Source organism: Burkholderia sp. MSh2, from assembly GCF_000731655.1.
Taxonomy (GTDB): Bacteria; Pseudomonadota; Gammaproteobacteria; order Burkholderiales; family Burkholderiaceae; genus Burkholderia; species Burkholderia paludis.
Window position 1 is genome coordinate 1 of the sequence record NZ_JPGM01000035.1, and the last position, 57249, is coordinate 57249.

A 57249-nucleotide genomic window follows, 5' to 3' on the forward strand; every position below is an offset into this window, starting at 1 on the left:
CCGCCCGACAGCTCGCGCGGGTACGCATTCTCGAAGCCGTCGAGACCGATCAGGTCGATCGCGGCGAGCGCGCGCTCGCGCCGCTCGCGCGCGCCGACGCCCAGCGCCTCGAGGCCGGCTTCCACGTTCTGCAGCACGGTGAGCCACGGGAACAGCGCGAAGGTCTGGAACACCATCGCGACGCCTTCGGCCGGGCCGTTCAGCGGCTTGCCGAGATAGGACACCTCGCCGCCGGTCGGCTCGATCAGGCCGGCGATGATCCGCAGCAGCGTCGACTTGCCGGAGCCCGAGCGGCCGAGCAGGCCGACGATCTCGCCTTCGCGCAGCGACAGGTTCGCGTCGTCGAGCACCAGCAACTCGCCCTGCGTCTTGTTGAAGCCGCGGCAGACGTGATCGACGCGCAGGATCTCCTCACCGAGACGCGGCGGCTGGTTCGTCTGGACGGGGGCGTTTACAGCATTCGGATTTTGCATCGCGTTTCGCTCTCAATCGGTCTCAGTCGAGCCGCAGCTTCGCTTCGGCGAAGGCATACAGCGGGCGCCACAGCAGGCGGTTGAACAGGGTGACGAACAGGGACATCACGGCGATGCCCAGGATGATCTTCGGGAAATCGCCGGCGGCGGTGGTTTGCGCGATATACGCACCGAGGCCGTGCGCCTCGATCTTGGTATCGCCCCACTGTACGAACTCGGACACGATGCTTGCGTTCCACGCGCCGCCCGAAGCGGTAATGGCGCCCGTCACGTAGTACGGGAAGATGCCGGGCAGGATCGCCTGCCGCCACCACTGCCAGCCGCGGATGCGGAAATTCGTCGCCGCTTCGCGATAGTCGTTCGGGTAGGACGTTGCGCCAGCGATCACGTTGAACAGGATATACCACTGCGTGCCGAGCACGATCAGCGGCGACAGCCAGATGTCCGGGTTCAGGTGGAATCGTGCGATCACGATCACGAACACCGGGAACAGCAGGTTGGCCGGGAACGCGGCGAGGAACTGCGCGAGCGGCTGCAGCTTCTCGGCCAGCCTGGGGCGCAGCCCGACCCACACGCCGATCGGCACCCAGATCACCGACGCGATCGCGATCAGCACGACCACGCGCAGCAGCGTGATGAGCCCGAGCACGAACACGTGGCCGACCTCGGCCATCGTCACGCCGGTCGCCACGAAGCTGATGACCCGCCACACCACATAGGCCGTGCCGATCAGCACGAGGACCGCCCACGCGATGTCGACGGTGCGCGACGCCTTCTTCTCGACGCGCGGCAGCGTGAAGCGCATCGCGCCCGACAGCGGCATGCGCAGCGGAATCCGCGCCGCCTTCGCGAAGAACCAGCCGGCCGGCACGAGCAGTTGATGGATCAGGCGCGTGCGGCGCACGAGATCGAGCAGCCACGACTCCGGCGCATTGCCCGAGCTCGTGTTTTCCATGCGGAACTTGTCGGCCCATGCGACGAGCGGACGGAACAGGAACTGGTCGTACGCGAGGATCACGAGCGTCATCGTGAGGATCACCCAGCCGATCGCACCGAGGTTCTTGTCCGAGATGGCCTGCGCGAGATACGCGCCGATCCCCGGCAGCGTGATGGTCTGGTTGCCGACCGTGATGGCCTCCGACGCGACGACGAAGAACCAGCCGCCCGACATCGACATCATCATGTTCCAGATCAGCCCCGGCATCGAGAACGGCACCTCGAGCTTCCAGAAGCGCTGCCACGCGGTCAGGTGAAAGCCGCGCGACACTTCGTCGAGATCGCGCGGCACCGTGCGCAGCGACTGGTAGAAGCTGAACGTCATGTTCCACGCCTGGCTCGTGAAGATCGCGAAGATCGCCGCGAGCTCCGCGCCGAGCACGCGGCTCGGGAACAGCGCGAGAAAGAACGTGACCGTAAACGAGATGAAGCCGAGCACCGGCACCGACTGGAGGATGTCGAGGATCGGGATCAGCACCATGCCCGCGCGGCGGCTCTTGGCCGCGAGCGTGCCGTAGATCAGCGTGAACACGAGCGACGCGACCATCGCCGCGAGCATCCGCAACGTGGTGCGCAGCGCATATTCGGGCAGGTTCGACGGATCGAGCGAGATCTTCTGCGTCTGCAGGGTCCCGATCGGCGCCATCGTTTCGTGGAAGCCGACGACCGCCATCGCGATCAGGCAGATGATCAGCGGAAACGCGATGAAATCCCACCGGTTCGGCAGAACGCGCCACGCGGACGCGTTGGCGGTCCGGTTCGGATTGAAGAATCCGACGTCCATCAGGCGCCCTCCCCGGTAAGGCCGGACCCAGCCGGCAGTCGATGTTGATTCATGGCAAAGCGCACGGGCGCGGTAATTCGATTGACTGACGATCTCGCGCACGCGCGCCGGCCGAGCCGGCCCGCGACGGCACGACACTACACCAACCTGTATTTCAGCTACAACCGTCCGGGGACGGAGCGGGCGGCGCACGATCGTGCCCGGCAAGCGGGCGAACGGCGGGTGCGCGGTACGGGCACAACCCGGCCGCCGCCTTTCGGCCGGCATGCAGGCCCGAATTATGCCGCGATCCGGCCCGGCCGTGAACCCGCCAGCCGCACGCCGACGCAAACCATGTCGGGCATCAGCAGCCGGATACGACTAAGCGGGTATGATCAGGGTTAGCCCCCGGGGCCCGGTGCGGCCGTTCTCGCGGCAACGCAGGCGCGTTCCCCGAGTCATCAGGCCCCGGGGATCGACCGACGAGCGGGAGGAAAGGGAATGGCAGGAAACTTGGTGATCGTCTGCCGCGATCAGGATGCCGACGCGTTCTATGAGCTGATGCAGGAGTACGGGACGTTCCAGACACGGCTGTCGTCGACGGCGTGGTACCTCAACATGAACGTCGTGCCGGAATCGCTGCAGGAGGAAATCCTGGAGCGCCTCGGCCGGTATACGACCGTCTACATCTTCGAGGCCACCACCGTGACCTACAACACCATCGACAGCAACGCGGCCGAGACCCTCGGCTCGCTGTTCGGCGAATGATGCCATGCGGCGCCGGCCCGGCCGGGCTGGCGCCGCAGCCGTTTATGCGGCCTGGGCGTGCGGTTCGTCCTTCGGCACGGCCTCGAACGGGAACGTCATCGAGACGCGCAGGCCGCCTTCGGGGCGGTTGCCGATGTCGCACGCCCCGCCCAGCCTGAGGACGAGCCGCTCGACGATCGCGAGCCCGAGCCCGCTGTGGCCGTTGCCGCCGCGTGCGGGATCGAGTCGCACGAACGGCCGCGTGGCCGCCGCGAGATCGCGCGGCGCGATCCCGCCGCCGCTGTCGCTGACCGACAGCACGTAGCCGGCCGACGTGCGCGCCGTCTCGACCAGCACCGGCGGCGCGCCATAGGCATGCGCGTTGTCCAGCAGGTTCGACAGGATCCGGTCGAGCGTCGCCGTCGGCAGGCGGAAACCCGGATCGGCGTCGAGCCGCGTCTGCACCGTCGGCGCGTTCGGCGCGACCGCGCGGTAGCTGCGCGCGATCCGCTCGCACGTCTGATCGACCGGCACCGGCTCGCTGCGATCGGAGCCGCCGTGCGCAAACACCAGGAACTGGTCGACGATGTGCGACATCGAGTCGACATCGCGCACGACGCCGTCGCGCAACCGGACGTCGTCCATCATTTCCGCGCGCAGCCGCATCCGCGCAAGCGGCGTGCGCAGATCGTGCGCAACGCCCGCCAGCATCACCGCCCGATCGCTCTCGGCCTGCGACACCTGCTCCACCATCTGGTTGAAGCCATGCGTGAGCTGGCGCAGCTCGCGCGGGCCGCGCTCGCGCAGCGGCGGCACCGGCTGCCCGCGGCCGAAACGCGCGACCGCGCGCGCGAGCGAACGCAGCGGCTGCTGCAGTTGCCATGCCGCGAACAGCGCGGCGATCACGCCGGCCGAGAAGATCGTGCCGAGCCACAGCAGCATCCGGTCGAGCGAGCGCGGCGGCCGCAGCGGCTGCACGGGTACCACGATCCAGTTGCGGTCGGTCGGCTCCTTCACCCACAGCACGGGCGGATGCCCGGGCGCGCCGATCTCGACGCGCGTGCCGGGCGGCATCCGCTCGCTCACGTCGTCGCGGAACCGCTTGAGCGACGCCGGGAGATTCGCCGGGTCGCCGTTCGGCACGTCGGCGCTGCCCGGCGTCACCAGCCGCACACGCGACGGCAGCGGCTGGTCGGGCGTGCGCTCGACGTGCTGGCGCACCGCGTCGACCAGGAATGCGGCCTCTTCGACCGCGTAACGCGTCTGCATCTGGTTGCGCTCGAGCCGCATCGCGAAAAACCACGCGAAATGCGATAGGAGCAGAACCCCGACGACGAGCAGCGCCAGCCGCCCGAACAATGAATCAATGGGTTTGCGCATGGGCCTCGCCGTCAGGCACGAACACATAGCCGCGCCCGCGTACCGTCTGGATGAAGCGCGGCGTCGACGGATCCGTTTCGAGGATGCGGCGCAGGCGCCACACCTGGACGTCGATCCCGCGATCGGTGCCGTCGTACTCGGGCCCGTGCAGCAGCTCGAGCAGCCGCTCGCGCGTGAGCGTGCGCAGCGCGTGGTTCACGAAAATCTTCAGCAGCGCGAATTCGCTGCTCGACAGCGTGGCCGGCTTGCCGTCGACCGACAGCGTGCGTGCCTGGAAGTCGAGCAGGAAGCGGCCGAACGCGAACGGCTCACGCTGCTCGGGCGCGGCCGCGGACGGCGTCGCGCGGCGCCGGCGCAGCACGGCCTGCACGCGCGCGAGCAGCTCGCGCGGGTTGAAGGGCTTGCCGAGGTAATCGTCCGCGCCGAGCTCGAGCCCGACGATGCGGTCGACGTCGTCCGCCCGCGCGGTCAGCATGATCACGGGGATGTCGTCGCCCGCCGCGCGCAACTGGCGCAGCGCGGTCAGGCCGTCGACGCCCGGCATCATCAGGTCCAGCACGATCAGGTCGGGGCGCTCGCGCTCGAGGCGCTTCTCGAGCGTCGCCGCGTCGTGCAGCACGGACACCTCCATCCCCTGGCGCACCAGATAGTCGCGCAGCAGGTCACGGAGTTCTTGGTCGTCGTCGACGATGAGGATCTGGGTAGTCATGGCTCGAAGTTTACCGCGCGAGGGCGGAGTCAAAGAACGAAAGAAAGGGACGAAAGGGTTACTGCGGGTTACGGCGCAAGGGAAGTGTAATGCACGGTAACCGGGCCGATGCCCCACGTAACACCGGCCCGTGCCTACATCGCTAACCTGCGTCTTACCGGATGCATGACGCGAGTTTCCCGCGCCGCATCGCCGGACCCTTTGGATACAAGGAGTTTCTGAAATGTATAAGAAGACTTCCCGCGTGGCCATCGCAGCCGCCACTCTGCTCGCTCTCGCATTCGGCTCGGCGCACGCCGCACAACCCGGCGACATGCCGCCGCCGGGCGGCCCCGGCATGCACCGGATGCACGGCGGGCACGAAGGCGGCCCGTTCGGCGTGATCATGAAACTGCACGACCAGCTGAAGCTCGACGCGGCGCAGGAGCAGCAATGGCAGACGGCCATCAACACGATGAAGCAGAATCGTGACGCGATGCGCAAGAGCCACGAGCAGATGCGCGAGCAGTTCAAGGCGCAGCAGAGCCAGCCGATCCTCGACCTGAGCGCGATGCACGCCGCGCGCCAGCAGGCCGAGCAGCAGAACGCGCAACTGCGTGAACAGACGTCGGCCGCATGGCTCGCGTTCTACAACGGCCTGAACGACCAGCAGAAGACCACGGTCAGCACGGCGCTCAAGCAGCAGTTCGCGAAGATGGAACAGCGCCACGAAAAGATGAAGGAACGCTGGCAGCAGCATCGCGCGGCCAAGGCCGCGTCGGCGCCGGCGCAGTAAGCCGGCCGGCCGCTCCACGGGGCGGCCCCGAAGGGGGGCGCGGGCACGAGCCCGCGTCCCCCTTTGTCTTTCACGCGACGTCGAACAGCAGCACCTCGGCCGCCCGACCGCGCGCGAACGCCACCGCGTCCACGCCGCCGATCCGCGCGCCGTCGCCCGCGGCCAGCGCGCGGCCGTTGACCTCGACGTCGCCGCGCACCACGTGCACGTAGGTGCTGCGCCCGGCCGGCACATCGAACGCCGCCGCCTCGTCGCCGTCGAGCAACCCCGCAAATATGCGGGCGTCGGCTCGCATCGGCAGCGCACCGCCGCCACCGTCCGGCGCCGCGACGAGCCGCAGCCGGCCGCGCTTGTCGTCGTCCGCGAAGTGCGTCTGCTCGTAGCCGGGCCGCCCGCCCGGCCCGGCCGGCGCGAGCCGGATCCGCAGCAGGCGCAGCGGCCGGTCGCACGACGCATTGGTTTCGCTCAGCATGATGCCGGTGCCGGCGCTCATGCACTGCACGCCGCCCGCGCGAACGATCGCCCCGTTGCCGAGGCTGTCGCGATGCGCGAGCGCGCCGTCGAGCACGTAGGTGACGATCTCCGCGTCGCGAAAAGGCCGCATCCCGTAGCCGCGGGTCGGCGCGATGCACTCCTCGTTCAGCTCGCGCAACGCGCCGAGGCCCGGTGGCGCGCCCCTCCCGGCGGAACAAGGAAAGCTGTGCAGGAATTCGTGCCAGCCATGGCTGCGCTGGTCGCGATCGGCCGCGCGGCGGATCTGGAACATGGGGCGGACACTCCGTGAGACGCGTTGTTCTGGCATGTCCGACACTGTATGGGTGTGCCAATCGCGCCACAATCCGCCGCTCGTGCACTGCATCGTTGCATCTGCGATAGCAATCAAAGCAATGTCCCTTGCGAATACGACGATTGCCGCAACAGCCGGTTCGACGCACCGAAGAATCGGCCGGTCGGCCCGGATTGCCGGTTTCCGGGTATCGCGTTCGGGTAAAATACCGCCCTTTTGGCGATCGCCCTTCCGGCGGCCGCCATCGCCAGAGCGCCGTCCGGCGAATTTTGGCCGTCTAGAATACGCCGCGGCGCCCGGTCCAGCCGGCCGCGAGCGCCCCCGGAAAGTCAGCAACAGAAGGATGCAAATGAAGAAGGCCGCCCTGTGCGCCGCCCTCGCCCTCGTGGCGGGCAGCGCCTTCGCGAAGGAGTGGAAGACCGTGCGGATCGGCGTCGACGCCAGCTACCCGCCGTTCGAGTCGACCGCGCCGAGCGGCGAGATCGTCGGCTTCGACGTCGATCTCACCAAGGAAATCTGCAAGCGGATCAACGTGAAATGCGTGTGGGTGGCGCAGGATCTCGACGGCATCATCCCGGCGCTGAAGGCGAAGAAGTACGACGTCATCGTGTCGTCGCTGACCGTCACGGACAAGCGCCGCGAGCAGATCGACTTCTCCGACAAGGTGTACGACGCGCCGGCGCGCATGATCGCGAAAACCGGCTCGCCGCTGCTGCCGACGGTCGCGTCGCTGAAGGGCAAGCGCGTCGGCGTCGAGCAGGGCTCGACGCAGGAAACCTACGCAAAGGCTTACTGGGAGCCGCAGGGCGTGACGATCATTCCTTACCAGAATCAGGACCAGGTCTATGCGGATCTCGGCTCCGGCCGTCTGGACGCGACGCTGCAGGACGAACTGCAGGCCGACTACGGCTTCCTGCGCACGCCGCGCGGCAAGGGCTTCGCGTTCGCCGGGCCGGAAGTGAAGGATTCGAAGACGATCGGCGACGGCACCGCGATCGGCCTGCGCAAGGAAGATACGGACCTGAAGCTCAGGATCAACCGGGCGCTGGCCGACATGCACAAGGACGGCACGTACGACCGGCTGTCGCACAAGTACTTCTCGTTCAGCGTGTATTCGGCTCCGGCCCGCTGAGCGTCGAAGCGCAGCAGCAACGGATGCGGGGGCGGCCCCGCGTCCGGGCAGTACAGGCAGTCAACCACGCGCCGCCCGCCCCCATGCCCGCCGCCCGCGCGACGGGCTGGCCCGGCACCGTTGCCGGGGCGGACGGTCATGATACGCACGGGGCGTTCCGCGCAGCTTGGCGGGCGCGTCTTTCGCGGCGCACCGCGTGCGCCCTCAGGGACCACACCAGGGACCACATATGTTTCTACAAGGTTACGGCCCGCTGATCCTCGCAGGCACCTGGCAAACCGTCAAACTGGCGGTGCTTTCGCTTGTGCTGTCGTTCCTGCTGGGCCTGCTCGGCGCCGGCGCCAAGCTCTCGCGCAACCGCGTGACGAACGGCATCGGCACCGTCTACACGACACTGATCCGCGGCGTGCCCGACCTCGTGCTGATGCTGCTGCTGTTCTACAGCCTGCAGATCTGGCTGAACATGGCCACCGACGCGCTCGGCTGGGACCAGATCGACATCGACCCGTTCCTCGCCGGCGTGCTCGTGCTCGGCTTCATCTACGGCGCGTACTTCACCGAGACGTTCCGCGGCGCGTTCCTGTCGGTGCCGCGCGGCCAGCTCGAGGCCGGCAGCGCATACGGCATGACGAACTGGCAGGTGTTCACGCGGATCATGTTCCCGCAGATGATGCGCTTCGCGCTGCCGGGCATCGGCAACAACTGGCAGGTGCTCGTGAAGTCGACCGCGCTCGTGTCGATCATCGGCCTGGCCGACGTCGTGAAGGCGTCGCAGGACGCCGGCAAGGGCACGCTGCGGTTCTTCTTCTTCACGCTGATCGCGGGTGCGGTCTACCTCGCCATCACGACGATCTCGAACTTCGTGCTGATGTGGCTCGAAAAGCGCTACTCGACCGGTGTCCGCAAGGCTGACCTATGATCGAACTCATCCAAGAATACTGGCGCAACTATCTCTACACCGACGGCTATCGCACCACCGGCGTCGCGATCACGCTGTGGCTGCTGGTCGTGTCGATCGGCCTCGGCTTCTGCCTGTCGGTGCCGCTCGCGGTCGCGCGCGTATCGAAGAAGAAGTGGCTGTCCAGCGCCGTGTGGCTGTACACGTACGTGTTCCGCGGCACGCCGCTCTACGTGCAGCTGCTGCTCTGCTACACGGGCCTCTACAGCCTGCAGGCCGTGCGCGGCACGCCGATGCTCGACGCGTTCTTCCGCGACGGGATGCACTGCACGCTGCTCGCGTTCACGCTGAACACCTGCGCGTACACCACCGAGATCTTCGCGGGCGCGATCAAGGCCACGTCGTACGGCGAGATCGAGGCTGCGCGCGCGTACGGGATGTCCACGTTCACGATGTACCGCCGCGTGATCCTGCCGTCGGCGCTGCGCCGCGCGCTGCCGCTGTACAGCAACGAAGTGATCCTGATGCTGCATGCGACGACGGTGGCCTTCACCGCGACCGTGCCGGACATCCTGAAGATCGCGCGCGACGTGAACTCGGCGACCTACATGTCGTTCCACGCATTCGGCATCGCCGCCCTGCTCTACCTCGCGATCTCGTTCACGCTCGTGTGGCTGTTCCGCCAGGCGGAGCGTCGCTGGCTCGCTTATCTGCGCCCGCAAGGCAAGTAAGTTTTCGCAGGACTATTGATGAATTCCCAGACTCAAAAGCTTTTCGTCGACGATCTGCACAAGCGCTACGGCGACAACGAGGTGCTCAAGGGCGTGTCGCTGAAGGCGAACTCGGGCGACGTGATCAGCGTGATCGGCTCGTCCGGCTCCGGCAAGAGCACCATGCTGCGCTGCATCAACTTCCTCGAGCAGCCGAACTCGGGCCGCATCTTCGTGGACGGCGAGGAAGTGCGCACCGCGCTCGACAAGACGGGCGCGCTGCGCGCGGCCGACACGAAGCAGCTTCAGCGCGTACGCACCAAGCTCTCGATGGTGTTCCAGCACTTCAACCTCTGGTCGCACATGAACGTGCTAGAGAACGTGATGGAAGCACCCGTGAACGTGCTCGGCATTTCGAAGAAGGAAGCCGAGGCGCGTGCGCGCGAATATCTCGAGAAGGTCGGCCTCGCGCCGCGCGTCGAAAAGCAGTATCCGTCGCACCTGTCGGGCGGCCAGCAGCAGCGCGTGGCCATTGCGCGCGCGCTGGCGATGCATCCGGACGTGATGCTGTTCGACGAGCCGACGTCGGCGCTCGACCCTGAACTGGTGGGCGAAGTGCTGAAGGTGATGCAGAAGCTGGCCGAGGAAGGCCGCACGATGATCGTCGTCACGCACGAGATGGGTTTCGCGCGCAACGTGTCGAACCACGTGATGTTCCTGCATCAGGGCCGCGTCGAGGAAGAAGGCGTGCCGTCCGAGGTGTTTGCCAACCCGAAGAGCGAACGCCTGCGCGGCTTCCTGTCGGGCAGCCTCAAGTAACGCACGTCGCGCATGACGCTCGAACGGGCGCCCGCGGTTCGCCGCGCGGCGCCCGTGTCGCGTTTACGCGGCGCTCACCGGCGCGTTGTCGGCGAACGCGCGCAGGGCGTCGCCGGCGAGCCGGTAACGCACCCACTCGCTCTGCGGCGCCGCGCCGACGCTCTCGTAAAAGCGGATCGCCGGCTCGTTCCAGTCGAGCACGCTCCATTCGAAGCGCCCGCAGCCCGATTCGACCGCGATCCGCGCGAGCGCCTTCAGCAGCCGCAGCCCGGCACCCGCGCCGCGAAAGCGCGGCGACACGTACAGATCCTCGAGATACAGCCCCTGACGGGCCAGCCACGTCGAATACGAGAAGAAATACACGGCGAAACCGGCCGGTTCGCCGTCGACCTCGCATATCAGCGCGCGCGCCGGCGATCCCTCGCCGAACAGGCTGCGCTCGAGCGACGCGGGCGTCGCGACCACTTCGTGCTCCGCCTTCTCGTAGACGGCCAGCTCGGTAATGAAACGCAGGATCAGCGGCACGTCGGCGACGGTGGCGCAACGGATGTCGATTTGCACGGGATGAGCCCTCCTCCGGCCCGGACTTGAAACGGAAAGCGGCGCCGCACAGCCGCGCTGGCGCCGATCGAACCGTCATGCTACGGTCATGACGCTACTGCAGGAAGTGCAGTTTCTTCATTCCGACCTGAACATGATGCATCCTGATCTGCGCCGCCTCGACCTGAACCTGCTGCTCGTGTTCGACGCGCTGTATCGCCACCGATCGGTCGCCGCGGCCGCGCACGAGCTCGCGCTGAGCCCGTCCGCATTGAGCCACGCGCTCGCGCGGCTGCGCGACGCGATCGGCGACGCACTGTTCGTACGCCTCGGCAACGAGATGCAACCGACCGTGCGCGCCGACGACATCGCCGCCTGGGCCGGCGACGCGCTCGACACGATGTCGAAGGGGCTCGCCCGCGCACGCCGCTTCGATCCCGCGCAGAGCGACCGCACGTTCGTGTTCGCGGCGAGCGACTACACCGCATTCGCCGTGCTGCCGGCGTTCCTGGCACGCATCCAGCACGTCGCGCCGCGCTTGCGGATCCGCGTCGTGCATTCCGACCGGAAGATCTCCGTCGACGAACTCGCGGCCGGCCGCATCGATTTTGCGCTCGGCTACCACGAGGAATCGGCGGCCGATGCGCCGGGCATCGAGGACTTCGACTGGTTCTCCGACGACTACGTCGTGATCGCGAGCGCCGCGCATCCGGACATTCGCCGGCGGCTGACGCTCGACCAGTACCTGGCCGCGCGCCACGTGGTCGTCACGCCGTGGAACGAGTCGCGCGGCGTCGTCGACTACGTGCTCGACCGGCTCGGCCTCGCTCGGCAGGTCGCCGTGCAGTTGCCGAGCGTACTGGCCGCGCCGTTCGTGATCGCGGAATCGGCGCTGCTGATGACCGTGCCGAACCGCGCCGCGCAGGCGCTGCGGCACGCGGCGCCGATCCGCATCTTCCCCGCGCCGTTCGAGATCCCGCGCTACACGGTGAAGGTCTACTCGCACGCGAAGCATGCGCGCACCGATGCGCACCGCTGGATTCGCGCGCAGTTGCTCGATGCGCGGCCGGCGCCCGGCTGACCCCGGCGCGGCGCGCGCCTTGCCTTGCCTTGCGTGGCGCCCCGAGACAGGCGCCGGCAGGCGACGTCCTGCGGCCGCCATTCATTACGAGTTCCTTTCCAATTACTCACTTTCGGCGCTTACGCCCGCGCCCCGGCAACGTCAATAGTGGCAATCCTTGACCCATGTTCCCGGAATTCGTGTCTCCCTTGCGCGACAAGGGTTTTCCGTTAATTGCAAACCCTTGACGCCCCCGTTGCGCACCGTGTTGCATGGCAATTTGGCGACATGTGTTAGTCAAACAACGATTTCCATCGCCACAAAATTGTATTTTTGCTAAATTAGTAACCAAAGTAGCAAAACGAAGTTCGTGAAATGTAGTTTAGCTTCACGACACTACAAGGAGACCCCGCAGGCCGACCCGGCTGCGCGGGACCGCTCAACGGTTTTCCGTCCGCTTGCCCGCGTGCCGCGCTTACCGGCCCTGCACGAGGTCTCCCTGGTTATCCCGCTTTTGCCCGGGCGCGCATGCTCCGGGCATCTCGTGCAGTCTGGGTTGACTTTTTGACAGGGTATGGAGGAGATGATGAAGAAAGCTTTGGTCGCGGCCGCGCTGATGGCTGCTGGGGTGGTGACGGCGCACGCGCAGAGCAGCGTCACGCTGTATGGCCGCCTGGATGCGGGCATCGAGTACCTGAACGGCCTGCAAAACGGCCACCAAGTGCGCGCGGAAAGCGGCGACTGGGGCACGAGCCTGTGGGGCTTGAAGGGCACCGAGGACATCGGCGGCGGCAACAAGGTCCTGTTCCACCTCGAAGGCGCATTCAACACGATGACGGGCGGCTTCAGCGGCTCGATCTGGGATCGTTATGCGACGGTCGGCATCTCCAACGACCGCTACGGTACGCTGCTGCTGGGTCGCGAACTCGCGATCGCCAACGGCGTGTGGGACTTCGACCCGTTCGGCCAGTCGGCCTGGTCGACCGCCTCGCTGGTGCGCGGCCGTAACTGGAACAAGACGAGCAACAACGTTTCGTACCAGTCGCCGTCGCTCTACGGCCTCGACTTCTACGGCCAGTTCTCGTTCTCGAACTCGACCAGCTTCAACGGCAACACGACGGCCGGCCAGCCGGGCCGCGCAGCCGGCGCACAGGTCACCTATACGAACTCGCTGTTCCAGTTGCGCGGCATCTACGACGAAACGCGCGACAGCAACGGCCACTTCTCGGACGTGTTCAACTACTCGCGCGAATACTTCGCGGGCGTGAACGTGTTCCTCGGCCAGTTCAAGCTGCAGGCGGCCTACCAGGCATCGCGCGCGGACGGCAGCGGCGGCCCGGCGGTCAACGCCGGCATCACCGGCACCCAGCAGGTCTGGGGCGGCGTGACGTGGCAGGCAACGCCGGCGGCGGCGCTGATCGCGGCCGCGTATCACGTGAACGCGAACAACGGCGGCGGCAACGCGAACATCTACACGGTCGGCGGTTCGTACAACATCTCGAAGCGCACGCTGTTCGACCTGCAGGTCGCGACGGTGCGCAACAGCAAGAATGCGAACTTCGGCCTGAACGCGAACGGCGCCGGCACGGCCGTTTCGACCGGCAACCCGAATCCGGGCGGCAGCCAGACCGGCGTCTACGCCGGCATCCAGCACCTGTTCTGATCGGGCGCCGTCAAAGAACGATTCGGCAACACTTTCCACGCTGCTGCGAGAGGCGCGTATCGGTGCGGTACCCAACCGGGTATCGCACCGTTTTTTATTGGCGGGGCCCGAAACGGCCCGCGGACGAATGCGGCGCTCAGACGGCCGCTTCGTTCTCTTCGCCGGTGCGGATGCGGATCACGCGCTCGACATCCGACACGAAGATCTTGCCGTCGCCGATCTTGCCGGTGCGCGCCGCGCCGATCACCGCGTCGATCACCTGGTCGACCTGCGCTTCCGCGACGACCACCTCGATCTTCATCTTCGGCAGGAAGTCGACGACATACTCGGCGCCGCGATACAGCTCGGTGTGCCCCTTCTGGCGGCCGAAGCCCTTCACTTCCGTCACGGTCAGGCCCGTGAGACCCACTTCGGCGAGCGCTTCGCGGACTTCGTCCAGCTTGAACGGCTTGATGATGGCAGTGATGCGTTTCATGGTGGTTGTCCCCCAATGCTCGTTTGGATGAAAAATCGCGATCCCGATTGTAAGCCTGCGAGCCGCATGCGGCCCAGCGCGGCTCAATCGAGACGTTCGGTAAAACGTGACGTGACCGGGTAGCGCCAGTCGCGCCCGAATGCGCGATGCGTGACGCGAATGCCGATCGGCGCCTGGCGGCGCTTGTATTCGTTGATCTTGATGAGCCGCGTCACGCGTTCGACGTCGGCCTGCGCATAACCGGCCGCGACGATCTCGGCGAGCGGCCGGTCCTCTTCCATGTACATCCGCATGATCGTGTCGAGCACGTCGTACGGCGGCAGGCTGTCCTGGTCGGTCTGGTTCTCGCGCAGCTCGGCCGACGGGGCGCGCGTCAGGATCCGCTCCGGGATCACGTCGCGCAGCACGTAGTCGGTGGTCGCGTTGCGGTAGCGGCACAGCCGGTACACGAGCGTCTTCGCGATGTCCTTGATCACCGCGAAGCCGCCCGCCATGTCGCCGTACAGCGTGCAGTAGCCGACCGCCATCTCGCTCTTGTTGCCGGTGGTCAGCACGATCGAGCCGAACTTGTTCGACAGCGCCATCAGCAGCGTGCCGCGAATGCGCGCCTGGATGTTCTCCTCCGTCGCGTCTTCCGCACGGCCCGCGAACTCGTCCGCGAGCGCCGCGCGGAAGGCGTCGAACATCGGCGCGATCGCGATCTCGTCGTAACGCACGCCGACGCGCCGCGCCATCTCCGCCGCGTCGGTGGTCGAAATGTCGGCCGTGAAGCGCGACGGCATCATCACCGCGCGCACGTGCTCCGGCCCGAGCGCATCGCACGCGACGGCCAGCACCAGCGCCGAATCGACCCCGCCCGACAGCCCGATGAGCGCACCGGGGAACCCGTTCTTGCCGATGTAGTCGCGCACGCCCAGCACGAGCGCGCGATACACCTGCGCGTCGACCGGCAACTCGGGCGCGATCGTGCCGGGCAACGGCCGCGCGCCGTCGAATTCGACGATCGCGTGCCCCTCGTCGAACTGCGGCATCTTCGCGACCAGCGCGCCCTGTGCGTCGAGCACGAACGAGCCGCCGTCGAACACGAGCTCGTCCTGCCCGCCGACGAGGTTCACGTACACCATCGGCAATCCGGTCTCGCGAATCCGCGCGCGCAGGATGTCGATGCGCACCGCTTCCTTGTTCATGTGGTACGGCGAGCCGTTCGGGATCAGCAGCACCTGCGCGCCGGCCGCCTTCGCGATCTGCGCGGCCGATGCGTGCCACGCGTCCTCGCAGATGATCACGCCGTATTTCACGCCGTTCAGCTCGAATACGAGCGGCTCGGTGTCCGTCGCGAAGTAGCGCTTCTCGTCGAACACCTCGGTATTGGGCAAGTCCTGCTTGCGGTAGGTCCCGACGATCGCGCCGCCGACGATCAGCGACACCGCGTTGTAGGTGTCGGTGGGCGGCACGCCGCGCTCGATCGGCCGGTTTGCATTACCATCGACGGCTGGCGCATGCGGATCGCCGCCCGGCGCGCCGTCGCCCGCGCCGCGCAGCGGATGGCCGACCAGCACCGCGAGCCCGTCGAACGCCTTCAGGGCGTCGGCGAGCGCGTCGAGCGCCGCGGCGGCGGCGGCGTAGAACGCCGGCCGCAGCAGCAGGTCTTCCGGCGGATAGCCGGACAACGCGAGTTCGGGCGCGACCATCAACTGCGCACCATCGTTGTGCGCGGTGCGTGCGGCCGCGACGATCCGCGCGACGTTGCCGGCGAAATCGCCGACGGTGACGTTGATCTGGGCGAGAGCGAGTCGGGTCTTCATGACGGGATCGGCGCAGCCCGGCGGCGCGCCCTGAACGGCTGACGAAATCATCCCGGGGGCGGGGGCCGCGCAGGCCCGCGCATCCGGCGACACAGAACGGTACGGATTCACGCTTGAAACACGAACGCATCGATTATCGCACGGGCATCCTGTCGTCCCCCGCCGAGGTGCCCGCCGCCGAATGGAACGCGCTGCTCGCCGGCGACGCGCAGCCGACGCCGTTCCTGCGCCACGAATTCCTCGACGCGCTGCACGCCTCGCACTGCGCGGTCGACGCGACCGGCTGGTCGCCGCATTTCGTCACGCTGACCGACCCGCGCACGGGCCGGCTCGCGGCCGCAGCGCCCGTCTACGCGAAGCAGCATTCGTACGGCGAATACGTGTTCGACTGGGCGTGGGCCGACGCGTACCAGCGCAACGACCTGCCCTACTACCCGAAGCTGCTGTGCGCGGTGCCGTTCACGCCCGTGCAGGGCACGCGCCTCATCGCGGCCGACGACGACGCGCGCCGCCGGCTGGCCGCCACGCTGCTGGCCTTCGCCGAGCAGAGCGACGTGTCGTCGCTGCACGTGCTGTTCCCGACCGGCGACGAAGCGGCGCTCCTCGAATCGATGGGGATGATGCTGCGCGAAGGCGTCCAGTTCCACTGGGTCAACGACGGCTACCGCCACTTCGACGACTTCCTCGCCACGCTCGAGCAGAAGAAGCGCAAGAACATCCGCGCGGAGCGCCGCAAGGTGCACGATGCCGGCGTGACGTTCCGGCGCCTGACCGGCGACCGGATCACCGACGCCGACTGGCGCTTCTTCTCGCGCTGCTACCGGCAGACCTACCGCGAACACTATTCGAGCCCGTACCTGAACCTCGACTTCTTCCGCACGATCGGCGCGACGATGCCCGAGAACCTGCTGCTCGTGATCGCGGAAGCCGGCGGCCAGCCGATCGCGAGCGCGCTGGCCGTGTACCGGCGCGGCGAGCACGGCGGCGGCACGCTGTACGGCCGCTACTGGGGCGCGCTCGAACAGGTCCCGTGCCTGCATTTCGAAACGGCCTACTATCAGTTGCTCGAGTTCTGCATCGAAGCCGGGCTCGATACCTTCGAGGGCGGCGCGCAGGGCGAACACAAGCTGGCGCGCGGCTTCCTGCCGACCGTCACGCACTCCGCGCACTGGCTCGCGCACCCGGCGTTCTCGGATGCGGTCGCCCGCTTTCTCGAGCGCGAGACCGAGCACATCCACGCCTACGTCGACGAACTGCGCGAACACGATCCGTTCCGGCGCGGCACGCCATAGCCGGCACATGCGCCGGGGCGCGGCGCGCCCCGGCCCGGCCGCTCGCCTGCCGCGTCGCGGCGCCGCTCAATGCGCGGCGAGCGTCACCGTCCTCGACAGCGCCTGCGGATCGCGCGACGACGCGGCCGCCGACAACACGTAGCTGCCTGCCCCGATCCGCCACGCATGCGCATTCGCATCCCACACCGCGAAGCGTTGCGACGGCACCGCGACGCCGACCGTGCGCGCCTCGCCCGGCTGCAGCGCGACCTTGGTCCAGCCGACCAGCCGCCGCGGCGGCTCGCCGAGCGACGCGGGCAGCGACGCGTAGATCTGCACCGTCTGCGTACCGGCCCGCGCGCCCGTGTTCGTCACCGTCACGCCGACCGTCACGTTGCCGGAGGCATCGGCCTGCGCGGTCATCGCCGACAACGCATACGTCGTGTACGACAACCCGAAGCCGAACGGAAACAGCGGCTCGATCGACTTCGCATCGAACCAGCGATAGCCGTACGCGAGCCCTTCCGCATACACGGTCCGCGTGTTCGCCGGATCGATCGCTGCTTGCGGCAAGTCGGCGTCCCGCTTCGGGAACGTCAGCGGCAGGCGGCCCGACGGGTTCGCATCGCCGAACAGCAGGTCGGCGATCGCCTGCCCGCCCTGCACGCCCGGATACCATGCGTCGAGCACCCCGTGCACGTTCGCCAGCCACGGCATCAGCACCGGGCTGCCGTTCTGGAGCACGACGATCACGCGCTTCGCCTTTGCCGCGACCGCGGCAATCAGCGCGTTCTGGTCGTATTGCTGGTTGTACGGATCGGCCTTCGCATCGGGCAGCGACAGGCTCGCGAGGTCGAACCCTTCCGTCTGCCACTGCGTCGCGAACACGATCGCGACATCGGCCTGCGCGGCCGCGCTCGCGGCGGCGTTCGCGTCGGTCCCGTCCAGATAGCTGACCGCGGCGTTCGGCGCCTTCGCGCGGATCGCCGCGAGCGGCGCGGACTTGTACCAGGTCGCGCAGCCGCCGAACATCATGTCGGCCGGCTGCCGGCAGGCCGTCACCGCATTGCCGTCGATCGCCGGCACCGCGCCCGAGCCGCCGCCCGACAGCACGCCCGCGTCCGCATGCCCGCCGATCACGACGATCGACTTCAGCGCGCCGGCCGCCAGCGGCAGCACCGGCTGCGCATCGCCCGGCGCCGCCGCGTTCTTCAGCAGCACGGCGGCCTGCCGCGCGATCGCGAGCGCGTCGGCATGGCCAGCGGCTTCGTCGATCGCGCCGCCCGGCTGCGGCGGCGCGTCCATCACGCCGATGCGGATCAGCGTGCGCAGCTTGCGCTGCACCATGTCGTTCAAGCGCGCGGCCGACACGCTGCCGGCCTGCAGCGCCGCGCGCAGCTTCGTGTTGAAGAACGAGCCGAGCGGCGCGTTGCCGTCGTCGGCCGCACCCGGCTGCTCCTCGTCGAGCCCCGCCTGCACGGCCGCGACGGTCGAATGTGTCGCGCCCCAGTCCGACTGCACGACGCCCTTGAAGCCCCATTCGTTCTTCAGCACCGTCGTCAGCAGATACGGGTTCTCGCACGCATACACGCCGTTCAGCTTGTTGTACGCGCACATCACGTTGCCTGGCCGGCCTTCCTTCACGCCGATCTCGAATGCGAGCAGTTCGGCCTCGCGCATGGTCCGCTCGTCGACGACCGAGTCGATCGTCATCCGGTTGGTTTCCTGATCGTTGAACGCGAAATGCTTGATCGTCGCGATCACCTTCCGCGCCTGCGTCGCCTGCGTGCGCGCGGCGCTCAGCGTGCCCGCGAGCACCGGGTCCTCGCCCATGTATTCGAACGTGCGGCCGTTGCGCGGCTCGCGCGCGAGGTTCACGCCGCCGCCGAGCCCTTCCGCGAAGCCGAGCGCGCGCAATTCGAGCGCGATGCGCGTGCCGTAGGCGGCCGCGAGCGCCGGGTCCCAGGTCGCCGCGAGCGCGATCGGCGCCGGCAGCGCGGTCACGCGGGCGTTCTTCACGTTCACGCCGCCCGCCGAATCGACGCTGCTGACCGCCGGAATGCCGAGTCGCGGCACGCCCGGGATGTAGCTCGCACCGTTCAGCGCGCCGGCCGGAAACGGGCCGCCCAGACCGAGCGAGGGCATGCCCGTGCCATGCACGAGCTGCAGCTTTTCGTCGGTCGTCAGCTGCGCGACGAGCGTAGCCGCCCGCTGGTCGGCCGCCGCATCGAGGTCGGCCGGCGCGGCCGGGTCCGCCTGGATGTCGTTGCCGCCGCACGACGCGAGCAGTACCGTGAGCGCGCACGCGGACGCGATCGTCGAACACCGGAACAGCGAAGTTTTCATTGATCCTCCAGAATCGTTCTGTTGTACTTGTCGCCACACTCCAGCGTCCGAGTCTAAGAATCGACCGGTCACCACGCTTGACCGGCAGGAGCACGCGTTGACCTCTCGCAGCGGGTACAAACCCGAACGGCAATGACGACAGGGGGCAGACATGGAGTTGCAACAGAAATCGGTATCCGTCCGGATCTACCGCTGGCTGTGCGAAGACACGCGCGCGAACGGCGTCGATCCCGCGCCGCTTTATGCGGCGCTCGGCATCGGCCCCGCCGAGCTCGCCGACGACACGCGCCGCATCGCGGGCGACCGGCATGTCGCCGCGATGCGGCTGACGCACGACTGGCCGCTGTCATGGCACCGGCCGCCGCCGCAGGTCGCGCCGTGGCTCGTGCCGTTCCCGGAGCTCGCGGGCGTCACATGCAACGCGGCGACGCTGCGCGACGCCCTGCACGGCTACCTGCGCTATCGCGAGCTGATCGGCAACGTCGACTGGCTCTTCGCGCACGAGAACGGCGATGCGATCGCGCTCGAATACGTGAACGAAGGGGACGGCCGGCACGCCGGCAGCGCATTCGCGAACCTCGCGATCCTCGCGGCGCTCGCGCGTCTGTACGATCCGCACGTGCGTGTCGCCGACGCCGCCTTCGCCGGCCGCGCGTTCGCGCCCGCTGCCGCGCTGCGCGACACGCTCGACGCGCCGGTGTCGTTCGACGCCGCGCACAACCGCCTCGTGCTGCGCTCCGCACACTTCGACACGCCGTTCGAGCGCTACAACGCGCCGCTCGCCGGGATCCAGCGTCATGCGGCCGACACGGCGCGCGAACGCGTGCGCGCACGCTCGACGTTCGGCTCGTCGGTCGAGCAATGCGTACGCGACTGGCTGCGCACGTCCGACGACGTCGACGCGCCGACCGATACGCTGATGCAGCACGTCTGCACGCGTTTCGCGATATCGCGCTGGACGCTGCGCCGGCGGCTGCATCGCGAAGCGGTCGGCTTTCACGCGCTCGTCGCGCAGGCGCGGCTCGGCGAAGCGCGCGACCTGCTGCTCAATACGCAATTGCCGATCGGCGAGATCGGCGTGCGGGTCGGCTTCCGTTCGACGAGCGCGTTCACGCGCTTCTTCACGCGCGAACTCGGCGCGGCGCCGAGCCGCTTCCGCGACGGCCACGGCGACCGATGGCGTTGAGCCGCGTTTTTTCTGAGACACTGGCGGCTTCGCATCCCGCCGCCCTGCCATGTCCTGGTTTCTGTATCTGATCGAATGCGCCGACGACAGCGTCTACACCGGCATCACGACCGACGTTGCCGCGCGCTTCGACGAACATGCGTCGGGCAAGGGCGCGCGCTACACCCGCTCGCGCAAGCCGCGCGCGGTGCTCGCGTCGTTTCCGCTGCCCGACCGGTCGAGCGCGTCGCGCGCCGAATACTGGGTGAAACGGCTCACGCCCGCGCAAAAGCGTGAGCTGGCAGCCGGGTTGCGAACGCTGAAGTCGGTGCTGCCAGCCGAGGCGGACATCGATGCGAGCGGCGACGCGGCGGGCTCGACGGCCGACGTACGCGGGCGGAAGAAGGCGAAGGCAGCGAAAGCCGGTCGCGCGACGACGTCGGCTGATGCGGAACAGGTCGCAAAGCAGGCCGACCGGACAGGCAAGGCCGATCGTGCGGGGAAGGCCGGCAAGGGCACGAAGTCTGCGAAGTCCTTAAAGGCCGTAAAGACCACAAAGGCCGCGAAGGGCGGAACGGCACGCGACGCAACCCGGGCCGAGCCGGTCGCGGAGCGCGCGAAGGCCGATAGCGCCGCAGCGGCGAAAAAGACCGCGTCGCGTCGCTCGCGGCCCGATGGCGACGTGCCGGCCCCCGCTCCTTCGCCGAGAAAGAAAAAACCGGCCGCCGCCGGCAAGCCCGCCGCGAACGACCGCGAGGACGGCGCTCCCGCACCGGCCCGCCGCCGGCCGTCGGCCGCACAAGGCGCGTCCGATACGCCCCGCCGCGCGCCGCGCGCGAAGGACGCGACAGACCTCGCCGCCGCGCCCGCCGCCAGGACATCGCGCAGAAAAACCCCGCGCGCAAAACAAAACCGCGCGGCCTCCTGAGGAGACTCGCGCGGTTGGCGGGTCACGCGAACCGGCCGGCGGCCGGTGCGCCGCTTACTTCTTGTAGTTCGCGGCGCCGTCGGTGATTTCCTTGTGCGCGGCGTCGATGCCGGCCCAGCCCTCGACCTTCACCCACTTGCCCTTCTCGAGCGCCTTGTATTGCTCGAAGAAGTGCTTGATCTGATCCTTCAGGTACTCGGGCACGTCGTCGATCGACTTCAGGTTCGCCGTCATCGGGCAGACCTTGTCGTGCGGCACCGCGACCAGCTTCGCGTCGACGCCCGACTCGTCGGTCATCTGCAGCATGCCGAGCACGCGCGAACGCACGATCGAGCCGGCCAGCAGCGGGAACGGCGTGATCACCAGCACGTCGACCGGATCGCCGTCGCCCGACAGCGTCTGCGGGATGTAGCCGTAGTTCACCGGATAGCGCATGCCCGTGCCGATGAAGCGGTCGACGACGAGGAGGCCCAGTTCCTTGTCCGCCTCGTACTTCACCGGATCGCTTTGCGCGGGAATCTCGATGATCACGTTGAAATCTTGCGGCAGGTCCTTGCCGGCCGGAACATGATTGAAGCTCATGAGCACTCTCTGTAGGTCGATGGGAATTCGGGACAGGGCGCCGCGGCCGATGCACCGCCGCGAGCGTCCCCCAAGGGAATACGCCATTATAGCCAATCGACCGGTGGCGTCCGGATGACGATCGGCGCGATAATCGCTCCGGATGCCCGGCCGTCGAACCACCGGCGGCACCGTACGGGGCCGGCGGCGTTCGACCGCGAAGCATGGAGCCCTGGCAGGCGCTAACGCGCCAACTCGAGTCGACAGGAGCAAGCATGGAAGAGGCGAAGCACTTCATCGCGGGCGAATGGACGTTGCCCGCGCAACTGGAAACCATCGCGGTCATCGATCCGTCCGACGGCCAGCCGTTCGCCACGATCGCGCGCGGCACGGCTCCCGACATCGAGCGCGCAGTCGCCGCGGCCCGCGACGCGTTCGCGGGCGCATGGGGCGCCGCAAGCGCCGCCGAACGCGGCCGCGTGCTGATGCGGCTGTCGGCGCGCGTGACCGATTCCCTCGCGGAACTCGCCGCGATCGAGGCGCGCGACACCGGCAAGCCGCTGAAGCAGGCGCGCGCCGACGCCGCCGCGCTCGCGCGCTACTTCGAGTTCTATGCGGGCGCCGCCGACAAACTGCACGGCGAAACCCTCCCCTACCAGGCCGGCTACACCGTGCTGACAGTGCGCGAACCGCATGGCGTCACGGGCCACATCGTGCCGTGGAACTACCCGATGCAGATCTTCGGGCGCAGCGTCGGCGCGGCGCTCGCGGCCGGCAACGCATGCGTCGTCAAGCCGGCCGAGGACGCGTGCCTGTCCGTGCTGCGGGTCGCCGAACTGGCCGCCGAGGCCGGGCTGCCGGCCGGCGCGCTCAATATCGTCACCGGCTACGGCCATGAAGCCGGCGCCGCGCTCGCGCGCCATCCGGGCATCGACCACATCTCGTTCACCGGTTCGCCGGCCACCGGCAAGCTCGTCTCGCAGATGGCGGCCGAGAACCACGTGCCCGTCACACTCGAACTCGGCGGCAAGTCGCCGCAGATCGTGTTCGCCGACGCCGACCTCGAGGCGGCGCTGCCCGTGCTGGTGTCGGCGATCGTGCAGAACGGCGGGCAGACCTGCTCCGCCGGCAGCCGTGTGCTGATCGAGCGCGCGGTGTACGAGCCGCTCGTCGAGCGTCTGGCTACCGCGTTCAACGGGCTGCGCGTCGGCCCGAGCCGCGCCGACCTCGACTGCGGCCCGCTGATCAACGCGAAGCAGCAGCAGCGCGTGTGGGATTTCCTGTCCGACGCGCAGCACGACGGCATCCCGATGGCCGCGCACGGGCAGGTCGTCGCCGAGGCCCCGGAAAGCGGCTTCTACCAGGCGCCCGCGCTGTTGCGCGACGTGCCGCCGTCGCACCGGCTCGCGCAGGAGGAAGTGTTCGGCCCCGTGCTCGCCGCCATGCGTTTCGTCGACGAGGACGAAGCCGTCGCACTCGCGAACGGCACCCCTTACGGCCTCGTCGCGGGCGTCTGGACGCGTGACGGCGCACGCCAGATGCGCCTCGCGCGGCGCCTGCGCGCAGGCCAGGTGTTCATCAACAACTACGGCGCGGGCGGCGGCGTCGAACTGCCGTTCGGCGGCGTCGGCCACTCGGGCCACGGCCGCGAGAAAGGCTTCGAGGCGCTGTACGGCTTCACCGCGCTGAAGACGATCGCGATCCGGCACGGCTGAACACGCGGCAAGCGGCAAGCGGCAAGCGGCAAGCGGCCGAGCCTGACCGGCCGCGGGTCGAAGCACCACCACTCTCATATCCGGCAGAGGAGACACACCATGCGGTTGAGCGGCAAGACGGCCATCGTCACGGGCGGCGGCTCGGGTTTCGGAGAAGGCATCGCGAAGACCTACGCACGCGAAGGCGCGAACGTCGTCGTCAACGACCTGAACGGCGCGGCGGCCGAGCGCGTCGCGAGCGAGATCGCGCTCGCGGGCGGCAAGGCGATCGCGGTGGCCGGCGACGTCTCGCAGCAGGACGACTGGCGCGTACTGCTGCAGGCCGCACTCGAGGATTTCCACGCGGTGCACATCGTCGTGAACAACGCGGGCACCACGCACCGCAACAAGCCCGTGCTCGACGTGACGGAAGCCGAGTTCGACCGCGTGTACGCGGTCAACATGAAGAGCCTGTTCTGGTGCGTGCAGACCTTCGTGCCGTACTTCCGCGCCCAGGGCGGCGGCGTGTTCGTCAACGTCGCGTCGACCGCCGGCGTGCGGCCGCGCCCAGGGCTCGTCTGGTACAACAGCACGAAGGGCGCGATGATCACCGCGAGCAAGTCGCTCGCGGCCGAGCTCGGCGCCGACCGCATCCGCGTGAACTGCATCAATCCCGTGCTGGGCGAAACGGCGCTGATGACCGAGTTCATGGGCTGCGAGGACACGCCCGAGAACCGCCGCCGGTTCCTCGCGACGATCCCGCTCGGCCGCTTCTCGACGCCGCAGGACATCGCGAACGCGGCGCTTTACCTGGCGTCCGACGAGGCCGAGTTCATCACGGGCGTCTGCCTCGAAGTCGACGGCGGACGCTGCATCTAGTTGTACCGGGCCGTACCGGGCGGCACGCCGCCCCGCCTTGCTTCGCGCAAAATCAACGATAAACGAGGACAGGAGACAACATGGCAACATCGACGCAGTCGCTGCCGGGCTCGTCCGGCGCATTCGAGGAAGCAACCTACCGCAAGGTGTCGTGGCGGCTCACGCCGCTCCTGCTGCTGTGCTACGTGGTCGCGTATCTCGACCGCGTGAACGTCGGGTTCGCGAAGCTGCAGATGGCGAGCGACCTGAACCTGAGCGACACCGTCTACGGGCTCGGCGCCGGGATCTTCTTCTTCGGCTATTTCCTGTTCGAAGTCCCGAGCAACATCATCCTGCACAAGGTGGGCGCGCGCGTGTGGATCGCGCGGATCATGGCGACGTGGGGCGTGATCTCGATCCTGACGATGTTCGTCACGACGCCCGCGATGTTCTACGTGATGCGCTTCCTGCTCGGCGTCGCCGAAGCGGGTTTCTTCCCCGGCGTGATCCTCTACCTCACCTACTGGTATCCCGCGCACCGGCGCGGCCGGATGACGACGTTCTTCATGACGGCCGTCGCGTTGTCCGGCGTGATCGGCGGGCCGGTCTCGGGCTACATCCTGAAGACGTTCAACGGCGTGAGCGGCTGGCACGGCTGGCAATGGCTGTTCCTGCTCGAAGGCATTCCGTCGGTACTCGCCGGCGTGCTCGTGTTCTTCGCGCTCGACGAGCGGATCTCGAAGGCGAAGTGGCTGACCGACGACGAAAAGGCGCTGCTCATGCGCAACGTCGAAGCGGAGGAGGCAAGCAAGGAAGACCTGCCGCTCGGCACCGTGATGTCGAGCCCGCGCGTGTGGCTGATGGCGCTGATCTACTTCTCGTTCGTGATGGGGCTCTACGGCGTCGGCTTCTGGCTGCCGACGATCATCAAGGCCACCGGCGTGACCGACACGTTCACGATCGGCCTGCTGTCGGCGATTCCGTATGCGGCCGCGGTCGTCGCGATGATCCTGATCGCGCGCAGCGCGGACAAGCGCCGCGAACGCCGCTGGCACGTCGCGATCCCGGCCGCGATCGGCGCGCTCGGGCTGGTGTTGTCGGTGATCTGGGCGCATCAGACCGCGCTGGCGATGCTCGGCCTCACGCTCGCGACGATCGGCATCCTGACGACGCTGCCGCTGTTCTGGAGCCTGCCGACCGCGTTTCTCGGCGGCACGGCGGCCGCGACCGGCATCGCGATGATCAACTCGATCGGCAACCTCGCCGGCTTCCTGAGCCCGTACATGATGGGCTGGCTCAAGCAGGCGACGGGCGCCAACGATGCGGGCATGTACATGCTCGCCGCGTTCCTCGTGCTCGGCGGACTGCTCGCGCTGTCGGTGCCGAAGCGACTGGTCGACAGATGACCCGGGGCGCATGAGCGCCCCTCCACCCGCATAACGCCTCGCCGGCCGGAACCGCTCCGGTCGACGGGGCGTTTCTGTTTTCACGCACACCGCCCCGGACGAAGCGGGTTCGATACCTCGCCCGCGCGCACACCTCGATTCGCGCCGACCCCCCTATTGTTCCCTTATTTATGGAACAATAGGGAATATCCGAACACCACCGATCGATCATGTTCCGTACCGTCGACGAGTCCGCCGCACGCCTGCGCCTCCACCCGAAGACCGTCCTGCGCTTCATCCGCGAGGGCAAGCTGCGCGCGACGCGGGTCGGCCGCGCATACCGCATCCTCGACGCCGACCTCGCCGCGTTCGCGCCAACGACGCCCGCCGCGCCCGTGCCGCGCGCGGTACGCGTCACCAGCATCGTCGACATTCCGGACGCGTCGCAGTCGCTGCATCAATACCTGTCGCGGTCGCTGCCCGCGATGGCGTCGGGCCGCGCGTCCTATGCCGAACCGGTGCGCATCGACGTCGCGTTCGATCCCGCCGCGAGCCAGGTCAAGATCATCGTGGCCGCCACGCCCGCCGACACGGCCGCGCTGCTGTCGTCGCTCGAGGCGCTGCTGCGGCAAAACGCGACATGAGCGCGATCTTCAGGTCGCCGCGCCATGCGCGCGCGATTCGCGCGGCCTACGAGGCCGCGCTGTCGCACTGGCCGGTCGGGCATCGGCGCATCACGGTGCAGACGCGTCACGGCGCCACGCACGTCGTCGCGTGCGGACCGGACGATGCACCGCCGGTCGTCCTGCTTCACGGCGCACAGACCACGGCGGCCAGCTGGCAGCACCATGCGGCCGAATGGTCGAAGCACTTCCGGCTTTACGCAATCGACGCGATCGGCGAGGCGGGACCCAGCGCGCCGGCACGGCCGCCGCTCGCGAGCGACGCTTACGCGCAGTGGCTCGACGACGTGCTCGACAGCCTGCAGGTGTCGCACGCCGCGTTCGTCGGCATCTCGTTGGGCGCGCGAACCGCGCTCGATTTCGCGTTGCGGCGGCCGGCGCGCGTCACGCGGCTCGCATTGCTCTGTCCGTCGGGCATCGGCAGACAGAAGCCGCTTCTGTGGTGGGCGCTGCCGCTGCTGCTGCTCGGCGATATCGGGCGTGCCTGCGTGCGACGGCGCGTGCTCGGCCGTCTGCCGCCTGCGTCGACGCCGGCCGAACGCGACGCGATCGCGCTGATGCGCGCCGTCGATCGCGGCTGCCGGCCACGCCTCGAAGCGATTCCGCTGTTCACCGACGACGCGCTGCGCGCGCTGTCCGCCCCCGCACTGGTCATCGTCGGCGGCCGCGACGTCATGCTCGATTCGCGCGACACGCGCGATCGCCTCACGCGTCTCGTGCCGCACGCGCAGGTACGGTTTCTTCCGGATCAATACCACTTCATCCGCGGGCAGCGCGACATCGTGCTCGCGTTTCTCACGTCGACGGAGCCGCCCGCCATGCGCCACCGAATCGTCCAGGCCGCCGGCCGCCGCGTGCTGGTTCGCGATCCTGCCGCCGGCCTCGTACGGCACGAAAGCGATGCGCTCGACCTCGTCGCGCTCGCGCGCTCGCATGAAGCCGACTGGATCGCGGTCGGCGCCGACGCGTTGCACGACGACTTCTACCGGCTCGACAGCGGCCTGGCGGGCGCCGTGCTGCAGAAGCTCGCCAACTACGGCGTCCGGCTCGCCGTGGTCGGCAACGTCGAGCGCTGGCTCGCGCGCAGCGAAGCGCTGCGCGCGCTCGTGCGCGAGTCCAATCGCGGCCAGTCGGCATGGTTCGTCGCGAGCGAGGACGACCTGCTGCGCAGGCTCGGCGCATAGCGCGGCACGCGACGAACAAAAAAATGCCCCGAAGGCCGCATGGCGTTCGGGGCAGGTTGCGCGATGTCGCGCGGCGTCAGACCACGGTGATGGCGAGCGCGCTTTCGCGGTAGTGTTTCGCCGCCTTGTCGGTTTCGCCGAGATGCTCGAACAGGCGCGCGAGCGCGCGATGCGTACGCACCTTCAGCGCCTCGTTGTCGGCCAGCTTCAGCGCCGATTCGAGGAACGACTGCGCCTTGCCCCACAGTTGCTGCTGCTGGCACAGGCGGCCGAGCGCAAACAGCAGGTCGGCATCTTCCGGGTGATCCTTCTTCCACCCTTCCGCCTTCTGGATCAGCGGCAGCGCATCGGCGCCGGCCGTATCCGGATAGCGGCGCAGCAGGCGCGCGTCCCAGTTGTGCGCGAGCGCGTCCTCGACGATGCGGCGCGCTTCGTTGCGGCGCTCGAGCGGCACGAGCAGATCGGCCGCCAGATCGGCAAGACGCGGCGACTGGCGCTCGACCGGCGACAGCGACTGCCATACCTCGAGCAACGCGTCGGGGTCGTGCCGACGTTCGCGCAGCAGGTTTTCCGCGGCCTGCTGGCGCAGCCGCACGGCCGCCGCCGGATGCAGCGCCTCGCGCTTCTCGAGCGCCTTGGCGAGCTTCAGCACCTCGGCCCAGTTCTTCAGTTGCTGCTGCGCACGCAGCGCGACCTGCTGCGCGTGAATGCGCTTGCCGCCCGCCTGCAGGTCGGCCAGCGCGGCGAGCGCGCCATCGGCATCGCGCGCGTCCGCTCGCATGTCGGCGGCGGCGAGCAGCCGTGCGTCCTGCCATTCGGGCGCGTCGACCTTCGACAGCCAGTCGTCGCGGCGCGTGTACTCGTGCATCCGGTGCGCGGCGGTGGCCCCGACGAGACTCGCCGCGCCCTGGTTCGCATCGACCGACAGCGCTTCACGCGCGGCCTTCTCCGCGCGCGAGAAACGGCCCGCGTACAGGTTGGCGATGGCGTCGCGCAGCGACGCCTGCGCCTTCTCGTTGCGCGAACGCGCCCGATACGCGGCGACCCGCTGCGGCATGCGCCAGATGTTGCGCACGATGCGCAGTAGCGCGTACACGACGATGAACAGCACGACGATGGCGATCACGAACAGGTTCAGCGACACGTCGACCCGGTACGGCGGATAGACGAGCAGCACTTGCCCGGCGTCGAAACGGCCGATGGTGGCAAGTGCCGCGGCGATCGCGAACAGGATCGCGAGCCAGACGATTCCTCGAAGCGTCATCGTTACCCCCGGCTCTTGAACTGCTGAACGGCGTTCAGGCTCGTGTTCAGGTTCGGCACCGCGACCGTCAGCGACGCGCCGTCGACCTGCTTGAGCAGATCCTCGACGGTCTGCGTGTCCTTCGACGCCTGATCGAAATACTTCCCGAGCGACGCCTGCGCGGCGTGCAGGTCGGCCTTCATCGCGCCGTCGTTGCGCGCGAGCAGCGACAGCCGTGCGGTCAGCAGGCGCAGCTTCACGTTCTCGCGCACGAAGTAGCCCTGGTCGGGCGAGGCGAGCATCGCGTCCGCGTTGTCGATCCGGCGGATCTGCACGAGCCCCTTCAACTGCTGGCCGAGACCGGCCGAGAAGTCGTGCCACCACACCTTCCAGCGCGACTCGCCGGCCACGGCCGACGATGCGGCGTCGGCCGGCGCGGCCTTCGGCGCATCGTGCGGCACGACCGCCTCGCCGGACAGCGGCAGCGCGTCGATCTTCGCGATCGCGTCGTCGAGCTTGATCGCGAGGCCCGTGAGATCGGCCGCCGGTGCGGCCTTCAGCTTCTCGATGTCGAGCGCGAGCGCCTTGCGCACCGTGACGGCCTGCGCGCTCTGCGACGTGGCCAGACGCGCGTCGGCGTTCTGCAGCGCGATCAGCGCGAGCTGCGTATTGCCGGTCAGTTGAAGCTGCTGGCTCGCGCTCGACAGCATCTGGTCGACTTCCTCGAGCATCCACGCATCGCGGTTGCGCGACAGGTCCTGGTATTGCTGCTGCAGCGCCTGCTGCGCGCTCTGCGCGTCGGCGAGCTTGCCGTCGAGCTGCGCGAGCTGCGTGTCGACCTGGTGCGTGCTCGCGAGCGCCTGCTCGGTCTTCATGCGCGTCTCGGCCGTCTGTGCGTCGAGCGCCTTCTGGCGCGCGACGAACGTGCCGTCGAGCCGGTCGATCTTGCGGTTCAGCGCGTAGCCGCCGACGCCCGCCGCGCAGCCGAGCACGACGACGACGAACCACAGCACCGCACTGCCGCCGCGTCGCGCGCGCGGCTCGGGCGCGAGATAAGGAGGGCTGGACGGCGGTGCGGAGGCAGCGGCCGGCTGGGAAGCGACGCTTTTGGAATCGTTGGTATCTGTCATGCGTTTAGTCACCGGTGCGGCTGTCGCCGGTTGGACGGCCTCGTCGGCCATCGTTCGAAACGCGCGGACGATGCGCTCATCGCCCGCGCCGGTCAGCGTAATCCTATCAAAACCCAATGCGCGCGCGGTCTGCTCGATTCGCGGATGCGGCGTCACGAGCGGCGCATGCTTCAGCGCGTCGATCTCGGCGTCGTTCAGATGCGCCCGCGCGAGTTCGTGCAGGTTGCGCACGCCTTCCGAGCTCGTGACGAGCCACGCATGCGGCGCGCCGTCGAGCAACGCATGCACGCGCTCCCACGCGCCGACGCGCGGCTCGGGCACGACACGCCGGTAGGCGGCGGCGAGCGTGACGTCCGCGCCGGCTTCGCGCAGCCGCTCGGCGAGCCATTCGCGCCCGCCGTCGCCGCGCACGATCAGCACGCGCCGGCCCGCCAGCCCCTGCAGGCCGCCGAACGCGGCCTCGATGCACGCGAACAGGCTTTCCGAATCGTAGTGAGGCACGCCGCCGTCGGCCGGCGCCTGCGGCGCGATCACGCGATGCGCGGGCGCCGCGATGCCGTGCCGCGCGAGCGCCGCGACGCTGCCGGGGCCGACCACGCCGACCGGCAGCGCGTTCGGCCAGATCGCGCCGTACCGCGCGAGCGCGCGGTCGATCGCGTTCGGCGACACGAAAATCACCAGCGCGTAGTCGGCGAGCGCCGCGAACGCGGCGTCGAGCGGCGCCGGATCGTCCACCGGCGCGATGTCGATCAGCGGGAATTCGACGACCTCGCAGCCGGCCTCGGCCAGTTGCGACGCCAGCGCGTCCGACTGGCCGTCCGGACGGGTCAGGACAGCGGTGAACGCGCGCGCGCCGCCCGCCATCAGGCGTCGCCCTTGCCGGCCTGCTGCGAAGCCGCGAGCAGTGCCTGGACGATGTCGAGCGCGCCCTGCTCCTCGAGCGCGTCGGATACGGTGCGGCCGAGCGCGAGCGCATCGGCGGCGGTAACGACGGCCCCGCACGCATCGGCCGTCAGCACGCGCTTGCCGTCGGTCGTCGACACGCGGCCCGTCAGGTACAGCTCGCCCGCGCGCCACACCGCGTGCGCGGCCAGCGGCACCTCGCAGCTGCCGCCGAGCGCGCGCGACACCATCCGCTCGGCCTCGACCGCGAGCGCGGTCCGCGCGTCGTGCAGCGGTGCGAGCCACGCGGCGACGTCGTCGCGACGCGCGGCGATCTCGATGCCGAGCGCGCCCTGGCCGGCCGCGGGCGGGCTCGCCTCGACGTCGAGCAGCGCGCGGATCCGCCCGTCGAGGCCGAGGCGCTTCAGGCCGGCGGCCGCGAGGATGATCGCCGCGTAGTCGCCGCGGTCGAGCTTCGCGAGGCGCGTGTCGAGGTTGCCGCGCAGCGGCAGGACCTCGAGATGCGGATACCGCGCGCGCAGCATCGCCTCGCGGCGCAGGCTCGACGTGCCGACCACGGCGCCGGCCGGCAGCGCGTCGAGCGACGCGTAGTCGTTCGACACGAACGCGTCGCGCGGGTCTTCGCGCTCCATGATCGCGGCAAGCGCGAAGCCGTCGGGCAGCGCCATCGGCACGTCCTTCAGCGAATGCACGGCGAGATCGGCGCGGCCGTCTGCCAGCGCGTTTTCCAGCTCCTTCACGAACAGGCCCTTGCCGCCGACCTTCGACAGCGTGCGATCGAGAATCTGGTCGCCACGGGTCGTCATTCCGAGGATTTTCACGTCACAAGCTGGATATAATTTGCGCAGCGCATCACGCACATGTTCGGCTTGCCACATCGCCAGGCGGCTCTCGCGCGAAGCAATCGTCAACGTCGCGGGCGGCTGTGCCTGTTGCGGCCCGGCCGCAAGAGTCTCGGAATTCATTGCTGGAACATCGAAGGACGGGATTGAAGATCGAACAATGGTAGCACGCACGCCCCTGCCCGCCCGGGCCCGGAGCCTGCGCCCGGCCTGTCGCCGCACGGGTCGCGGCGCCGCTGTGCGGATGTGCCGCACGTAGCTGGTTGCTTGACCGCAGTTTCGCAGTTTCCGCAGTTCCTTTTGACTCGAGCTTTCCCAAGGAAACCCATCGTGAAGTCTTCCGGATCGGCGCGTACGGCGCGCCGCAATGCTGCCCTGTCCTCCCCCGACGCCTCGACGGACACCGTCGCCACCGCCGCGAACGGCCGTGCGAAAACGGCAACGAAACCGAAAGACCCGATACGTCAGACAAAACGCGCGAAGCAACCCGCCGGCCCGGCCGCCCGCACCGCGGCCCGCAAGGCCGACGCGCCGAGGCCCGCCCCCCGCACGCGCGAGGACAAGGACGGCCCGCTGTTCGACGACATCCGCTTCCTCGGCCGCCTGCTCGGCGACGTCGTGCGCGAGCAGGAAGGCGACACCGTGTTCGACGTCGTCGAGACCATCCGCCAGACCGCGGTCAAGTTCCGCCGCGAGGACGACAGCGAAGCCGCGCAGACGCTCGAGAAGAAGTTGCGCAAACTGACGCCGGAGCAGACGGTGAGCGTCGTGCGCGCGTTCAGCTATTTCTCGCATCTCGCGAACATCGCGGAAGACCGCCATCACAACCGCCGCCGCCGCATCCACGCGCTGGCCGGCTCCGCGCCGCAGCCCGGCACGGTCGCGTACGCGCTCGAGCAACTGAAAACGACCGGCAATGCGTCGAAGCGCCTGCTGCAGCGCTTCTTCGACGATGCGCTGATCGTGCCGGTGCTGACCGCGCACCCGACCGAAGTGCAGCGCAAGAGCATTCTCGACGCGCAGCACGACATCGCGCGCCTGCTTGCCGAGCGCGACCAGGAACTGACCACGCGCGAGCGCCAGTTCAACGAATCGATGCTGCGCGCGCGCGTGACCACGCTGTGGCAGACGCGCATGCTGCGCGACGCGCGCCTGACGGTCGGCGACGAGATCGAGAACGCGCTGTCCTATTACCGCGCGACCTTCCTCGACGAGTTGCCCGCGCTGTACGGCGACATCGAGGCCGCGCTCGCCGAGCACGGCCTGCCCGCCCGCGTGCCCGCCTTCTTCCAGATGGGCAGCTGGATCGGCGGCGATCGCGACGGCAACCCCAACGTGACGGCCGCGACGCTCGACGAGGCGATCGACCGCCAGGCCGCGGTGATCCTCGAGCACTATCTGGAACAGGTGCACAAGCTCGGCGCCGAGCTGTCGGTGTCGAACCTGCTGGTCGGCGCGAACGACGCCGTGAAGGCGCTCGCGGCCGCATCGCCCGACCAGTCGCCGCACCGTGTCGACGAACCGTATCGCCGCGCGCTGATCGGCATCTACACGCGGCTTGCCGCAAGCGCGCGCGTGCGCCTCGGCGAAGGCACGGTGCCGGTGCGCAGCGCGGGCCGCGGCGCGGCGCCGGTGCGCGCGATCCCGTATGCGGATTCCGACGCGTTCGTCGCCGACCTGAAGGTGCTCACCGCGTCGCTCGACGAGCACCACGGCACGTCGCTCGCCGCGCCGCGCCTCGCGCCGCTCGTGCGCGCGGCCGAAGTGTTCGGCTTCCATCTCGCGAGCATCGACCTGCGCCAGAGCTCCGACATCCATGAAGCCGTGGTCGCCGAGCTGTTCGCGCGCGCGGGCGTCGAGGCCGACTACGCGGCGCTCGCCGAGGAAGACAAGCTGCGCGTGCTGCTCGCCGCGCTCGCCGACCCGCGGCCGCTGCGCTCGCCGTACTTCGAATACTCGGCGCTCGCGCAGAGCGAGCTCGGCGTGTTCGAGAAGGCGCGCGAGGTCCGCGCGCAATTCGGCGCGCGCGCGGTGCGCAACTACATCATTTCGCATACGGAAACCGTCAGCGACCTCGTCGAGGTGCTGCTGCTGCAGAAGGAAACGGGGCTGCTCGACGGCACGCTCGGCGTGCCGGGCGGCAATGCGCGCAACAGCCTGATGGTGATTCCGCTGTTCGAGACGATCCCCGACCTGCGCGACGCGTCGCGCATCATGCGCGAATACTTCGCGCTGCCGGGCGTCGACGAACTGGTCGCGCACCAGGGCGCCGAACAGGAAGTGATGCTCGGCTACTCGGACAGCAACAAGGACGGCGGCTTCCTCACCTCGAACTGGGAGCTGTATCGCGCGGAACTCGCGCTTGTCGACCTGTTCCGCGAGCGCAAGATCACGCTGCGGCTGTTCCACGGCCGCGGCGGCACGGTCGGCCGCGGCGGCGGCCCGACCTACCAGGCGATCCTGTCGCAGCCGCCGGGCACCGTGAACGGCCAGATCCGCCTGACCGAACAGGGCGAGGTGATCGCGAGCAAGTTCGCGAACCCCGAGATCGGCCGGCGCAACCTCGAGACGGTCGTCGCCGCGACGCTCGAGGCGTCGCTGCTGCCGCAGTCGAATGCCCCCGCGCAACTGCCCGCGTTCGAGGCGGCGATGCAGACGCTGTCCGATTCGGCGATGGCCGCGTACCGTGCGCTCGTCTATGAAACCCCGGGCTTTACCGACTACTTCTTCTCGTCGACGCCGATCACCGAGATCGCCGAGCTGAACATCGGCAGCCGCCCGGCCTCGCGCAAGCTGCAGGACCCGAAGCAGCGCAGGATCGAGGATCTGCGCGCGATTCCGTGGGGCTTCTCGTGGGGCCAGTGCCGGCTGCTGCTGACCGGCTGGTACGGCTTCGGCAGCGCAGTGAGCGCCTACCTCGACAGCGCGCAGGACGACGCCGAGCGCACGAAGCGCGTCACGCTGCTGAAGAAGATGAACAAGACCTGGCCGTTCTTCTCGAACCTGCTGTCGAACATGGACATGGTGCTCGCGAAGACCGACCTCGCGGTCGCGTCGCGCTACGCGCAGCTCGTTGCCGACCGCAAGCTGCGCAAGCACGTGTTCGAGCGGATCGTCGCGGAATGGGAGCGCACGTCGCGGGCGCTGGCGGAAATCACCGGGCACGAAGGCCGCCTCGCGACCAACCCGCTGCTCGCACGCTCGATCAAGAACCGCTTCCCGTATCTCGACCCGCTGAACCACCTGCAGGTCGAACTGATCAAGCGTCACCGCGCGGGCGACACGAACGCGCGGCTGCGCCGCGGGATTCACCTGACGATCAACGGCATCGCGGCCGGCCTGCGCAACACGGGCTGACCGGCAGGCGGCGCGGGCCCGTTCCGCGCCGGCCGTCCGCGCGCAAGCCGCGATACGCGACCGTACCCACGGCGCGCATCGCGGCTTTTTTATGGGACACGGCAGCGGCGGCGGCGCGCCGCCCGTTCAGTGCGCGTCGATCAGCAGCGCGTCGTGCTCGAACGAGCCGTCGGGCTGCACCGCGTAGTAGCCGCGCACCTCGTCGGGCGCGTGCGCCCACAGCGCGCGAATGCCGGTGACGCTGTCGGCCGGCGTGCGAATGCGCGCGACCCACGTATCGAAATCGATCGGCAGCCGCCAGCGGCTGTGCACGCGTGCGTCGAATCCGGCCTCGCGGAACATCGCGAGCCATTCGTCCGCGCGGTAGTCGCGTACGTGCGACGCGTCGCGCAGCACCTCGGCGGCCTGCAGGTAGGTATCGAGGAGCGGATGGTCGTTGCCCGCGATGTCGATCATCAGCACGCGGCCGCCCGGCTTCAGCACACGGCGCACCTCGGCGAGCGCGGCGCGCATGTCGTGCCAGTGGTGCGCACTCATCCGGCTCACCACCCAGTCGAAGCTCGCCGCGTCGAACGGCAGCCGCTCGGCCGGGCCCTGCCGCGTGCGGATGTTCGCGAGCCCGCGCGCACGCGCGGCCGCATCGACGGTCGCCAGCATCTGCTCCGCGAGATCGTAGGCAACCACGTCGCGCACGTGCGGCGCGACCGCGAAGCTCGCATGGCCGGCGCCGCAGCCGAGATCGAGCACCGCGGCATCGGGGGTCGCGCGCACCGCGTCGGCGAGCGTCTGCAGATCGGCGCCCGTCGCGTGCACCGTGCTCGTCAGGTAGGCGGCGGCCGTCGTGCCGAAGGCATCGGCGACCTGGTCGTGGTGTTTCATCGTTCGCTCCTTTCTCTTGCGCCGTTGCGGGCGCGAGCGCTTCGGCGCTCGTTCCGGCCCCATGCGACGCGTTTTGCGGGGCGCCCGCTGCCCTGGCAGCGCGCGAACCGCTACAATAGGCCTGCGCCTGTACCGGTACAAGTCAACTGGTTATCCCGGTATTCGATCCACCCGTCTGGCCGTTTTCACGTCCCCGATTCCATTTCGCCGTTTCCGCATGAACCTGCCGTCCTCCGCTCCCGTCCCGCCGCTCGACGCCACGCCCGCCCGTGCGCTCGGCGAATTCATCCGCGCCCACCGCGAGCGGCTGTCGCCGCAGGCCGTCGGCCTGCCGCCCGGCCCGCGGCGCCGCACGCCGGGGCTGCGGCGCGAGGAAGTCGCGCAGCTGTGCGGCGTCAGCCCGACCTGGTACACGTGGATCGAACAGGGCCGCCCCGTGTCGGCGTCGGCCGACGCGCTCGCGCGGATCGCCGTCGCGCTGCAACTGTCGAAGGCCGAGCGCGCGTACCTGTTCGAACTGGCCGCGCAGCGCGACCCGGCCGAGCCCGACGTCGCGGCCGGCGACCTGCCGCCGACGCTTGCTGCAACCGTCGCGGCGATCGCGACGCCCGCGTACGTGCTCGACCGGCAATGGAACGCGCTCGCGTGGAACGCACCGGCCGCCGCGCTCTTTTCCGGCTGGCTCGACGGCGAGCACGACCGCAACCTGCTGCGCTTCACGTTCATGGCGCCGGCCGCGCGCACGCTGATCGTCGACTGGGAAACCCGCGCGCGACGGCTCGCGGCCGAATTCCGTGCCGATTCGATCCGCCACCTGGCCGACGCGCCGACGCGCGCGCTGATCGACGCGCTTGCCGCCGGCAGCGACGCCTTCGCGCAGTACTGGGCGTCGCAGGACGTGTTCGAGCGCGAGGGCGGGCTGCGCGAATTCGATCACCCGGCCGACGGGCGTCTCGTGTACCAGCAGATCACGCTGAAGCCCGCGCACCGCGAGGACCTGAAGCTGGTCGTGCTCGTGCGCGACTGAGCCGGCCGGCCCGCGCCGTCGCGGCCGGTGGACGGGCCCGCGAATGTTAGAATCGCGGGATTCCCTCGGCGGCGCACGCCGCCCAACATCCCCTTCGAAGAATCGCCATGACGTCCCAACTGCACAAAAAGGGCGAGGCCTGGTCGGCCCGCTTCTCGGAACCGATGTCGGAGCTGGTCAAGCGCTACACGTCGTCGGTATTTTTCGACAAGCGCCTCGCGCTCGTCGACATCGCCGGCTCGCTCGCGCACGCGAACATGCTCGCCGCGCAGAAGATCATCGGCGCCGACGACCTGGCCGCGATCGAACGCGGGATGGCGCAGATCAAGGGTGAAATCGAGCGCGGCGAATTCGCATGGCAGCTCGACCTGGAAGATGTCCACCTGAACATCGAGGCGCGCCTCACCGCGCTGATCGGCGACGCCGGCAAGCGCCTGCATACGGGCCGCTCGCGCAACGACCAGGTCGCGACCGACATCCGCCTGTGGCTGCGCGGCGAGATCGATCGCATCGGCGGCCTGCTGAACGACCTGCGCGGCGCGCTGCTCGACCTCGCGGAACAGAACGCCGACACGATCATGCCGGGCTTCACGCACCTGCAGGTCGCCCAACCCGTCACGTTCGGCCACCACCTGCTCGCGTACGTCGAGATGTTCACGCGCGACTCGGAACGCATGCGCGACTGCCGCACCCGCGTGAACCGCCTGCCGCTCGGCGCGGCCGCGCTGGCAGGGACGAGCTACCCGATCGACCGTCACGCGGTGGCAAAGACGCTCGGCTTCGACGGCATCTGCGCGAACTCGCTCGACGCGGTGTCCGATCGCGACTTCGCGATCGAATTCACGGCCGCGTCCGCGCTCGTGATGACGCACGTGTCGCGTTTCTCCGAAGAACTCGTGCTGTGGATGAGCCCGCGCGTCGGCTTCATCGACATCGCCGACCGCTTCTGCACCGGCAGCTCGATCATGCCGCAGAAGAAGAACCCGGACGTGCCGGAGCTCGCGCGCGGCAAGACGGGCCGCGTGAACGGCCACCTGATGGCGCTGCTGACACTGATGAAGGGCCAGCCGCTCGCGTACAACAAGGACAACCAGGAAGACAAGGAACCGCTGTTCGACACGGTCGACACCGTTGCCGACACGCTGCGGATCTTCGCCGAGATGGTTGCCGGCATCACCGTGAAGCCGGACGCGATGCGCGCGGCCGCGCTGCAGGGCTTCTCGACCGCCACCGACCTCGCCGACTACCTCGTGAAGCGCGGCCTGCCGTTCCGCGATGCGCACGAAGCCGTCGCGCACGCGGTGAAGATCTGCGACGACCGCGGCATCGACCTGGCCGACCTGACGCTCGACGAGATGAAGCAGGAACTGCCGAACGTCGCGCACCTGATCGGCGACGACGTGTTCGGTTACCTGACGCTCGAGGGATCGGTCGCGAGCCGCAACCACCCCGGCGGCACCGCGCCCGACCAGGTGCGTGCGGCGGTCAAGGCGGCCCGCGCCGCGCTCGCCCGGTAAGCCTGCCGCTCCCGACGGACGCCTTCGGCGTCCGTTTTTCATTCGGGCGGCCGTCGCGCCGCCCGTCGCCCGTCCCGCCTCCCGGATGCCCCCGATGACCTTTTCCGCCGCGCTCTTCGACATGGACGGCCTGCTCGTCGATTCCGAGCGGACCATCATGAACACGTGGATCGACGTGTCGAACGCGCACGGCGTCACGCTGACCGTCCCCGATTACCTGCAGATCGTCGGCCGCTCGTTCGCCGAGGGCCAGGTCATCCTGGCCCGGCTGATCGGCCATCCCGATACGTTCGATGCCGTGCGCACACGCGTGCGCGAGCAACTCGCCGCGCCCGAACCGCATCCGAAGTTTCCGCTGAAGCCGGGCGCGCTCGCGCTGCTCGATGCGCTCGCGCAGGCCGGCATTCCGTGCGCGGTCGCGTCGTCGTCCGCGGGCGACGTGATCCGCGCGCGGCTCGATGCGGTCGGCGTGCTGCCGTTCTTCCGCGCGATCGCGGGCGGCGACGAAGTCGCGCGCGGCAAGCCCGACCCGGCCGTCTACCGGCTCGCGGCCGAGCGCCTCGGCGTGCCGGCGCACGCGTGCGTCGCATTCGAGGACAGCGACTTCGGCGCGCAGTCGGCCGCCGGCGCGGGCGCATCGGTCGTCACCGTGCCCGACCTGAAGGCGCCGACGCCCGAAATCGTCGCGCTGAGCCTGCACGTGCTCGGCTCGCTCGACGAGGCGGTCGCGCTCGTGCCGTCGTGGTTCGGCCGGCACGATACGCAACGGCCCGCGTAGGTCGCCTGCCGCCCAATGCGAAACGGGCACCCTCGGGTGCCCGTTCCATCCTCTCGCGCCGGCCAGCCGGCCTGTGGCGATCGCGCCTACTGGTTGCCGGCCGTCTCCGACAGCCGCTTCATCGTCGCGATGCGCGCGCCGATCAGGTCGACGCGCCCGTCCTCGCCGACGAGCGGCGCGGTCGCGTCGCGGAACGCAACCCATGCACGCTGCGCGCGCGCGAGCGTCGCGGCCGAATGCGCGGGCATCTTGCGACGCAGCTTCTGGTAATAGCGGTTCAGGTCGAACAGCGCGTGTTCGCACGCGGCATCCCGTTCGCACGGCCGCACTCGGCCCACGGCCGGATCGCGCGGCGCGCCGGCCGGCTTGCCGTTCGCCTGCGCCACCCCCTGGGCCCCGCCCTGCGCACCGCTCGCGGCCGCGGCAGGCGCGGCGGCCGGCGGCGGCGCATAGCGATCGGCCGCGCCGCGCAACGCCAGCGCGCGATCGCGCACGGGCTGCAACTGCAGGTCGGCGCTCGACATCGCGTACGCCGTGCCGCGCGTCGTGTCGTACACGGCCTTCAGCAGATGCATTTCGTCCTTGCGCCACGTGACCCAGCGGCGCTGGCTGTCCTGCCAGCCGCGCTTCGCGGCGGCCGGCGCATCCTTCAACAGGCGCTGGTACGCGCCCTCCATCACGGCCTGCCACTGCTGCCGCGCTTCGCCCATGCACTGGATCTGGCCGGCCGTCGACGACCGGTCGCGCCGCGCGAGGCATTGCCGCATCGCGACGTCGATCGGGTCGGCCGCCGCGACTTCCGCATGGGCGGCACTCGCCCCCGCCAGCCCCGCCGCCCAGACGACGAGCGCGGCTGCCGCCGCGCGCATCGCCCGGATACGTCCGTGCGCTGCCATCAGTCGCGCACGCAGTCGACGAAGTACTCGACGCGGCCGTTCACCTCTTCCGCGACGAGACCGTGGATGTCGGTGTGGAAGCCCGGGAAACGCTCGTTGAAGTCGCGCGCGAACCGCAGGTAGTTCACGATCGTCTTGTTGAAGCGCTCGCCCGGGATCAGCAGCGGAATGCCCGGCGGGTACGGCGTGAGCAGGATGCTCGTCACGCGGCCTTCGAGCTCGTCGAGCGGCACGCGGTCGATCTTGCGGTGCGCAAGCTTCGCGAACGCGTCCGACGGCTTCATCGCCGGCTCCATGTCCGACAGGTACATCTCCGTCGTCAGGCGTGCGATGTCGTTCGCGCGGTACACGTCGTGGATCTGCGTGCACAGGTCGCGCAAGCCGACGCGCTCGTAGCGCGGATGCTGCGCGACGAATTCCGGCAGCACGCGCCACAGCGGCTGGTTGTTGTCGTAGTCGTCCTTGAACTGCTGCAGCTCGGTCACCATCGAGTTCCAGCGGCCCTTCGTGATGCCGATCGTGAACATGATGAAGAACGAGTACAGGCCGGTCTTCTCGACGATGATCCCGTGCTCGGCCAGGTACTTCGTGACGATCGCGGCCGGAATGCCGGTCTCGCCGAACTCGCCGTCGACGTCGAGCCCCGGCGTGATGATCGTCGCCTTGATCGGGTCGAGCATGTTGAAGCCTTCCGCCAGCGGGCCGAAGCCGTGCCAGTGGTCGTTCGGCTTCAGCATCCAGTCGTCGCGCGAGCCGATGCCCTCTTCCGACAGGGTGTCCGGGCCCCACACGCTGAAGAACCAGTCGTCGCCGTATTCGGCGTCGACCTTGCGCATCGCGCGGCGGAAATCGATCGCCTCGGCGATCGATTCCTCGACGAGCGCGGTGCCGCCCGGCGGCTCCATCATCGCGGCCGCGACGTCGCACGACGCGATGATCGCGTACTGCGGGCTCGTCGACGTGTGCATCAGGTACGCCTCGTTGAAGCGGTGCTTGTCGAACGTGCGGTTCTCCGAATCCTGCACGACGATCTGCGACGCCTGCGAGATGCCCGCGAGCAGCTTGTGCGTCGAGTGCGTCGCGAACACGAGCGCGCCCGTGCGCGGACGGCCGTCGCCGATCGCGTGCATGTCGCGGTAGAAATCGTGGAACGTCGCGTGCGGCAGCCACGCTTCGTCGAAGTGCAGCGTGTCGAGCAGGTCGCCGAGCAGGTCCTTGATCATCTCGACGTTGTAGACGACGCCGTCGTACGTGCTCTGCGTGATCGTCAGGATGCGCGGCTTCAGGTCCGGGTTCTCGCGCATCGCTTCGCGCGCGAACGGGTTCGCCTCGATCTTCTTGCGGATGTTCTCCGGCTTGAATTCGTCGCGCGGGATCGGCCCGATGATGCCGAAATGGTTGCGCGTCGGCGTGAGGAACACGGGAATCGCGCCCGTCATCGTGATCGCGTGCAGGATCGACTTGTGGCAGTTGCGGTCGACCAGCACGATATCGCCCGGCGCGACCGTCGCATGCCAGACGATCTTGTTCGACGTCGACGTGCCGTTGGTCACGAAGAACAGGTGGTCCGCGCTGAAGATGCGCGCCGCGTTGCGCTCGGACGCCGCGACCGGGCCCGTGTGATCGAGCAGCTGGCCGAGTTCGTCCACCGCGTTGCAGACGTCCGCGCGCAGCATGTTCTCGCCGAAGAACTGGTGGAACATCTGGCCGAGCGGGTTCTTCAGGAACGCGACGCCGCCCGAGTGGCCCGGGCAGTGCCACGAGTACGAGCCTTCGTCCGCGTACTTCACGAGTTCCTTGAAGAACGGCGGCGCGAGCGAGTCGAGATAGACCTTCGCCTCGCGGATGATGTGGCGCGCGACGAACTCCGGCGTGTCCTCGAACATGTGGATGAAGCCGTGCAGCTCGCGCAGGATGTCGTTCGGCAGGTGGCGCGACGTGCGCGTCTCGCCGTACAGGAAGATCGGGATGTCCGCGTTGCGGCGGCGCACTTCGGTCACGAACGCACGCAGCTCGATGATCGCGGTCGCGAGCTCGGGCAGTTCGCCGTCCGGGCCGGTTTCGCCGAGCATGAGTTCGTCGTCGTCGATCGACAGGATGAAGCACGACGCGCGGCTCGACTGCTGCGCGAACGACGTCAGATCGCCGTAGCTCGTGAGGCCGAGGACTTCGACGCCCTCCTTCTCGATCGCTTCGGCCAACGCCCGGATGCCGGAGCCCGAGATGTTCTCGGAGCGGAAATCTTCGTCGATGATGACGACGGGGAAACGAAACTTCATGGGCGATTCTCCAAAAAGAACGACCGCGGCGCGTCACGCGCAGCGGTCACCCGGAAACTGGTGAGACGTTATGCAAACAGATCAGGTTTTCGGCAGCGTGACACCGCGCTGCCCCTGATATTTGCCGCCGCGATCGGCGTACGACACGTCGCATACTTCGTCGCTCTCGAAGAAGAGCACCTGTGCGACGCCTTCGTTCGCGTAGATCTTCGCGGGCAGCGGCGTGGTGTTCGAGAATTCCAGCGTGACGTAGCCTTCCCACTCGGGTTCGAACGGCGTCACGTTGACGATGATCCCGCAGCGCGCATAGGTCGACTTGCCGAGGCAGACCGTCAGCACGGTGCGCGGGATGCGGAAATATTCGACGGTGCGGGCCAGCGCGAACGAGTTCGGCGGGATGATGCACACGTCGCCCTTGAAATCGACGAACGAACCCTCGTCGAAATTCTTCGGATCGACGATCGTCGAGTTGATGTTCGTGAAGATCTTGAATTCGTCCGCGCACCGGATGTCGTAGCCGTAGCTTGACGTGCCGTAGCTGACGATCCGGCGGCCGTCTTCGGACGCGCGAACCTGATCGGGCACGAACGGCTCGATCATCTTGTGCTCTTCGGCCATGCGCCGAATCCATTTGTCGGACTTGATGCTCATATCAGGGCGCCAGGAAACGCTGCGCGACGGTCAGCGTGAGAATCGGGAAGCGCCGCTCGCGCGAGGCGGCGGCCTGGAAAGGCGCACATTTTACGCGATCATCGGTCCGTGCACGCGGCAGCGATCAACGGATCACGCCGCACGCAAGCGCCGGGCCCGCGCCATGCTGCGGAAACGCGGGATCGCTCGGGTCGCGGTGCACCAGCACCGCTCGGTTCAGCGCCGAGCGCACGCCGTCGAGGGCCAGATCGGGCGCGACGATGAAGCCCGCCGCGACGCCGTTCGCGTCCGCATGGATGTTGCCGAGATCGCCGGCGACGCGGGCGCCCGCGCGCAGGCGGTCGGCGGCTGGCGCGAACACCTGGCCGGCGCTCGAGCCGTCACCCGCGTTGCAGTCGCCGCGCTCGTGCACCTGCAGCGCGTGATCGCTGTTCGGCGGCAGGCCGGCCAGGTTGTAGGTGACCTGGACGCCGTCCGGACGCTCGACGAACGTCACCGCGCCGCGCGCCTGCGAGCCGACCGTGGGCTGCAGCTGGGCGTCGGCCCGTTTTTCGTGCGACGAGGAAAAGGAGGTACAGCCGGCCAGCAGGCCCAGCGCGGCGGCGGCCAGCAGCGCCCGCCGCGCGCGGCCGGCGCGTACGCCGTGATGTCGTTGTTTCATTCGATCCTCATGCCGGCTGGCGGCCGTTTGACACGACGGCCGCGCCGGGCGGGTAAAGGGACCCGGTAAAAGTCGCCATGATACCGCGCCTCGCGGCGCCGTAAACAGCGTAAGGTCCCGCCCCGCAAGGGTTTTACGTATTTTGAACAACGATGGACGGGAACTTCGAGGTCATGTCGCGCGAACGCTCGGCGATTGCCAGCGCGACCCCGCGCGCGATATCGCGGTAGCGACGCGCGAGCGCGCCGTCGGGATCGGCCACCACCGTCGGTGTGCCGCTGTCGGCCCGCTCGCGAATCGCGATGTCGAGCGGCAGGCTGCCGAGCACGGTCACGTCGTAGTCCTTCGCCATCCGCTCGGCCCCGCCCGCGCCGAAGATATGCTCCTCGTGGCCGCAGTTCGAACAGACGTGGATGCTCATGTTCTCCACGATGCCGAGGATCGGAATCCCGACCTTCTCGAACATCTTCAGGCCTTTCTTCGCGTCGAGCAGCGCGATGTCCTGCGGCGTCGTCACGATCACCGCGCCCGTCACCGGCACGCGCTGCGCGAGCGTGAGCTGGATGTCGCCCGTGCCGGGCGGCATGTCGACGATCAGGTAGTCGAGCTCGCGCCAGTTGGTCTGGCGCAGCAGCTGTTCAAGCGCGGAGGTCGCCATAGGGCCGCGCCACACCATCGGGTTGTCTTCCTCGATCAGGAAGCCGATCGAGTTCGCCTGCAGCCCGTGGCCGACGAGCGGATTCATCGACTGGTTGTCCGGCGACTCGGGGCGCTGGCCGTGGATGCCGAGCATCGTCGGCAGCGACGGGCCGTAGATGTCCGCGTCGAGGATGCCGACCGACGCGCCTTCCGCGGCAAGCGCGAGCGCGAGGTTCACCGCCGTCGTGCTCTTGCCGACGCCGCCCTTGCCCGACGCGACCGCGACGATGTTTTTCACGTTCGGCAGCAATTTCACGCCGCGTTGCACGGTGTGCGCGACGATCTCCTGCGACACGGCGATGCGCGCATCGCGCACGCCGGGCACGGCCCGCAGCGCCGCCGCGATGCGCGCGCGCACGTCGTCGTGCTGGCTGCGCGCCGGATAACCGAGCACCACGTCGAGCGCCACGACGTCGCCGTCGAGCGCGACGTTGCGCACGCCCTTGTTCGCCGCGTACGGACGGCCGGTATTGGGGTCGACGACAGCCGCCAAAGCGGCGTCGACTTGTGCCCGGTCAATGCTCATCGAAACTCCGTGAAAACGTTTTTCTCGCGTACGATCGTAAAAAAATATCAAATTACGCTGCGAAAATCGGGAAAAGTGAAAGAATCTGTTGCATACCATTGCGCGGACGCGCAACCCGGCGCACTCTTCGCGTGCGGCATGCTATGGGGCCAAATCGGCCACTAACCGCCTATATTGTAGAGGCTGACGCGTCGCCCTGCCCGAACAGCCACGCTGACGGGCAGGGCAAGCGGCCGCCTCGGCGGCTGCCGCGTGCGCAGGCCTGCCCGCGTTGTCGGGCGGCCCATGCGGGGAGCCGTAACTGTTGTCGTCGTTATCGACTCGTTCAACCAAGAGAGGAATCCAAGATGAACATGAAAATCGCGACTCGCCTGTCCGTCTTCGCCCTGGCCGGCGCACTGCTGGCCGGCTGCGCAACGCAGCAAGGCACCAACACTGCCGTCGGCACCGGCACGGGTGCGGCGCTGGGCGCAGGCATCGGCGCACTGGCTGGCGGCGGCAAGGGCGCGGCGATCGGCGCAGGCGTCGGCGCACTGGTTGGCGGCGTGACGGGTTACAACTGGCAGGCCATCAAGAACAAGCTCGCACCGTCGGCGGCGCAGACGGGCACGCAGGTGACCGAGCAGCCGGACGGCTCGCTGAAGCTGAACGTGCCGAGCGCGGTGACATTCGCGACGAACCAGTACGCGATCACGCCGGCGTTCACGCCGCTGCTGAACGATCTGGCCTCGACGCTGACCCAGAACCCGCAAGTGACGGCATCGATCGTCGGCTACACCGACAGCACGGGCTCGGCGCAGCTGAACCAGACGCTGTCGCAGAACCGCGCGCAAAGCGTCGTGAACGCGCTCGCGCAGCGCGGCGTCAACGCCGGCCGCCTGTCGGCGCAAGGCATGGGTGCGTCGAACCCGATCGCGGACAACGCGACGGAAGCCGGCCGCGCGCAGAACCGCCGCGTCGAAATCTACCTGCGCGCCGCGCAGCAGTAAGCACCCGACGAGGGGAAAGCGCGGGCGGGCTGCCCGCGCAGCCCGCCGGGCAAGGCTTCCAGCCAAGCCGCACGCCGCGCGAAAAATATTTCGAACTTCTGCCGCGCGCCGTGGTCAGTATTTACGGTACGCGGCTGGTGTTGCCGGCGCGTCACCATTCTCCTCTTGTCGTTGTTGCTCCGGGGCCGTATCCGCCCCGGTTTTTTTTCGCCCGCGGAATTCGTGCTGCATCGCAGCACGACGCCATCGGGTACGCCGCCTGTGCGGCCCCGCCCCTTCCGGCGCCCGGTCCGCGGCGCCCGCCCGCGTCGCTGGCGCGCGCCCCTGCTAGAATCGCAGTTTCCCGTCGTTTTTCCGCCGTTCCTCTACAGACCCTATGTCCGCATCCGACCTCACTTCCGTGCAGGCTGCGGCGCCGCAAGGCGGCCGCCAGATCCTCGTTACGTCCGCACTGCCCTATGCCAACGGGCAGATCCACATCGGCCACCTGGTCGAGTACATCCAGACCGACATCTGGGTGCGGACGCTGCGAATGCACGGCAACGAGGTCTACTACATCGGCGCCGACGATACGCACGGCACGCCGGTCATGCTGCGCGCGGAGAAGGAAGGCCTGACCCCGAAGCAGCTGATCGACCGCGTGTGGACCGAACACAAGCGCGACTTCGACAGCTTCGGCGTGTCGTTCGACAACTTCTACTCGACCGACTCGGACGAGAACCGCGTGCTGAGCGAGAAGATCTACCTCGCGCTGCAGGATGCCGGCCTGATCGCCGAACGCGAGATCGAGCAGGCCTACGACCCGGTCAAGGAAATGTTCCTGCCGGACCGCTTCATCAAGGGCGAATGCCCGAAGTGCCACGCGAAGGACCAGTACGGCGACAACTGCGAAGTGTGCGGCTCGACCTACCTGCCGACCGAGCTGCTGAACCCGTATTCGGTCGTGTCGGGCGCCACGCCCGTGCGCAAGACGTCGAAGCACTACTTCTTCCGCCTGTCCGACCCGCGCTGCGAGACGTTCCTGCGCAACTGGGTGAGCGGCCTCGCACAGCCCGAAGCGACCAACAAGATGCGCGAATGGCTCGGCGACGCCGGCGAAGCCAAGCTCGCCGACTGGGACATCTCGCGTGACGCGCCGTACTTCGGCTTCGAGATCCCGGGCGCGCCCGGCAAGTATTTCTACGTGTGGCTCGACGCGCCGGTCGGCTACTACGCGAGCTTCAAGAACCTGTGCGACCGCAGCGGGATCGACTTCGACGCGTGGATCCGCCCGGGCTCGAAGGCCGAGCAGTACCACTTCATCGGCAAGGACATCCTGTACTTCCACACGCTGTTCTGGCCCGCGATGCTCGAGTTCTCGGGCCACCGCACGCCGACCAACGTGTTCGCGCACGGCTTCCTGACGGTCGACGGCGCGAAGATGTCGAAGTCGCGCGGCACCTTCATCACCGCGCAGAGCTACATCGACACGGGCCTGAACCCCGAATGGCTGCGCTACTACTTCGCCGCGAAGCTGAACGCGACGATGGAAGACATCGACCTGAACCTCGACGACTTCCAGGCCCGCGTGAACAGCGACCTCGTCGGCAAGTACGTGAACATCGCGAGCCGCGCGGCGGGCTTCCTGATCAAGCGCTTCGACGGCCGCGTGCAGGACAGCGCGATGAACCATCCGCTCGTCGCGAAGCTGCGCGATGCGATTCCGCAGATCGCCGCGCACTACGAGGCGCGTGAATACGGCCGTGCGCTGCGCCACACGATGGAACTCGCGGACGAAGTGAACGCGTACGTCGACGGCGCGAAACCGTGGGATCTCGCGAAAGATCCGGCCAACGCGGTCGCGCTGCACGAAACCTGCAGCGTGAGCCTCGAGTCGTTCCGCCTGCTGTCGCTCGCGCTGAAGCCGGTGATGCCGCGCGTGGCCGAGGCCGTCGAGGCGTTCTTCGGGGTCGCGCCGCTCGCGTGGGCCGATGCGACGAAACCGCTGTCGTCGGAACAGCCGATCAAGGCGTACCAGCACCTGATGACGCGCGTCGATGCGAAGCAGATCGAAGCGCTGCTCGCGGCGAACCGCGATTCGCTGCAGGCGGAGGCGGCCAGTGCGGCCGCCGCCGGCGCGAACGCCGCGAAGGATGCGAAAAACGCCAAGGCGAACGCAAAGCCGGCCGCCGTGAACGGCGCCGACGATGCGCCGATCTCGATCGACGATTTCGCGAAGATCGACCTGCGCATCGCGAAAATCGTCGCGTGCCAGGCCGTCGAAGGCTCGGACAAGCTGCTGCAGCTCACGCTCGACGTCGGCGAGGAAAAGACCCGCAACGTGTTCTCCGGCATCAAGTCCGCGTACCAGCCCGAGCAGCTCGTCGGCAAGCTGACGGTGATGGTCGCGAACCTCGCGCCGCGCAAGATGAAGTTCGGCCTGTCGGAAGGGATGGTGCTCGCCGCGTCGGCCACCGATGAAAAGGCCGAGCCGGGCCTCTACATCCTCGAGCCGCACAGCGGCGCGAAGCCGGGCATGCGCGTGAAGTAAGCCGGCGCCCTGCCGCCCGCACGAAAAAAAGCCCCGCACGCCTGTTGTCGTGCGGGGCTTTTCACATGTGCGGCGCCTGCCCGGCGCCGGCCTTCACCGTTGCCCGAACCAGCGGTCGAAGCGCCGCGTGTAGTTCAGGTCGACGCCCTGGAACGTGCCGCCGTACGCGGACACCGACCAGAAGCGCGTCAGGTTGATCGTCGCCTTGAACGCGTTGCTCGCCGATTGCAGGCCCTGCTCGAAACCGAGCACGAAACGCTCGTTGATCGCCTTCGACACCAGCACCACCTGCGGATCGGTCAGGCCGACTTCGCTGCGGCCGATCGACACCTCGTCGAGACCGAAGGTTTGCGCAACGCGCTTGCCGGTCACGCTGCCGAGCAACCCGAGGGCCGCCGTCATCGCACCCTGCTGGCCGACGTTGTTGCCCTGGTCGGTGCCGTGCCCGAACAGCAGCCACGACAGCTTTTCGTTGTCCGTGACATTCGGTTCCGACACGAGCTTGACCGTCAGCGACTGGATCGTGCCCGTCACCTGCACGCCGGCCTCGACCTCCTGGTTGCGCCGCATCGCGAGGATGTTGACGCCCGGGTTCGACACCGGCCCGTTGAACGTGAAGAAACCGTTCTCGATCGCCAGCTTGCGGCCGAACGACGTGTACGTCGACCCTTCGGTCACGCGAACGTTGCCGACCGCGCGCAGCGGCAAGCCTGGCGCGCTCATCACGGTGATCGTGCCGCGCAGCCCGAGATCCGCGCCGTGGCCCTTGAAGCGGAAGTTGTTGCCGAGATCGATGTCGATGTTCGCGCGCGGCGCGAGCGACGGCGCCGGCTTGTTCGCGGCCGGCTGCGGCTTCGCGACCGCGGTGCCGGTGGGCGTCTCGCCGCGCACCGTGCCGTCCGGCTGCACGATCACGACGTCGTCGGACAGGTGCGGCGCCGACTCCTCCGGCAGATCGAACAGCGCGCGATCGACGACGAACTTGCCGTCGATCGACAGCGCGCCGCGCGGCCCGTCGTTCGCAACCGTCGCCTTGCCCGACAGCGACAGCTTGCGGTCGGGCGCCGCGAACACTTCGAGCTTGTCCGCGACGATGCTCGCGGTCAGGTCCGACGCCGCGCCGTCGAGACGCACGCGGCCGAGCGCGCGCAGCGTGCCGTCGCCGCCGTGAAACTCGACCTGCTGGAATTCGACGAGGTTGTCCGACAGCTTCACGCGCACGATGCCGTCCTTCAGCTGCACGCCCTGGTCGATGAGCGTCGCGGACAGGTCGTCGCCCGTCAGCATTCCCGACAGGTTCGGCTTCGCCGGCGTGCCGGCGACCGTCAGCTTCAGCGCCGCGCGTCCGCCGAGCAGGTAGCTCGGTCCGAACAGGTTGCCGGTCGTCTTCAGCGCCGGGATGTCGGCGTCGACGCGGCCCGACAGCGGGCCGTCGTCGACGACGCCGAACACGCCGTCGCGCAGCGCGAACGGCACCGCGACGCTCGCATCGAGCGTACCGATCCGGTTCGCCTTCGCCTGCGCCGTCACGTTGAGCCGGTTGCCGGGCGCGAAGCTCGCGCGCGCCGACAGGTCGGTCAGCCCGAGCGACGCGATGCCGCGCCCGCTCTCGATCGTTACGTCGCCGCCGCGGCGCTTCACCTGCACGTAACCCGTCGAGTTCGCGCCGAGCGAGAAATCCCAGTCGGCGTCGAGCACGACGTCGGTCCGAACCGGCGAGCGCTGGCCCGTCAGTTCCTGGCGGACTTCGAGCAGGCGCGCAACCGACGCGCCGCTCACCGAGCCCGACGAGCGCAGCTGGCCGCGATCGAAGACGAACGATTTCAGGTCGATCGCGGCGCCCTCGAGCGTGAGCCGCGTCGCACCGAGCGTCACGCGATCGGCGCCGGCCGACACGGTCAACGGCGCCTGCAGCGCAATGGCCGGCGTGCCGCGGTTCGCCAGACGCGTAACGGTGCCGTCCCAGCGCATCCCGTCGCGGCCCTCGGTCACGCCGCCGTTCGCCGCGAGCGTCACGTCGATCACGCGGCCGCCGGCCGTCCCGAGCGCCGACGCGTCGAGGGTGTGCTTCGCGCGCGTACCGTCGAGATTCGCGCGCAGCGATTTGAGCTTCAGCGAACCCAGCGCGAGGTCGGATGCGTCGGCCGTAAATACGAGGGCGCCATGCGCGCCGTCGCGGATGTCCGCGCGGCCATGCGCGGCGCCGATCCGGTTCGAGCCGACGACGACGCCCTCGGCCTTGTAGTCGGCCGTGACGTTCGGGTGCGCGAAGCTGCCGGTCAGGTCGCCCTGCGCCTGCACGAGCCCTTCCACGCCGAAGCCGAGCCGGTCGAGCCGGGGCGCGTCGATGACGAAGCGCAGCCGGTCGCCGGGCGCGCCGAAGCTGCCGCGCAGGTCGACCTGGTTGCCCGCGATCGACAGGTTCGCGTTGCTCGGCAGGATTCGCGAGCCGGCAAGCTGCACGACGCCGGCGCCGGTCAGCGGCACGCCGTCGTACAGGCTGTCGCCGAGCTTGAAGGTCGCCTTCGTCGACACCTGCGGCGCGAACGCGCCCGATGCCGTCAGCGTGCCCGACACGCGCGTGTCGCCGCGCGTGGCCGGGGCGGCCTTGGCCGACGCCTTGCCGCCGGCCTTCGGCGCCTGCAGCGCGGCGAGCAGGAGCGGATCGAACGCCGTCAGCGTCGCTTTCGCGTCGTAGCTCGAATGCGCATCGTGACGGAACACGCCGGTCAGATCGATACGGCCCTTGCCGGCCGTCACGCGCGCATCGGTCAGCACGGTTTGCTGCGCGGCCAGCGCGACCTTCGCGCGCGCGCCGAGCGCGAGCTTCGGATCGTTCAGGTCGAAATCGACGGTCGTCACGTCGCCCGCGAGCGTCACGCCGAGCGGGCCGCCGAGGCGCATCGGCCGCAGTTCGGCGACGAACGCGTTCAGGTCGAGGTTCGCGACCTTCAGGTCGAAGCGGCCCTTGCCGCCCGTCAGCGTACCGCTGCCCGCCACGCTGCCGTCGCGGATCAGTTTCAGCGCAAGCCCGTCGATCCGCTGCGTGTGTGCATCGAGATGCACGTTCGCATGCGCATCGATCACCGGCAGCAGGTGGTCGCCGAGGATGCCCGGCTTCGCGTTGACGATCGACACCGGGCCCGTCACCGCGAACGCCTGCGCGTGCGCCGTGCCGGCCGGCGCGGTCACGGGCGCGAGATCCGCGCGCACCGCGAGATCGGCGGCCGGCGCGCCGGGCGCGAGCGCCTGCGGATTCACGTGATCGAACGCGAGCGACGCGCGCGTGAGCGGCACCGGGCCGAACGGCGCGGCCTCGACATGCGCGCGCCCGTTCAGCTTCATCCCGCTCGCGTCGATTTCGGCGACCAGCGCCTCGAGGGAGCCCGACACGCGGGCCCGGGCGTCGACCGGCTCGTCGGACAGCTTCCCTGCGTAGGTGGCTTCGCCCGTCAGCGCGAACGGCTTCACGCCGTCGAGCTGCGCGCGCGCCGTCAGCGCGCCGAACGGCGTATCGACGCCGTCGAGCACGAGTTCATGATGACGGCCGTCGCTGCGGCCGTTCAGCGCGATGTGGTCGAGCTGCGTCGTCGAGCCGCCGTCGTGGATCGCGAGACGGTCGACGCGCAGGTCGTCGATCCGCAACTGCAGCGGCAGGCTCAGGTCCTGCGGCGGCGTACCCGGCGTCGACGGCCCCGGTGCGATCCGCACGTCGACCGTGCCGGCGCGCAGATGGGCGATGGACAGCCGCCACGGCGCGCGGGTCAGCGCCCAGCGGCCGTCGAGCCGGTCGATGCGGACTTCGGTGCCGGTGCCGTCGGGGCTGGTCCACGCGAACCCGCGCAACCGCACGCCGGTCGCGAGCGAACCGCCTTCGAGCGTGCCCGCGAGCCGCGCGCCGAGCACGCGCTCGGCCGCCTGCCATGCGAGCCGCGCGCCGGATTCGGTCGTCACCGCGGCCAGCACGAGCCCGAGCGCCAGCACCACGAGCAGCACGACCGTCGCGAGCGTCCATGCGGCGGCGCGCCCGATGCGTGCGGCGAGCCCGCGGCGCGGCACGCGCGGCGGCGCGTCGGGCGCGCCGTCGGGTGCGTCCGGATCGTGAGGCGGCGGCGTGTCGTTCGGGTCCTTCGTCATGCGGTTCGTCGTCGATGATGCGGTTCGTTCAGAAAGCGATGCCGAGCGTCAGGTACGGGCGCACGCTATGGTTGCGCATCCCGTACGCGACGTCGACGTTGATCGGGCCGACGGGGCTGCGCCAGCGCGCGCCGACGCCGACACCGGGGTAGAACACGCGCTCGCCCCACGCATCGGTGGCGGTGCCGATGTCGAAGAACGTCGCGGCGCCCCAGTCGCGGTTGAACCAGTGCTGGTATTCGGCGGTGCCCGTCATCAGGTATTTGGTCGGCAGCACCGAGCCGTCGACGCTGTTGCCGATGCTCTGGTAGCCGTAGCCGCGCACCGAGTTCGAGCCGCCGGCGCGGAACAGCAGCGATGCCGGCACGCCGGCCGAGCTGCCGCCCGTGAACACGCCGCCGAGCTCCGCGCGGAACACGAACAGGTCGCGCTTGCCGATCGGCAGGTACTGCTGGCCGCGCGCATAGCCGCGGACGAAGGTCTGGTCGGTCAGCACGCCCTTGATCGCGAAGCCGGCCTCCGCGTGGATCAGGTTGCCCGAGCGCGGGAACAGCTGATCGTCGACGTTGCGGCGCGTCCAGGCCCATTGCGGCACGAGGGCGCGGCTCGTGGTCGGCCCCGCGCCGTTCTGGTCGAGCCGGTCCTGGTAGAACATCAGCGAGTACGAATAGTCGATGAACTGGCCCGTGCGTGTGCGCTGCGCGCCGACCCGCCCGCTGTAGATGCGCGTATCCGACACGTTGGTGTTGGTGTAGGACGCAAGCACGCTGTTGGTCCAGCCCTTCTCGCCCGGCGGCATCGACAGCTGGACCTGGCCGTACTGCTGGATCTGGTCGAGCCGGCCCGACACGGTCAGCGGCCACGCGGCGCCGAACGTGTCGAGATACGTGTAGGAGCCCTGCACGTGCGGGCCCGTGTCGGTGGCATAGCCCACGCCGCCGCGAATGTTGTTGTACGGAAACTCGCTGACCTTCACGTGCACCGGCGTGCGCTCGGGCTTCGTCGCATCGTCGCCGACGTCGATCGCGACGCTCGCGTAGTACGGCGTGTTCTGCAACTGCCGCTGCAATTCGGTGATGCGCTGCACGTCGTAGATCTCGCCCTCGGACAGCGGATTGACGTTCGTGACGATCTTTTCCGGATAGCGCCGCACGCCGTCGACATCGACCTTGCCGATCGTGAACGTCGGGCCGCTGTCGAACGTGACCGCGAGCGTCGCACGCTGCGTGCGCGGGTCGATGCGCGCCTCGGACGACACGATCTTCGCGCCGAGATAGCGGCGCGACTGCAGTTGCTTGAGCGCGGCGCCCTTCGCGCCGTCCCAGTCGGACTGCGTGAACGGGTCGCCCGGCTTCAGCGAGAACGCGAACCGGGTCGCGGCTTCCTGCTTCGGGTCCTCGGTGTCGATGGGCCCGTTGAACGTCAGGTCGACCGTCGACACGACGGTCTGCTTGCCCGGATCGACCGCGATGCGCACGTCGCGCTTGCCGTCGTGCGTGCGGACGTCGGTGCGCACGACCGGCGAGAAATAGCCGGCCGTCGCGGTCAGGTCGCGCACCTGCTGCGGCGTGGCGGTGACGAGGAAGTCGAACTGGTCGTCGTTGATGTCGTCACGCTTCGCGAAGCGCGCGATGTCGAGATGCGACTTGAGCAGCTTGCGGACCGAGCGCGGCGCGTCGATGTCGACGTCGTACTTCGCGTGGGCCGGCAGTGCGAAGAATGCCGCGAGGCAGCCCGCGAGGGCCGCCCGTGCGATGCGGGGCGCGGCGCCGGCACGATTGCGTGCCGCGCGCGAGCCCGCGCCGGTTGCCATGTGTGCTTGCTGGTTCGACTGCCCCGCCAAATATGACCTCGCCCTCGGTTATCGCGTTTTGGTGGAAAACCCCGTATTTGACCACAGGGCGCAAGCGTCAAAGCTTAATGTTTGTAAGCTGCCTCGCGGGCGTGCGGGCGCGGCGCGATGCCTGCCGGCAGGCGCCCGGGCTGCCTGCCGCGCGGCAGCTCGCGGGTTCGACGCGCGATTGACGCCGGCTGTTCCCGCGATGCGGTAAAATCCCGCCATCGTGAATCCGGCGCATCGTGCGCCGCCCGAAACGGAAACTCCAGCCATGCCGTACCAGTCCGACGTCACGCAGTTCCTGAACCAGCTCAAGCAACAGAAGCCGACGCTCGAGGAAGAGCAGCGCAAGGGCCGCTCGCTGCTGTGGGACAAGCAGCCGATCGACCTCGAGGAGCGCGCCGAGCAGCAGGAATCGCGCGTGAAGCAAACCTCGTACGTCTACTACCAGAACTTCTGACGACGTGAGCGCCGCCGACGAGGCCAGCGCCGCCCGGCAGGACGACGCGATCGCCGCGCCCGCGGGCGCCGATTCGACGCCCGACACGGTCGACGGTGTCGCGGCGTTCGCTCGCCTGTACGGCGAGCCGCTCTTCAAGCTGCCGCAGGATCTCTACATCCCGCCCGATGCGCTCGAGGTGTTCCTCGAAACGTTCGAAGGCCCGCTCGACCTGCTGCTCTACCTGATCCGCAAGCAGAACTTCAACGTGCTCGACATCCCGATGGCGCAGGTCACCGCGCAATATCTGGGCTACGTCGACCAGATCCGCACGTCGAACCTCGAGCTGGCGGCCGAGTACCTGCTGATGGCCGCGATGCTGATCGAGATCAAGTCGCGCATGCTGCTGCCGGTCAAGAAGGCCGATACCGGCGAGGAAGCCGAGGATCCGCGCGCGGAACTCGTGCGCCGCCTGCTCGAATACGAGCAGATGAAGCTCGCCGCGCAGCGGCTCGACCGGTTGCCGCAGCTCGGCCGCGATTTCCTGCGCGCCGAGGTCTATATCGAGCAGAGCGTCACGCCGCGCTTTCCCGACGTGAACTCGGACGATCTGCGCGCCGCGTGGGCCGACGTGCTCAAGCGCGCGAAGCTCGTCCAGCACCACAAGATCTCCCGCGAGGAGCTGTCGGTGCGCGAACACATGAGCCTGATCCTGCGCCGGCTGCAGAATGCGCGCTTCATGGAGTTCGCCGAACTGTTCGATACGTCGCGCGGCGTGCCGGTCGTCGTCGTGAATTTCATCGCGATGCTCGAACTCGCCCGCGAATCGCTCCTCGAGATCACGCAGGCCGAGCCGTTCGCGCCGATCTACGTGCGCCTCGCGTACCTGCCCGCGTAAGGCCGGCACTCTCCCGCCTTCCCTGTTCACCCGCATGCATGCGTCGTTGCGCCCTGACCCGGCACGGCCCCGCGGACCGTTGCCGGCACGCCCCGCCAAAAAATGAACGACCGTTCTTTTCTCGATGCGTTTGACGGCCAAATCCTCTACAATCCGCCGACGCCCGATGCGCCGCCCGCGCGCCGGCGTTCTCCGCTTCGACCCCGACGCCGCTGCTGCGGCGCCAACGCGCGCATGCGCGAGGAACCCGCTACCCGATCATGAAAGTCATCAGCTCGATCCATGAACTGCGCGACCAGTTGCGCGGCCAGAACCGCACGGCGTTCGTGCCGACGATGGGCAACCTGCATGAAGGCCATCTGTCGCTGATGCGCCTCGCGCGCCAGCACGGCGACCCGGTCGTGGCGAGCATCTTCGTCAACCGGCTGCAATTCGGCCCGAACGAGGATTTCGACAAGTACCCGCGCACGCTGCAGGACGATATCGAGAAGCTGCAGAAGGAAAACGTCTACGTGCTGTTCGCGCCGACCGAGCGCGACATGTACCCGGAGCCGCAGGAATACCGCGTGCTGCCGCCGGACGATCTCGGCGGGATTCTCGAAGGCGAGTTCCGGCCCGGCTTCTTCACCGGCGTGTGCACCGTCGTCTCGAAGCTGATGGCCTGCGTGCAGCCGCGCGTTGCCGTGTTCGGCAAGAAGGACTACCAGCAGCTGATGATCGTGCGCCGCATGTGCCAGCAGCTTGCGCTGCCGGTCGATATCGTCGCCGCCGAAACCGTGCGCGACGAGGACGGCCTCGCGCTGTCGTCGCGCAACCGCTACCTGTCGGCCGACGAGCGCAAGGAAGCGCCCGAACTCGCGAAGACGCTGCAGCGCATGCGCGAAAGCGTGCTCGGCGGCGAGCACGACCTCGGCAAGCTCGAGCAACAGGCGCGCACGCACCTGGCCGAGCGCGGCTGGGCGCCCGACTACCTGTCGATCCGCCGCCGCGCGAACCTGATCGCGCCGAGCGCCGCCGAACTCGAAGCCGGCGAGCCGCTCGTCGTGCTCGCGGCCGCGAAACTCGGCGCGACGCGCCTCATCGACAACCTGGAAATCTGACGGGCCGCCCGCCCGCGCCTCTCACGACGCATCACGGAGAAATCATGCAGCGCCACATGCTCAAATCGAAGATCCATCGTGCGGCAGTCACGCACTGCGAGCTGCACTACGAAGGCTCGTGCGC

48 protein-coding genes (1 of these 48 only partly in view) are annotated in these 57249 nt (G+C 68.7%); 27 read left to right on the top strand and 21 right to left on the bottom strand.

The features are described from left to right. Positions 1 to 473: ABC transporter ATP-binding protein (locus GQ57_RS22335; protein ID WP_034199038.1), on the bottom strand; the 473-nt coding region annotated here is incomplete at its 3' end. Between the two features lie 22 nt (positions 474 to 495). After that, a complete protein-coding gene (locus GQ57_RS22340) occupies positions 496 to 2253 on the bottom strand; it encodes an ABC transporter permease (protein ID WP_034199039.1) in 1758 nt (585 codons plus the stop codon). A gap of 51 nt (positions 2254 to 2304) precedes the next feature. Between GQ57_RS22340 and GQ57_RS41970 the strand changes: the two genes are divergently transcribed. Both GQ57_RS41970 and GQ57_RS22345 read left to right on the top strand, forming a co-directional pair. Then, positions 2305 to 2637: a hypothetical protein gene (locus GQ57_RS41970; RefSeq protein ID WP_152603327.1), complete on the top strand. Its 333-nt coding sequence runs from the start codon at positions 2305 to 2307 to the stop codon at positions 2635 to 2637. A gap of 96 nt (positions 2638 to 2733) precedes the next feature. Beyond that, positions 2734 to 3000, top strand: coding sequence for a double-stranded DNA-specific endonuclease (locus GQ57_RS22345; protein ID WP_031398393.1), 267 nt, complete (start codon positions 2734 to 2736; stop codon positions 2998 to 3000). Between the two features lie 42 nt (positions 3001 to 3042). On the opposite strand, the gene GQ57_RS22350 is transcribed toward GQ57_RS22345, so the two are convergent. Then, a complete protein-coding gene (locus GQ57_RS22350) occupies positions 3043 to 4359 on the bottom strand; it encodes an ATP-binding protein (protein ID WP_031398394.1) in 1317 nt (438 codons plus the stop codon). Further along, a complete protein-coding gene (locus tag GQ57_RS22355; RefSeq protein ID WP_006493394.1) occupies positions 4343 to 5068 on the bottom strand; it encodes a response regulator in 726 nt (241 codons plus the stop codon). The genes GQ57_RS22350 and GQ57_RS22355 overlap by 17 nt, the downstream gene beginning before the upstream one ends. A gap of 223 nt (positions 5069 to 5291) precedes the next feature. Here GQ57_RS22355 and GQ57_RS22360 point away from each other — a divergent pair, with 223 nt between their 5' ends. Next, on the top strand, positions 5292 to 5843 hold the full coding sequence (locus GQ57_RS22360; protein WP_034199040.1) for a periplasmic heavy metal sensor: 552 nt from the start codon (positions 5292 to 5294) through the stop codon (positions 5841 to 5843). 70 nt (positions 5844 to 5913) lie between these two features. Here GQ57_RS22360 and GQ57_RS22365 read toward each other — a convergent pair whose 3' ends face one another. After that, positions 5914 to 6609: a pirin family protein gene (locus GQ57_RS22365; protein WP_031398396.1), complete on the bottom strand. Its 696-nt coding sequence runs from the start codon at positions 6607 to 6609 to the stop codon at positions 5914 to 5916. 370 nt (positions 6610 to 6979) lie between these two features. Between GQ57_RS22365 and GQ57_RS22370 the strand changes: the two genes are divergently transcribed. From GQ57_RS22370 to GQ57_RS22385, 4 genes are all read left to right on the top strand, one after another. Then, positions 6980 to 7762: an ABC transporter substrate-binding protein gene (locus tag GQ57_RS22370; protein WP_031398397.1), complete on the top strand. Its 783-nt coding sequence runs from the start codon at positions 6980 to 6982 to the stop codon at positions 7760 to 7762. Positions 7763 to 7991: 229 nt separating this feature from the next. Then, complete coding sequence (locus GQ57_RS22375) at positions 7992 to 8681, top strand: ABC transporter permease (RefSeq protein ID WP_031398398.1); 690 nt, start codon at positions 7992 to 7994, stop codon at positions 8679 to 8681. Beyond that, positions 8678 to 9391 carry an ABC transporter permease gene (locus GQ57_RS22380; protein ID WP_031398399.1) on the top strand — a complete coding sequence of 238 codons (714 nt, stop codon included), beginning with the start codon at positions 8678 to 8680 and terminating at the stop codon, positions 9389 to 9391. Before GQ57_RS22375 ends, GQ57_RS22380 begins: the two co-directional genes overlap by 4 nt. 18 nt (positions 9392 to 9409) lie before the next feature. Next, positions 9410 to 10189, top strand: a complete 780-nt coding sequence (locus tag GQ57_RS22385; RefSeq protein WP_031398400.1) for an ABC transporter ATP-binding protein — start codon at positions 9410 to 9412, stop codon at positions 10187 to 10189. A 63-nt stretch (positions 10190 to 10252) separates the two neighbouring features. On the opposite strand, the gene GQ57_RS22390 is transcribed toward GQ57_RS22385, so the two are convergent. Further along, a complete protein-coding gene (locus GQ57_RS22390) occupies positions 10253 to 10750 on the bottom strand; it encodes a GNAT family N-acetyltransferase (RefSeq protein WP_031398401.1) in 498 nt (165 codons plus the stop codon). 133 nt (positions 10751 to 10883) lie between these two features. Between GQ57_RS22390 and GQ57_RS22395 the strand changes: the two genes are divergently transcribed. Both GQ57_RS22395 and GQ57_RS22400 read left to right on the top strand, forming a co-directional pair. After that, entirely contained in the window at positions 10884 to 11810 is a 927-nt protein-coding gene (locus GQ57_RS22395) for a LysR family transcriptional regulator (protein ID WP_034199079.1), read from the top strand. A gap of 562 nt (positions 11811 to 12372) precedes the next feature. Then, positions 12373 to 13452 (top strand): porin, encoded by a 1080-nt coding sequence (locus tag GQ57_RS22400; protein ID WP_031398403.1) that lies wholly within the window; start codon positions 12373 to 12375, stop codon positions 13450 to 13452. A gap of 136 nt (positions 13453 to 13588) precedes the next feature. Here GQ57_RS22400 and GQ57_RS22405 read toward each other — a convergent pair whose 3' ends face one another. Beyond that, positions 13589 to 13927: a P-II family nitrogen regulator gene (locus tag GQ57_RS22405; RefSeq protein ID WP_006398637.1), complete on the bottom strand. Its 339-nt coding sequence runs from the start codon at positions 13925 to 13927 to the stop codon at positions 13589 to 13591. 83 nt (positions 13928 to 14010) lie between these two features. Beyond that, positions 14011 to 15732 carry an NAD+ synthase gene (locus GQ57_RS22410; RefSeq protein ID WP_034199080.1) on the bottom strand — a complete coding sequence of 574 codons (1722 nt, stop codon included), beginning with the start codon at positions 15730 to 15732 and terminating at the stop codon, positions 14011 to 14013. Positions 15733 to 15845: 113 nt separating this feature from the next. Here GQ57_RS22410 and GQ57_RS22415 point away from each other — a divergent pair, with 113 nt between their 5' ends. Continuing rightward, complete coding sequence (locus GQ57_RS22415; protein ID WP_034199041.1) at positions 15846 to 17024, top strand: GNAT family N-acetyltransferase; 1179 nt, start codon at positions 15846 to 15848, stop codon at positions 17022 to 17024. Between the two features lie 66 nt (positions 17025 to 17090). Here the strand turns inward: GQ57_RS22415 and GQ57_RS22420 are convergent, their stop codons facing one another. Then, on the bottom strand, positions 17091 to 19349 hold the full coding sequence (locus tag GQ57_RS22420; protein WP_034199042.1) for a glycoside hydrolase family 3 C-terminal domain-containing protein: 2259 nt from the start codon (positions 19347 to 19349) through the stop codon (positions 17091 to 17093). Between the two features lie 151 nt (positions 19350 to 19500). Between GQ57_RS22420 and GQ57_RS22425 the strand changes: the two genes are divergently transcribed. Beyond that, the gene (locus GQ57_RS22425; protein WP_034199043.1) at positions 19501 to 20535 is read left to right on the top strand and encodes a helix-turn-helix transcriptional regulator; all 1035 of its coding nucleotides are present in this window, start codon (positions 19501 to 19503) and stop codon (positions 20533 to 20535) included. A gap of 49 nt (positions 20536 to 20584) precedes the next feature. Beyond that, positions 20585 to 21442: a GIY-YIG nuclease family protein gene (locus GQ57_RS22430; protein ID WP_034199044.1), complete on the top strand. Its 858-nt coding sequence runs from the start codon at positions 20585 to 20587 to the stop codon at positions 21440 to 21442. Positions 21443 to 21496: 54 nt separating this feature from the next. Here GQ57_RS22430 and ppa read toward each other — a convergent pair whose 3' ends face one another. Beyond that, positions 21497 to 22024, bottom strand: a complete 528-nt coding sequence (ppa, locus tag GQ57_RS22435; RefSeq protein ID WP_017333852.1) for an inorganic diphosphatase — start codon at positions 22022 to 22024, stop codon at positions 21497 to 21499. A gap of 254 nt (positions 22025 to 22278) precedes the next feature. Between ppa and GQ57_RS22440 the strand changes: the two genes are divergently transcribed. The 5 genes from GQ57_RS22440 to GQ57_RS22460 all read left to right on the top strand — a co-directional run bounded on the left by GQ57_RS22440 (position 22279) and on the right by GQ57_RS22460 (position 27807). Beyond that, positions 22279 to 23718: an aldehyde dehydrogenase family protein gene (locus GQ57_RS22440; RefSeq protein WP_034199045.1), complete on the top strand. Its 1440-nt coding sequence runs from the start codon at positions 22279 to 22281 to the stop codon at positions 23716 to 23718. Between the two features lie 99 nt (positions 23719 to 23817). Next, positions 23818 to 24576 carry an SDR family oxidoreductase gene (locus GQ57_RS22445; protein WP_031398410.1) on the top strand — a complete coding sequence of 253 codons (759 nt, stop codon included), beginning with the start codon at positions 23818 to 23820 and terminating at the stop codon, positions 24574 to 24576. An 80-nt stretch (positions 24577 to 24656) separates the two neighbouring features. Beyond that, the gene (locus tag GQ57_RS22450; RefSeq protein ID WP_034199046.1) at positions 24657 to 25961 is read left to right on the top strand and encodes an MFS transporter; all 1305 of its coding nucleotides are present in this window, start codon (positions 24657 to 24659) and stop codon (positions 25959 to 25961) included. Between the two features lie 209 nt (positions 25962 to 26170). Continuing rightward, the gene (locus GQ57_RS22455) at positions 26171 to 26584 is read left to right on the top strand and encodes a helix-turn-helix domain-containing protein (RefSeq protein ID WP_034199047.1); all 414 of its coding nucleotides are present in this window, start codon (positions 26171 to 26173) and stop codon (positions 26582 to 26584) included. After that, the gene (locus GQ57_RS22460; protein ID WP_034199048.1) at positions 26581 to 27807 is read left to right on the top strand and encodes an alpha/beta fold hydrolase; all 1227 of its coding nucleotides are present in this window, start codon (positions 26581 to 26583) and stop codon (positions 27805 to 27807) included. The genes GQ57_RS22455 and GQ57_RS22460 overlap by 4 nt, the downstream gene beginning before the upstream one ends. A gap of 76 nt (positions 27808 to 27883) precedes the next feature. Here GQ57_RS22460 and GQ57_RS22465 read toward each other — a convergent pair whose 3' ends face one another. From GQ57_RS22465 to hemC, 3 genes are read right to left on the bottom strand one after another with little or no spacing between them, the layout of a single operon-like run. Then, positions 27884 to 29071, bottom strand: a complete 1188-nt coding sequence (locus tag GQ57_RS22465) for a heme biosynthesis protein HemY (RefSeq protein WP_031398414.1) — start codon at positions 29069 to 29071, stop codon at positions 27884 to 27886. A gap of 2 nt (positions 29072 to 29073) precedes the next feature. Further along, positions 29074 to 31044, bottom strand: a complete 1971-nt coding sequence (gene hemDX / locus GQ57_RS22470; protein WP_031398415.1) for a fused uroporphyrinogen-III synthase HemD/membrane protein HemX — start codon at positions 31042 to 31044, stop codon at positions 29074 to 29076. Further along, positions 31044 to 32048, bottom strand: a complete 1005-nt coding sequence (gene hemC / locus GQ57_RS22475; protein ID WP_031398416.1) for a hydroxymethylbilane synthase — start codon at positions 32046 to 32048, stop codon at positions 31044 to 31046. Before hemC ends, hemDX begins: the two co-directional genes overlap by 1 nt. A gap of 207 nt (positions 32049 to 32255) precedes the next feature. Between hemC and ppc the strand changes: the two genes are divergently transcribed. After that, complete coding sequence (gene ppc / locus GQ57_RS22480) at positions 32256 to 35282, top strand: phosphoenolpyruvate carboxylase (RefSeq protein WP_031398417.1); 3027 nt, start codon at positions 32256 to 32258, stop codon at positions 35280 to 35282. Positions 35283 to 35408: 126 nt separating this feature from the next. On the opposite strand, the gene GQ57_RS22485 is transcribed toward ppc, so the two are convergent. Then, positions 35409 to 36161: a class I SAM-dependent methyltransferase gene (locus tag GQ57_RS22485; RefSeq protein WP_034199049.1), complete on the bottom strand. Its 753-nt coding sequence runs from the start codon at positions 36159 to 36161 to the stop codon at positions 35409 to 35411. A 217-nt stretch (positions 36162 to 36378) separates the two neighbouring features. Here GQ57_RS22485 and GQ57_RS22490 point away from each other — a divergent pair, with 217 nt between their 5' ends. The 3 genes from GQ57_RS22490 to GQ57_RS22500 all read left to right on the top strand — a co-directional run bounded on the left by GQ57_RS22490 (position 36379) and on the right by GQ57_RS22500 (position 39483). Continuing rightward, a complete protein-coding gene (locus GQ57_RS22490) occupies positions 36379 to 37188 on the top strand; it encodes a helix-turn-helix transcriptional regulator (protein ID WP_031398419.1) in 810 nt (269 codons plus the stop codon). A gap of 107 nt (positions 37189 to 37295) precedes the next feature. Further along, positions 37296 to 38705, top strand: coding sequence for an argininosuccinate lyase (gene argH / locus GQ57_RS22495; RefSeq protein ID WP_034199050.1), 1410 nt, complete (start codon positions 37296 to 37298; stop codon positions 38703 to 38705). 94 nt (positions 38706 to 38799) lie between these two features. Continuing rightward, positions 38800 to 39483 carry an HAD family hydrolase gene (locus GQ57_RS22500; protein WP_031398421.1) on the top strand — a complete coding sequence of 228 codons (684 nt, stop codon included), beginning with the start codon at positions 38800 to 38802 and terminating at the stop codon, positions 39481 to 39483. An 86-nt stretch (positions 39484 to 39569) separates the two neighbouring features. Here the strand turns inward: GQ57_RS22500 and GQ57_RS22505 are convergent, their stop codons facing one another. The 5 genes from GQ57_RS22505 to apbC form a co-directional block, all read right to left on the bottom strand. Continuing rightward, a complete protein-coding gene (locus GQ57_RS22505) occupies positions 39570 to 40379 on the bottom strand; it encodes a lysozyme inhibitor LprI family protein (protein WP_031398422.1) in 810 nt (269 codons plus the stop codon). Further along, positions 40379 to 42658 (bottom strand): arginine/lysine/ornithine decarboxylase, encoded by a 2280-nt coding sequence (locus GQ57_RS22510; protein WP_031398423.1) that lies wholly within the window; start codon positions 42656 to 42658, stop codon positions 40379 to 40381. The genes GQ57_RS22505 and GQ57_RS22510 overlap by 1 nt, the downstream gene beginning before the upstream one ends. A gap of 81 nt (positions 42659 to 42739) precedes the next feature. Then, positions 42740 to 43309 carry a dCTP deaminase gene (dcd, locus tag GQ57_RS22515; protein ID WP_006398615.1) on the bottom strand — a complete coding sequence of 190 codons (570 nt, stop codon included), beginning with the start codon at positions 43307 to 43309 and terminating at the stop codon, positions 42740 to 42742. Positions 43310 to 43433: 124 nt separating this feature from the next. Beyond that, positions 43434 to 43970, bottom strand: coding sequence for a superoxide dismutase [Cu-Zn] (gene sodC / locus GQ57_RS22520; RefSeq protein ID WP_031398424.1), 537 nt, complete (start codon positions 43968 to 43970; stop codon positions 43434 to 43436). Between the two features lie 133 nt (positions 43971 to 44103). Continuing rightward, the gene (gene apbC / locus GQ57_RS22525) at positions 44104 to 45195 is read right to left on the bottom strand and encodes an iron-sulfur cluster carrier protein ApbC (RefSeq protein ID WP_031398425.1); all 1092 of its coding nucleotides are present in this window, start codon (positions 45193 to 45195) and stop codon (positions 44104 to 44106) included. Positions 45196 to 45542: 347 nt separating this feature from the next. Between apbC and GQ57_RS22530 the strand changes: the two genes are divergently transcribed. Together GQ57_RS22530 and metG are read left to right on the top strand one after the other, a co-directional pair. Further along, positions 45543 to 46184, top strand: coding sequence for an OmpA family protein (locus tag GQ57_RS22530; RefSeq protein WP_031398426.1), 642 nt, complete (start codon positions 45543 to 45545; stop codon positions 46182 to 46184). Positions 46185 to 46560: 376 nt separating this feature from the next. Further along, entirely contained in the window at positions 46561 to 48714 is a 2154-nt protein-coding gene (gene metG, locus GQ57_RS22535; protein WP_034199051.1) for a methionine--tRNA ligase, read from the top strand. A gap of 93 nt (positions 48715 to 48807) precedes the next feature. Here metG and GQ57_RS22540 read toward each other — a convergent pair whose 3' ends face one another. Next, positions 48808 to 52851: a translocation/assembly module TamB domain-containing protein gene (locus GQ57_RS22540; protein WP_034199052.1), complete on the bottom strand. Its 4044-nt coding sequence runs from the start codon at positions 52849 to 52851 to the stop codon at positions 48808 to 48810. A 28-nt stretch (positions 52852 to 52879) separates the two neighbouring features. Beyond that, the gene (locus GQ57_RS22545) at positions 52880 to 54694 is read right to left on the bottom strand and encodes an autotransporter assembly complex protein TamA (RefSeq protein WP_031398429.1); all 1815 of its coding nucleotides are present in this window, start codon (positions 54692 to 54694) and stop codon (positions 52880 to 52882) included. Positions 54695 to 54959: 265 nt separating this feature from the next. Here GQ57_RS22545 and GQ57_RS22550 point away from each other — a divergent pair, with 265 nt between their 5' ends. The 4 genes from GQ57_RS22550 to panD all read left to right on the top strand — a co-directional run. Further along, positions 54960 to 55148 (top strand): DUF3460 family protein, encoded by a 189-nt coding sequence (locus GQ57_RS22550; protein WP_006478107.1) that lies wholly within the window; start codon positions 54960 to 54962, stop codon positions 55146 to 55148. 4 nt (positions 55149 to 55152) lie between these two features. Further along, positions 55153 to 56025 (top strand): segregation and condensation protein A, encoded by an 873-nt coding sequence (locus GQ57_RS22555; RefSeq protein WP_031398430.1) that lies wholly within the window; start codon positions 55153 to 55155, stop codon positions 56023 to 56025. 260 nt (positions 56026 to 56285) lie between these two features. Beyond that, positions 56286 to 57125 carry a pantoate--beta-alanine ligase gene (panC, locus tag GQ57_RS22560; RefSeq protein WP_031398431.1) on the top strand — a complete coding sequence of 280 codons (840 nt, stop codon included), beginning with the start codon at positions 56286 to 56288 and terminating at the stop codon, positions 57123 to 57125. A 44-nt stretch (positions 57126 to 57169) separates the two neighbouring features. Beyond that, positions 57170 to 57249, top strand: partial view of an aspartate 1-decarboxylase gene (panD, locus tag GQ57_RS22565; protein ID WP_031398432.1) — the 5' end (the start) only. 307 nt of this gene lie beyond the right edge of the window; only the first 80 of its 387 coding nucleotides appear in the window; the start codon lies at positions 57170 to 57172; its stop codon lies beyond the right edge, outside the window.

What these genes read in the sequence shown, in the direction of transcription:
- GQ57_RS22340 (WP_034199039.1), bottom strand. Translation starts at nt 2,253, where the DNA reads ATGGACGTCGGATTCTTCAATCCGAACCGGACCGCCAACGCGTCCGCG.
- GQ57_RS41970 (WP_152603327.1), top strand. Translation starts at nt 2,305, where the DNA reads ATGGCAAAGCGCACGGGCGCGGTAATTCGATTGACTGACGATCTCGCG.
- GQ57_RS22345 (WP_031398393.1), top strand. Translation starts at nt 2,734, where the DNA reads ATGGCAGGAAACTTGGTGATCGTCTGCCGCGATCAGGATGCCGACGCG.
- GQ57_RS22350 (WP_031398394.1), bottom strand. Translation starts at nt 4,359, where the DNA reads ATGCGCAAACCCATTGATTCATTGTTCGGGCGGCTGGCGCTGCTCGTC.
- GQ57_RS22355 (WP_006493394.1), bottom strand. Translation starts at nt 5,068, where the DNA reads ATGACTACCCAGATCCTCATCGTCGACGACGACCAAGAACTCCGTGAC.
- GQ57_RS22360 (WP_034199040.1), top strand. Translation starts at nt 5,292, where the DNA reads ATGTATAAGAAGACTTCCCGCGTGGCCATCGCAGCCGCCACTCTGCTC.
- GQ57_RS22365 (WP_031398396.1), bottom strand. Translation starts at nt 6,609, where the DNA reads ATGTTCCAGATCCGCCGCGCGGCCGATCGCGACCAGCGCAGCCATGGC.
- GQ57_RS22370 (WP_031398397.1), top strand. Translation starts at nt 6,980, where the DNA reads ATGAAGAAGGCCGCCCTGTGCGCCGCCCTCGCCCTCGTGGCGGGCAGC.
- GQ57_RS22375 (WP_031398398.1), top strand. Translation starts at nt 7,992, where the DNA reads ATGTTTCTACAAGGTTACGGCCCGCTGATCCTCGCAGGCACCTGGCAA.
- GQ57_RS22380 (WP_031398399.1), top strand. Translation starts at nt 8,678, where the DNA reads ATGATCGAACTCATCCAAGAATACTGGCGCAACTATCTCTACACCGAC.
- GQ57_RS22385 (WP_031398400.1), top strand. Translation starts at nt 9,410, where the DNA reads ATGAATTCCCAGACTCAAAAGCTTTTCGTCGACGATCTGCACAAGCGC.
- GQ57_RS22395 (WP_034199079.1), top strand. Translation starts at nt 10,884, where the DNA reads ATGATGCATCCTGATCTGCGCCGCCTCGACCTGAACCTGCTGCTCGTG.
- GQ57_RS22400 (WP_031398403.1), top strand. Translation starts at nt 12,373, where the DNA reads ATGATGAAGAAAGCTTTGGTCGCGGCCGCGCTGATGGCTGCTGGGGTG.
- GQ57_RS22405 (WP_006398637.1), bottom strand. Translation starts at nt 13,927, where the DNA reads ATGAAACGCATCACTGCCATCATCAAGCCGTTCAAGCTGGACGAAGTC.
- GQ57_RS22410 (WP_034199080.1), bottom strand. Translation starts at nt 15,732, where the DNA reads ATGAAGACCCGACTCGCTCTCGCCCAGATCAACGTCACCGTCGGCGAT.
- GQ57_RS22420 (WP_034199042.1), bottom strand. Translation starts at nt 19,349, where the DNA reads ATGAAAACTTCGCTGTTCCGGTGTTCGACGATCGCGTCCGCGTGCGCG.
- GQ57_RS22425 (WP_034199043.1), top strand. Translation starts at nt 19,501, where the DNA reads ATGGAGTTGCAACAGAAATCGGTATCCGTCCGGATCTACCGCTGGCTG.
- GQ57_RS22430 (WP_034199044.1), top strand. Translation starts at nt 20,585, where the DNA reads ATGTCCTGGTTTCTGTATCTGATCGAATGCGCCGACGACAGCGTCTAC.
- ppa (WP_017333852.1), bottom strand. Translation starts at nt 22,024, where the DNA reads ATGAGCTTCAATCATGTTCCGGCCGGCAAGGACCTGCCGCAAGATTTC.
- GQ57_RS22440 (WP_034199045.1), top strand. Translation starts at nt 22,279, where the DNA reads ATGGAAGAGGCGAAGCACTTCATCGCGGGCGAATGGACGTTGCCCGCG.
- GQ57_RS22445 (WP_031398410.1), top strand. Translation starts at nt 23,818, where the DNA reads ATGCGGTTGAGCGGCAAGACGGCCATCGTCACGGGCGGCGGCTCGGGT.
- GQ57_RS22450 (WP_034199046.1), top strand. Translation starts at nt 24,657, where the DNA reads ATGGCAACATCGACGCAGTCGCTGCCGGGCTCGTCCGGCGCATTCGAG.
- GQ57_RS22455 (WP_034199047.1), top strand. Translation starts at nt 26,171, where the DNA reads ATGTTCCGTACCGTCGACGAGTCCGCCGCACGCCTGCGCCTCCACCCG.
- GQ57_RS22460 (WP_034199048.1), top strand. Translation starts at nt 26,581, where the DNA reads ATGAGCGCGATCTTCAGGTCGCCGCGCCATGCGCGCGCGATTCGCGCG.
- GQ57_RS22465 (WP_031398414.1), bottom strand. Translation starts at nt 29,071, where the DNA reads ATGACGCTTCGAGGAATCGTCTGGCTCGCGATCCTGTTCGCGATCGCC.
- hemDX (WP_031398415.1), bottom strand. Translation starts at nt 31,044, where the DNA reads ATGGCGGGCGGCGCGCGCGCGTTCACCGCTGTCCTGACCCGTCCGGAC.
- hemC (WP_031398416.1), bottom strand. Translation starts at nt 32,048, where the DNA reads ATGAATTCCGAGACTCTTGCGGCCGGGCCGCAACAGGCACAGCCGCCC.
- GQ57_RS22485 (WP_034199049.1), bottom strand. Translation starts at nt 36,161, where the DNA reads ATGAAACACCACGACCAGGTCGCCGATGCCTTCGGCACGACGGCCGCC.
- GQ57_RS22490 (WP_031398419.1), top strand. Translation starts at nt 36,379, where the DNA reads ATGAACCTGCCGTCCTCCGCTCCCGTCCCGCCGCTCGACGCCACGCCC.
- argH (WP_034199050.1), top strand. Translation starts at nt 37,296, where the DNA reads ATGACGTCCCAACTGCACAAAAAGGGCGAGGCCTGGTCGGCCCGCTTC.
- GQ57_RS22500 (WP_031398421.1), top strand. Translation starts at nt 38,800, where the DNA reads ATGACCTTTTCCGCCGCGCTCTTCGACATGGACGGCCTGCTCGTCGAT.
- GQ57_RS22505 (WP_031398422.1), bottom strand. Translation starts at nt 40,379, where the DNA reads ATGGCAGCGCACGGACGTATCCGGGCGATGCGCGCGGCGGCAGCCGCG.
- GQ57_RS22510 (WP_031398423.1), bottom strand. Translation starts at nt 42,658, where the DNA reads ATGAAGTTTCGTTTCCCCGTCGTCATCATCGACGAAGATTTCCGCTCC.
- dcd (WP_006398615.1), bottom strand. Translation starts at nt 43,309, where the DNA reads ATGAGCATCAAGTCCGACAAATGGATTCGGCGCATGGCCGAAGAGCAC.
- sodC (WP_031398424.1), bottom strand. Translation starts at nt 43,970, where the DNA reads ATGAAACAACGACATCACGGCGTACGCGCCGGCCGCGCGCGGCGGGCG.
- apbC (WP_031398425.1), bottom strand. Translation starts at nt 45,195, where the DNA reads ATGAGCATTGACCGGGCACAAGTCGACGCCGCTTTGGCGGCTGTCGTC.
- GQ57_RS22530 (WP_031398426.1), top strand. Translation starts at nt 45,543, where the DNA reads ATGAACATGAAAATCGCGACTCGCCTGTCCGTCTTCGCCCTGGCCGGC.
- metG (WP_034199051.1), top strand. Translation starts at nt 46,561, where the DNA reads ATGTCCGCATCCGACCTCACTTCCGTGCAGGCTGCGGCGCCGCAAGGC.
- GQ57_RS22540 (WP_034199052.1), bottom strand. Translation starts at nt 52,851, where the DNA reads ATGACGAAGGACCCGAACGACACGCCGCCGCCTCACGATCCGGACGCA.
- GQ57_RS22550 (WP_006478107.1), top strand. Translation starts at nt 54,960, where the DNA reads ATGCCGTACCAGTCCGACGTCACGCAGTTCCTGAACCAGCTCAAGCAA.
- panC (WP_031398431.1), top strand. Translation starts at nt 56,286, where the DNA reads ATGAAAGTCATCAGCTCGATCCATGAACTGCGCGACCAGTTGCGCGGC.